Consider the following 55,441-nt stretch of genomic DNA (forward strand, 5'->3'; position numbering starts at 1 on the left):
AGTTCGAAACTCACCTCCACCGCCGCATCGGCATGGCGGGTGATGCTGGCCAGCGTCGCGGCAAATTGCGCGGTGCCGGTCTTGCACGCGCTGGACGGCACCGGCACGGCGATCACGCAATCGGACTGCGGCACCATCTGGCAGGTGAGTACCAGGCGTGCCTCGGCTTCATCGGCGCTGAGGGCGTCGTCGATGTAGTCGTCGCCCAGGTCGTAGGCGCCGGTTTCGCAGCGGCACTTGCAGGTGCCACACACGCCGTCCGAGCAATCCATGGGCAGGTTGATACGTTGGCGAAAGGCCGCGTCGAGGACCTTCTCCCCCACCTTGCAGTCGATGAAACGGGTCACCCCGTCCTCGAAGTTCAGGGCAATGGCGTACGTCATTGGGGCGTCCTCAGATGTGATAGATGTCGATGACCTGATGGATGTAGTCGTTTTTCAGCACCACCTTCTTGCGCGTGATCAGCGGTTGTTCGCCGCGCATATCGAGGTGATAGAACGAGGTGCCGAAGTACGTGTCCGTGGTCTTGTAGCGGTGGCTGAGGGTTTGCCAGTTGAACCGCAAGTGCACCTGCGCGCCGTCGTCGGCCAGCACTTCGAGGTTGGTGATCAGGTGCGCGGTGCGCGGCTCCGGCGTGCTGGCGCTGGAGCGTTCGGTCTTGATGCGGAACACCCGGTCTTCGAGGCCGTCACGGCTGGGGTAGTAGATCAGCGAGATCTCGCGCTGGGGGTCTTCGGTTAGGGTGTCGTGGTCGTCCCACGCCGGCATCCAGTATTCGACCTTGGGCGAGTAGCACGCCAGCCATTCGTCCCACTGGCGATCATCCAACAGGCGCGCTTCGTAGTAGAGAAAGTCGAGCAAACGGTCACGGGAGGCGCTCATGACAACACCGCCTTGTCGCTGGCGATCAGGTGTTGTTGCTCGTGCTGGATCGCGCGTTGCAGGCTTTGCGCCCAATGGGCGTGCTGGCGCACAAACAGGCCTTCGTCTTCGGTCTTGACCCCGCTGAGCTGCGGCTGCATGCCCATGGCGCGGGCGTTTTCATCAGCGCCTTCGACCCATTGTTTGGCGCCACGGCTGAGGTCGTTCCACAGGGTGGTCGCGCCCTGGTAGCCGGTCTGGCAGGCGCGGAACTCTTCGAGGTCATCCGGCGTGCCCATGCCGCTGACGTTGAAAAAATCTTCGTACTGGCGGATACGCGTGGCGCGCTCCTCGGCACTTTCGCCAATGGGCGCCATGCAATAGATGGTGACTTCGGTCTTGTCCACCGCGAGCGGGCGTACCACGCGGATCTGCGTGGAGAACTGGTCCATCAGGTAGACGTTGGGATAGAGGCACAGGTTGCGCGTCTGCTCGACGATAAAGTCGGCACGTTCCTGGCCCAGGCGTTCGGCGAGCGCCGCGCGGTGGGCGTGGACCGGGCGCACTTCGGGGTTGAGCAGGCGCGTCCACAGGAGGATATGCCCGTGCTCGAAGGCGTAGACCCCGCCGAGGCTTTTCGACCAGCCATTGGCGTCGACGGTGCGGGTGCCTTCGGCCTCGTAGTTGCGCCGGCCCATGGTCGCCGAGTAGTTCCAGTGCACCGAGCTGACGTGGTAGCCGTCGGCGCCGTTTTCGATCTGCAGCTTCCAGTTGCCGTCGTAGACGTAGGAGGAACTGCCGCGCAGCACTTCCAGGCCCAGGGGCGCCTGGTCGACCATCTGGTCGATGATCACGCGGGTCTCGCCCAGGTAATCGCTGAGTTCCGGCACCGTTTCACTGAGGCTGCCAAACAGGAAGCCGCGGTAGTTTTCGAAGCGGCCCAGGCGCGTGAGGTCGTGGGAGCCGTCGCAGTCGAAGCTGTCGGGGTAGGCGCCGGTCTTGGCGTCCTTCACTTTGAGCAGCTTGCCGGCGTTGCTGAAGGTCCAGCCGTGGAACGGGCAGGTAAACGAGCCTTTGTTGCCTTGTTTGCGTCGGCAGAGCATGGCGCCACGGTGCGCGCAGGCGTTGACCAGGCCGTGCAGGGTGCCGTGCTTGTCGCGGGTGATGACCACCGGTTGGCGGCCGATCCAGGTGGTGAAGTAGTCGTTGATCTCGGGCACCTGGCTTTCGTGCGCCAGGTAGATCCAACCACCTTCGAAGATGTGTTTCATCTCCAGGGCAAACAGGTCGGGGTCGGTGAAGATGTCGCGGCGGCAGCGGAATACCCCGGTGGCGGGGTCTTCCTGGACGGATTCGCCGAGTTGCCGGGCGAGGCGGTCGAGCGTGCTGATCATGGGGTAGGCCCTCGGTTGTTCTTGTATCAGGCGCCTTCACTGTAGGGGCACGCTTCAACCGTCAATATCCGCTGGCTGCAATTCGCTATCCGCCGGGCGCGCGGCGTTTCCAGGTCTGCGACGGCAACTCGCCAAAGCGCTTGCGATAGGCCTCGGAAAAGCGCCCCAAGTGCACGAAGCCGTGATCCAGCGCCACCTCGGTCACGCTGCGCGCCGTGGCCAGTTGCAGGCGTGCGTGCACGCGCTCCAGCTTGCGTTGACGCACGTAGTCGCGCGGCGACAGGCCGACCTGACGTTCAAACAGGGTATAGAGCGAACGCTCGCTGACCTTGGCGGTGGCCATCAGTTGTTCGACGCTGATGTCGTCGGTCAGGTGCTCCTCGATAAACTGGCGCACCGCTTCGAACCCGCCGCCCTGCGCCACTGGCGGGACCACGCGCAAGACATTGCTGGCCAACAACGCCAGGAGCTTGTTGGCGACGATGCGCTCGTACAGGCCCTGAACCTCGGGCTCGGCGGCGTTTTCCGCCTCGTGGCAGATCAAGCCCAGCAGCTGCAGGAAGCCGCTCATCTCACTCAGGGCATGGCGCGCCGTGGCAAAGCGGATGCCCTGTTGCGGCAGGGTCCAGCGCTGTTCCAGGCAGGCGTTTTCCAGCAGGCGCACCGGCAGCTTGATGATGAATTTCTCGCAGTCGGCGGAATAAGTCAGGTCCACCGGGTCATCCGGGTTGATCAGCAGGATCTCGCCGGGCTGGAACACCTGCTCCACACCACGGGCATTCGAGCGGCAGTGGCCGCTCAGGAGGATTTGCAGGTGGTAGATGGTCTGCAGCGCCTCGGACGTGACCTGCACGGGCGCGCCATAGCTGATGCGGCACAGGTCCAGGCTGGAAAAGGTGCGATGGCTGATGCTCGCCTGCGGGCGCCCGCGCGGTGGCAGGCGAATGCAGTGGCTGCCCACATGCTGGTTGACGTAGTCGGATACCGCGTAGGCATCGGCACGCTGGAAGATCTGGCTGCGCTCACTCAATAGCACGGTCATGGTTGCGCCTCTTTTATAGTTATTGGGTGCAGGCTGACGCCTGAGGGTGTGGCCGTCCAATATGGATAAGGTCTCAATGAATACCCAGCGGGTATTGACGTGTCTAGTGCGTCACGCAGTGAGCAATTGGACTTATTACGAAACAATCTAGCCGCCCATACACCGGCCTGCGCCGCCTTATCTACGCTCAGCAACGTGCCAGGAGGCGTATTGAAGAGTCCATGACGGACCCACTGTCTCCTGGCGCCTGATGCCTAGGAGATTACGATGAGAAAGGAAACCCATCGCCCCCGGCCCGGGTTCGGCTGCGCGTTGTTCGGCGCATTGCTGAGCCCACTGGTCGTCGCGGCCCCCACGCTGTCTACGCAAATCCCCTTCGATGTCACGGCCACCCCGCCGTTTTCCCTCACCAGCCTGCAACAGAACTTCGACGATATGTCGTGGCAGACCTTCATTGCCCTGAACTGGCCAGCCCTGGCCGACGGCAACCCCAATACCGGCGTACAGATCGGCCAGCAGGACGCGGCCACGGTGTGGGAAAGCTACCGGGAGAGTTACCAGATCTTCCTGCCCCAGGGGCAGAAGCCGCAGCCGTTTCGCGCGCCGGCGGCCGTGCCACCTGCCTGTGAGGGCAAGGGCTCCGGGCGCTTGCTGCAACAGATGGGCAAGGTCCCGGACGTGCTGGACGAGTTTATCCAACCCTTTGAAAGCGGCCCGCTGGTGGACCAGAGCGGCGTGTACACGCGCAACGAAATCGTGGTGAACCAGTCGATGTTCGACGGCATCGTCAACAACGGCTTGTACAGCGTGCAGGGCCAGCAGGCGTTTTTTGCCGCCAGCCCGACCAATGCGGTGGCGTTCAGTTGCGGCAACCCGAGCACCAGCGAGGTGGGCTCGATCATGGTCAAGGCGTCGTGGAAGGTGCTGGACGGCAACGATAAGCCTGGCAGTTTCCACACTGTCGATGCCTTGGTGTATACACCGGGCAACAGCGACCCGAGCAAGGGGCCGGTGGTGGCGGAGTCCTGCACGGCCGAGCCGGTGGGCCTGGTCGGCCTGCACATCGTGCACAAGACCACCAGCGCGCCGCAGTGGGTGTGGTCCACCTTCGAGCACGTCGACAATGTGCCGGAAAAGACCACGCCACCGGCCGAGCGCAAAGGCCCGTACCTGTTCTACAACGCCAGTAGCCACGCCGAGGTCAACCAGCCGCCGCCACGCCCTTGGAACCCGGCGGTGAAAGCGACGCCGTCGCAGATCGTGCGCGAGATACCGCTGACCGACGCCACCAAGGCGCTGAACAGCACCTACCAGACGTTGCTGCGCACGGTGAACCCCAACAGCGTGTGGGCCAACTACCAGTTGATCAGCACCCAGTGGCCCACCCTCAGCGGCCAGCCGCCGTGCCAGATATCGGCCACCGTGCCCCTGGGCAAGCCGGCGCCGCCGTTCCTCGCCAATGCAACGCTGGAGACGTACATCCAGGGCACCGTGCCCCAGGCGTCGTCCAGTTGCATCGCCTGCCACGGCAACGCCGCGACCCACGTCACGCAGTCGCCACGCACCAGCTTCGCCGACTTCACTTACCTGCTCGAACGCGCCCAATCCACCGGGGCAACAGGGAGCCAGCCATGAGTACCGACCTCGACAATTTCACCGGCCTGAGCGTGGTGCTCACCGGTATCAATCAGAAACTGCTGGCGCCCTCCGTGGACCCCATCGGCCTGCCCGCCACCTTCCTCGACTTCATCGGCCCGCGCCTGGGGCAGAACGTGCTCAGCGCCCTGCTCGGCCAGTACGCGTCGCTGCTGGCCGAGCAACAAACGCCGCAGCAAATCGGCACCGCGATCCTCATGCAAAACGGCCAGCCCGCCACCACGCAAACCGCCCAGGCGGCGCGCGCGATCATGAAGCTGTGGCTGCTCGGCGTGTGGTACCAGCCGTATGCCCAGGGTGCATTCCCGGCAGATGAGCAAACCGTGGTCAGCGCCGAGGCCTACACCCAAAGCTGGGCGTGGAGCATCGCCCAGGCGCACCCGATGGGCTACAGCGAGTTCTTTTTTGGCTACTGGAACAGTGCACCGCCGAGCCTTGAGGACTTCACCGGTGTTGCCGCCAATACCCAGCCAGGAGCCTCATCATGAGTACCGAACAAGCGGATGTAGTGATCGTTGGTGCAGGCCTTGCGGGCAGCTTGATTGCCTATCAACTGGGATTGGCTGGGGTGAAGGTGCTGGTGCTGGAATCCGGCCCGGAAATCCCGGCGAACCGTAACCAGTACCTGGAGCGGTTCTATACCGCCACCCTGAAAACCCCGGAATCGCCCTACCCACCCGTCAGCACCCTGAGCCCGGCGCGCAACCCGGCCGAGCAAAACGCACCGCGTGCAACCATCGCCGACCTGATCCTGGGTTGGAACAACCCCGACGTCAGCTACCTGGTGCAAAAAGGCCCGCTGCCGTTTACCAGCACCTACGAGCGCGTGGGCGGCGGCACCACCTGGCATTGGGTGGCGACGTGCCTGCGCATGTTGCCGAATGACTTTCGCCTGAAGTCGCTGTACGGCGTCGGGGTGGATTGGCCGATCAGCTACAACGACCTGCAAAGCGCGTATTGCCGCGCCGAGGCGGAAATCGGCGTGGCGGCCAACGTGGCCGACCAGGGCTACCTGGGCATTACCTTCCCCGCCAACTATGAGTTCCCGATGACCAGCATCCCGCTGTCGCTGGTGGATGGCAGCTTTGTCAGCGCGGTGCAGGGCCAGTCGTTCCAGGGCTTGCCCCTGGTGGTCAGCCCGACCCCGGCCGGGCGCAATTCGCAGCCCTATGCCGGGCGCCGGGTGTGTGCGGGCAATACCAATTGCACACCGATCTGCCCGATCCAGGCCAAGTACGACGCCACGGTGACGATGAATAACGCGCTCAACACCGGCAATGTGCGCATCTTGTACAAAACCGTGGCGAGCAAGGTCACCGTGGCGGCGGACAAGACCATCAGTGGCATCGAGTTCATCCAGTATCAACTGGGCGACGGGCCGGCGACCGGCACCGGCGTGGCCATCGGGCAGCGTTATGTGATCGCCGCCCATGCGATCGAGACGCCCAAGCTGCTGCTCAATTCCACCAGCAGCGCCTGGCCCAACGGCGTGGCCAACAGCAGCGGCCAGGTCGGCCGTAGCCTGGCGGACCACCCGATCTACCTGGCCTGGGGCTTGATGCCCGAAGGCAAGACGGTGTTCCCGTACCGGGGGCCGGTGTCCACATCGGGCATTGAAAGCCTGCGCGACGGGGCGTTTCGCAGCCAGCGTGCGGCGTGGCGGATCGAGATCGGCAATGAAGGCTTCAACTGGCCGATTGGCGATCCCTACACCACCGTCGCCGACCTCATCGATGGCACCAACGTCAGCCGCACCAACCCGCTGCCCAATGCGAGCGGCGCCTCGCAAGTGCTGTTCGGCACGGCGCTGGTGCAACAGTTGAACAACCTGCTGACCCGGCAATTTCGCGTGGGCTTCCTGGTGGAGCAAGTCGAGGACGACCCCAACAACGCCAACTGCTACATCGTGCCGTCCAGCCAATACAAGGATCGCCTGGGCATTCCGCGCCCGGAAATCCACTACGACCTGTCGGACTACACCAAGGAGGGCTTCAAGCAGGCGCGCATCCTGGCCAGCCACGTCATCACCGAACTGCTCGGGGCAACGGAACTGACCGCCGACATCCCGCCGGGGGTGTTCGTCTACCAGGGCGAATCCTATTCGTTCCAGGGCGCCGGGCATTTGATGGGCACCTACCGCATGGGCGCCGATCCGAAAACCTCGGTGGTGGACAAGTACCAGCGCAGTTGGGACCACGCCAACCTGTTCCTGGTGGGTGACGGCGTGTTCCCCAGCACCGGCACGTCCAACCCCAGCCTGACCATTGCCGCGCTGTCGATCCAGGCCGGTGACACCCTGTGCAACGACCTCAAGGCCGTGACCGTGCAGGTGCAGGCCAACCAGCCGTGGCAAGGCACCGGCGTGCAGATCAGCGGGCCGAGCCCACGCCTGGTGCGCTACGTGAGCGGCAAATGGCTGGCGAGCCCGGTGGGCGGGATGGTGGATGGCAATGGCAGCCCGGGGTTGATCGCCAAGGCGGGCTATACGTTGCCGGGGGCCAATGAAGGCGCGTTGATTGGGCGTGTGGGCAGTGGGGGGACGCCGTTTTTGGTGGGGGATTTGGCAGAGGTTCCACCGGGTGAGACGGGGGAATTGCAGCTGTGTATCAATGATGATCTGGAGGGAAGGTATGGGATTGGGCTGGGGGATAACCAAGGGGCACTGACGGTGCAGGTGGGGTTCGGCACGTTGTAGCCGGGGCACACAAACCACTGCCTACCTGATACATGGAGATCCAAATGTGGGAGCGGGCCCGCTCCCACACAAACCAGCTCCCACAGTTTTGACCGAGTACGGCAGAGACTTCTGCATACCCTGCAACAGTCCTTTGTCATCAATGACATTGATAGCACCCTAACGAAACACCCATCCTAGAGGGCTTTCTCGCCGCTTATATCATTCCGAATGATAGTTACCTTTGCTTCATTCGATTCGTGACATAGCACCCCGCCGCGCATGATCCGCCCATCTCAAATACATTGGCGGATGCACCTCATGGAACAGTCACTCAAACATTTGCGCTTCCCCCTGGCGATCCTGGCCGTGGTGGTGATGAGCGCGTGCGGCAAGACCCCGGAACAAGCGGCCGCCATGCCAGCTGCCAAAGTCAGCGTGGCCAAGGTGCTGGAACAGCCGGTGAACGAGTGGGATGAATTCACCGGCCGCCTGGAAGCGCCGGAGACTGTGCAGATCCGTCCGCGGGTGTCGGGCCAGATCGATCAGGTGGCCTTCATCGAAGGTGCACTGGTAAAGAAAGGCGACCTGCTGTTCCAGATCGACCCGCGTCCGTTCCAGGCTGAAGTGCGCCGCCTCGAAGCCCAGCTGCAACAAACCCGTGCCGCCGCCAGCCGCAGCGACAACGAAGCGCAACGCGGTGAACGCCTGCGCCAGAGCAATGCGATCTCCGCCGAACTGGCCGACTCGCGCACCACCGCCGCCCAGGAAGCCCGCGCCGCGGTCGCCGGGATCCAGGCGCAGTTGGACCTGGCCAAGCTGAACCTGAGCTTTACCCGCGTGACCTCGCCCATCAGCGGCCGTGTCAGCCGTGCGGAAATCACCGCCGGCAACCTGGTGACCGCCGACGTGACCGCGCTGACCAGCGTGGTCTCCACCGACAAGGTCTACGCCTACTTCGACGCCGATGAGCGCGTGTTCCTCAAGTACACCGAACTGGCGCGCCAAGGCCGTCGCGGTGCGACCACCCCGGTGTACCTGGGCCTGTCCAACGAAAGCGGCAACCCGCACCAGGGCCAGATGAACTTCGTCGACAACCAGGTCAACCCGGCCACCGGCACCATCCGTGGGCGTGCAGTGTTCGACAACGCGGACGGCCGCTACACCCCGGGCCTGTACGCGCGCTTGAAGCTGGTCGGCAGCGGCACCTACTCCGCCGTGTTGATCAACGACGAGGCCGTCGGCACTGACCTGGGCAAGAAATTCGTGCTGGTGATGGAAGGCGACAAGCCGGCGTATCGCTCGGTGGAACTGGGGCCGAAAATCGAAGGTTTGCGCATCGTGCGCAGTGGCCTGGGCAAGGACGACACCATCGTCGTCAAAGGCTTGCAGCGCATCCGCCCAGGCTCGCCGGTTGCCCCGGAAACCATCCCGATGGCCAGCAAGGAAACCCTCGCCGCCTTGGCCCAACAACGACAAGCGCTTGAAGCCAGCAACCTGGAGCAAGTGGCGCCGGAAAAAACCGCGCCCAAGCTCGCAGCCGTTGCGACTCCACGCGGTTAAGGGATACGACTCAAGATGAATTTTTCCAAGTTCTTCATTTCGCGGCCGATCTTCGCAGCGGTGCTGTCGCTGCTGATTTTGATCGCCGGTGCGATCTCGCTGTTCCAATTGCCGATCAGCGAATACCCGGAAGTGGTACCGCCGACCGTGGTGGTGCGTGCCAACTTCCCCGGCGCCAACCCCAAGGTCATCGGTGAAACCGTGGCCGCGCCGCTGGAGCAAGCCATCACCGGTGTCGAGAACATGCTGTACATGTCCTCGCAATCCACCGCCGACGGCAAGCTGACCCTGACCATCACCTTCGCCCTGGGCACCGACCTGGACAACGCGCAGGTGCAGGTGCAAAACCGTGTGACGCGGACTCAGCCAAAACTGCCTGAGGAAGTGACACGTATCGGTATCACCGTGGACAAGGCCTCCCCCGACCTGACCATGGTGGTGCACTTGACCTCCCCGGATCAGCGCTACGACATGCTCTACCTGTCCAACTATGCCTTGCTCAACGTCAAGGATGAGCTGGCGCGACTGGGCGGCGTGGGTGACGTGCAGCTGTTCGGCATGGGCGACTATTCCCTGCGTGTGTGGCTGGACCCGAACAAGACCGCTTCGCGCAATTTGACGGCGACGGATGTAGTCACCGCGATCCGCGAGCAGAACCGCCAGGTGGCCGCCGGTGCCTTGGGTGCGCAACCTGCACCGAATGCCACCAGCTTCCAATTGTCGGTGAACACTCAAGGCCGTCTGGTGACGGAAGAAGAGTTCGAGAACATCATCATTCGCTCCGGCGATAACGGTGAGATCACCCGTTTGAAAGACATCGCACGGGTCGAGCTGGGTTCCAGCCAATACGCCCTGCGTTCGTTGCTCAACAACCAGCCGGCGGTGGCGATCCCGATCTTCCAGCGCCCGGGTTCCAACGCGATCGAGATCTCCAACGAAGTGCGCGGCAAGATGGAAGAGCTGAAAAAGAGCTTCCCGCAGGGCATGGACTACAGCATCGTCTATGACCCGACCATCTTCGTGCGTGGCTCCATCGAAGCGGTGGTGCACACACTGTTCGAAGCGCTGATCCTGGTTGTTCTGGTAGTGATCCTGTTCCTGCAAACCTGGCGCGCCTCGATCATTCCGTTGGTGGCAGTGCCGGTATCGTTGATCGGTACGTTTGCGGTGATGCACCTGTTTGGCTTCTCGCTCAACGCGCTGTCGCTGTTCGGCCTGGTACTGGCGATCGGTATCGTGGTGGACGACGCCATCGTGGTGGTGGAGAACGTCGAACGGAACATCGAGCTGGGCCTGGAACCGTTCCCGGCCACAGAAAAAGCCATGAGCGAAGTGACCGGTCCGATCATTGCCACGGCGTTGGTGCTGTGTGCGGTGTTCATTCCGGCTGCGTTTATCAGCGGCTTGACCGGGCAGTTCTACAAGCAGTTCGCCTTGACCATTGCGATCTCGACCGTGATCTCGGCGTTCAACTCGCTGACCTTGTCGCCGGCCCTCGCTGCGGTGTTGCTCAAGAGCCACAACGCACCGAAAGACCGTTTCTCCAAGGTGCTCGACGCGCTGCTGGGCGGCTGGTTGTTCAAACCGTTCAACCGCTTCTTCGAGAAAGCCAGCCATGGTTACGTCGGCACCGTACGCCGAGTGATTCGCGGCAGCGGCATCGCCCTGTTCCTGTACGCCGGCCTGATGGTGCTGACCTGGTTCGGTTTTGCCCACACCCCGACCGGTTTCGTACCGGCCCAGGACAAGCAATACCTGGTGGCCTTCGCCCAACTGCCGGACGCCGCCAGCCTGGACCGTACCGAAGATGTGATCAAACGCATGTCCGATATCGCCCTCAAGCAGCCGGGCGTGGAAGCAGCGGTCGCCTTCCCGGGCCTGTCGATCAACGGCTTCACCAACAGCCCGAACAGCGGCATCGTGTTTGTCACCTTGAAGCCGTTCGATGAGCGTAAAGACCCAAGCATGTCGGCCGGGGCGATTGCCGGTGCGCTGAACGGCAAGTACAGCGACATCCAGGAAGCCTACATGGCGATCTTCCCACCGCCGCCGGTACAGGGCCTGGGTACGATTGGCGGGTTCCGCCTGCAGATCGAAGACCGTGGCAACCTGGGTTACGACGAGTTGTACAAAGAAGTGCAGAACGTCATCACCAAGAGCCACAACGTGCCGGAACTGTTCGGCCTGTTCACCAGCTACACGGTCAACGTGCCCCAGGTCGATGCCGCCATCGACCGCGAAAAGGCCAAGACCCACGGCGTGGCGATCAGCGACATCTTCGACACCCTGCAGATCTACCTGGGCTCGTTGTATGCCAACGACTTCAACCGCTTTGGCCGTACCTACCAGGTCAACGTGCAGGCTGAGCAGCAGTTCCGCCTCGACGAAGACCAGATCGGCCAGCTGAAAGTACGCAACAACAAAGGCGAGATGATCCCGCTGGCGACCTTTATCAAGGTCAGCGACACCTCGGGCCCGGACCGCGTGATGCACTACAACGGCTTTATCACCGCCGAGATCAACGGCAACGCGGCACCGGGCTACAGCTCGGGCCAGGCGGAAGCAGCAATCGAGAAACTGCTGAAAGAGGAACTGCCCAACGGCATGACCTACGAGTGGACCGACCTGACGTATCAGCAAATCCTCTCGGGCAACACTGCACTGTTCGTGTTCCCGCTGTGTGTGCTGCTGGCGTTCCTGGTACTGGCGGCCCAATACGAAAGCTGGAGCCTGCCACTGGCGGTGATCCTGATCGTACCGATGACCCTGCTGTCGGCCATCACCGGGGTGATTATCTCCGGCGGCGACAACAACATCTTCACCCAGATCGGCCTGATCGTACTGGTGGGCCTGGCGTGCAAGAACGCGATTCTGATCGTCGAGTTTGCCAAGGATAAACAGGCGGAGGGGCTTGACCCGCTGGCTGCGGTGCTGGAGGCGTGCCGTCTGCGTCTGCGGCCGATCCTGATGACCTCGTTCGCGTTCATCATGGGTGTGGTGCCACTGGTGTTGTCCAGCGGTGCCGGTGCCGAGATGCGTCATGCCATGGGTGTGGCGGTGTTCTCCGGGATGATCGGCGTGACCTTCTTCGGTCTGTTGCTGACGCCAGTGTTCTACGTACTGATCCGTCGCTATGTGGAGCGCAGCGAAGCGCGCAAAGCGGCCAAGGCCTTGAAGCTGGAGACACAGCAATGAGCGTGAAAGTATTCCTGCCGAGCTTGCTGGTACTGGCGCTGAGCGCCTGTGCCGTGGGCCCGGACTACAAAACCGAGAACCTGGAGGCGGCCAATATCACGGCCGCCGCCGACACCAAGAGCTATGACCACGCCAAGTACGAAGGCATCTGGTGGCAGCAGTTCGAGGATCCGACCCTCAACCAACTGGTGACCCAATCGTTGAGCGGCAACCGCGACCTGCGGGTGGCGTTTGCCCGCCTGCGCGCCGCCCGGGCGATCCGTGATGATGCGGCCAACGACATCATGCCGGTGGTCACCTCCCGTGCCAGCAGCGATGTGGGCAAGGGCCAGATCCCCGGCCAGACCACCAAGCGCGTCACCAGCGAGCGCTATGACCTGGGCCTGGACATGGCCTGGGAAGTGGATTTGTTCGGGCGCATCCGCCGCAACCTGGAGGCCAGCGACGCTGACCAACAAGTGGCAGAAGCGGACCTGTATCAACTGCAAGTCACCATGATTGCCGAGTTGGTGGATGCCTACGGGCAACTGCGCGGCGCGCAACTGCGTGAGCGCATCGCCCTGGACAACCTGAAAAACCAGCAGGAATCGCGCACCATCACCGTCAGCCTGCGGGATGCCGGGGTTGGCGACCAGCTGGACGTGGAACGGGCAGACGCCCGCCTGGCGGCGGTCGAAGCCAGCGTGCCGCAACTGCAAGCCGAGCAAGTGCGCGAGCGCAACCGCATCGCCACCCTCCTCGGCCAGCGCCCGGACAAGCTGAGCGTGGACCTCAGCCCGAAAGACCTGCCGGCGATTGCCAAGGCGTTGCCGATTGGAGACCCGGGGCAACTGCTGCAACGGCGCCCGGACATCCTCAGCGCCGAACGCAAACTGGCCGCCGCCACCGCGCGGATCGGCGTGGCCAAGGCCGACCTGTTCCCACGGGTCAGCCTCAGCGGCTTCCTCGGTTTCACCGCCGGGCGCGGTTCGCAGATCGGCTCGGCCGCGGCGAATGCCTGGTCCCTGGGCCCGAGCATCACCTGGGCCGCCTTTGACCTGGGCAGCGTGCGCGCGCGTTTGCGCGGTGCGAATGCCGAAGCGGACGGCGCGTTGGCGACCTATGAGCAGCAAGTGTTGCTGGCGTTGGAAGAATCCGAGAATGCGTTCAGTGACTATGGCAAGCGGCAACAGCGCCTGGTCTCGCTGATCCGTCAGAGTGAGTCCAGCCGTGCGGCGGCGGACCTGGCGGCGATTCGTTACCGCGAAGGTACCGTGGATTTCCTGGTGCTGTTGGACGCGCAACGCGAGCGGTTGGCGGCGGAAGACTCCCAGGCCCAGGCCGAGGTGGATTTGTATCGCGGGATTGTGGCGATCTACAAGGCACTGGGCGGGGGTTGGCAGCCGGATACGGTGGTGGCCAGCGCGAAGTGATTTGATTTAAAGAGCTCCTTTGGTTGGTCGCATCCAGCCAATTTTTAGCCCCATGGTCCATTTGGTCGTGGGGCTTTTTTTTGAGGGTTTTTTGTGGGATTAGTCTGAAATAGTCGAGAGAATTATCTGTAGGCATTATGGAGTATTTCTGTAAGTTTATTCCTAGTCCTGCCCGAACAATGACTTCTGGCTTTTTTTGCATGAATAACATCGTACTACTCATACGCATTGATCGCGGAATGGCCATTAAAGAAAAAGCCTTGGACTCCGACAAATGGAAGTGACTTTCAATTTTTGGAGCGATTCATCATGGCTATTCTGTTAACTGCCGAACAAATGCGTCATACGAAGGCAACCAATCCTTACCAGATCAAGAATCCTGGGCAGGTGACCAATCAGTTTACGATAACGGAAGCTTCTAAAGCGGCAGAAACTTTGAAGCTCGATGACCGCAGAGAAATCTCAGAACTGAAGAACTTCCTCAAAGCCTATGACATGACATCGATCAGCACGGATGAACTTAGAGCCGTAGGCCGCCGCCTTTACAACAGCGAGCTCATTAGTTATCGATCTTTCGGCATGTTCATCACTGGGGACGGTGCAAATGATGCATCTGGAAAACCAACAGACACCCACGTCAAATTTAATGCCATCGCCCTGTTCAATGAAAAGCTTGAAGATACTCTTGCATTTTTTAAAAAAGAACCCTCACTGGCGCAAAGTGAAGGAGCGAGTGACCACCTACAGGGCATGGTTGATGCTAACCACGCAATAAACGCGTTGCTTTACTTTGCCAACTCCAAAAGCACTGATTTATCGATTGACGAACGTGCCTGAGGGGCGCGCAGTGGACAGTGCGCTAAGCCCACTAGCGCACTGGTTTTTTCAGCAGATTAGCGCCCGAATCTCGTCGTGCCTGAATAAGCTTTAGGAAGATCGGCGCCATTTTTCACGCGCACTCGATAAGTCCCGAACGGACCATTGTAGGAGGCATTACCGCTGATACCAAAGGTCACCCTGTGCCATGAACTGCCTTCCTGTCTTTCAATGAATGTTTCCGGCGGACTACCCACGCCCAATGCTGAAACGCGGGCTTCAATATTTGCATTTGAACAGCCATTGGCAGAAGTTATCGTGAACGGTCCATAAGCCGTATTCTCCAAGCCTCCCGACACAATCCCACTAAAGCTATCCGTTATATACAAGCACGCCGCAGACACCTGCGACGACATCACCATCAACACAGCAAACGGCACCGCAATAAGACTTTTCATGATCACACCTCAAAATCAAAATTAATTTTCAAATATGCACAGAAAGCCAATCTATTGGTTTATTTATCCATAGAATTCCCTCACAGCTAAACAGCTCGTTCAGCTTCCTGCACGGCAGCCTAACGTCACTACGGCTGGCAGAAGGAAACACACGGTTTACTGTGCACGAATTCAGGCTTTGAATATGCCAGCCGCGTCCTAAAATCATTAAGGAACGCTCTGTCATATTAATTCGATGGAACGAGTCAGCTATATCCTAATCCCGCTCAGGAGCAACTAACTCCGGGCACTTTCATTCAAAATCAAACTCCGATAATGCCCCGGATTCGACCCCACCCACTTACGAAACGCCTTATAAAACGAACTGGCGTCCGCAAACCCCAACCGCGCCGCAATCTCGGCAAAGCTGATCTGCGGTTCAGCCAGCCAAACAATGGCCAACTCTTTACGCACGCTGTCCTTGAGGCCCTGATACGTCTGCCCCTCTTCCGCCAGGCGTCGGCGCAGGGTTGAGGCGGAGATGCACAAACTGGCGGCCAGGCCGTCGGTTTCCGGCCAGGTGTCAGGGGGCAGGTGGCGCAGGTCGTGTTTGATACGGGTGGCGAGGCTGTCGGGGTCGCGGTATTTGACCAGGATGTTGGCCGGTGCGTGGGCGAGGAAGCGTTTGAGTTCTTCGGCGCTGCGCTTGATCGGCAGGTCGAGGCAATCGGCGGAAAAGATCATGCGGGTGCGTGGCCGATCAAACCGTAGGTTGTCGGAAAACATCACCTGGTAGTCGTCGCAAAAGTCCGGCTGCGGGCAGCGCAACTCGATCGCCAGGATTGGTATGCGCCGCCCCGCCAGCCAGCAGGCCACGCCATGCACAATCATCCAGTAGGTGAAATAGGTGAACGCGCGCTTGGGCGCGGGCTCCGCCAGCACGATCTCCGCCAGGCTCTGTTGACGCGCCAGTTGCGCGGGCATCTGTTCCAGCATCAAGGACAGAAAGCCCAGCGCGGTTTCCAGGCCGGTGGCGAGCGTCGGTTGCGCCATCGAGGCGTGACAGAGAAACGCCAGGCTGCCGGATTTGAGCCGGCGCGGGTCCATACCGAAAAACTCATCGTCGTGACGCCGCGCCAGCAGACGCCACAGCCGGGCGTAGGCCGTGGCCGGTACACGAGCGTCAGGCTGCTCCAGCAACGCCGGGGCAATCCCGACTTTGCTCAGCGCTTCAACCGTGGCCGCCCCGGGCGCACAGCTCTGCAACAGGGCTTCGCGCACGAGGTGGATGGAGATGGAGTCTTTTTCCGACATGGGCAGTTGGGCGTTCCGGCGGCACACAAGATGGCGTGCATCATAAGGGCGGTTGCCCTTCGCCACCACCGTTCAGCCACTGTTCAGCAAACGTCAAGAATTGTTGTTTAGCAATGAGTATCATTATGTTACAACTTAGCCTCCTATCTAGTTGCGACGCGGTGCCGAATGCTTGTCCCTTTTCTCATCATGTTGCGCGAAGGCATTGAAGCCGCACTCATCGTTGGCATCATCGCCAGCTACCTGCAACAGACCGGCCGTGGCCAGTGGATGCCGGCGGTATGGATCGGGGTATTCCTCGCCGCTGCCCTGGCGTTGCTGGTCGGTGGTGGCCTGGAGTTGGTCAGCGCCGAGTTCCCGCAAAAGCAGCAGGAATTGTTCGAAGGTGTAGTCGGACTGGTCGCCGTAGCCATCCTCAGTTCCATGGTGTTCTGGATGCGCAAGGTGGCGCGCTCCATCAAGCATTCCCTGCATGAGTCCCTCGACCACGCCCTGGCCGGCTCCAAGCATCAGGTCACTGCGTTGATCCTCATGGTGTTCTTCGCCGTGGCCCGTGAAGGCCTGGAAACCGTGTTCTTCCTGCTGGCCGTATTCCAGCAAAGTGAAGGCCCGGGCGCGCCGATTGGTGCCCTGCTCGGCTTGATCCTGGCGATCATCGTCGGCTTCCTGATCTACAGCGGCAGCATGCGCCTGAACCTCGGTGCGTTTTTCCGCTGGACCGGTTTGTTCATCCTGGTGGTGGCTGCCGGCATCCTCGCCAACTCGGTGCAGGCCCTGCATGAAGCCGGCGTGTGGAACCACCTGCAAGCCGTGCTGTTCGATTTCAGCGCCGTATTGCCGATGGACAGCCCGCTGGGCTCGGTACTCGCCGGCATGTTCGGCTATCAGGAAGCGCCGACGGTCAGCACCCTGGGCGCCTATTTGATCTACCTGGTGGTGGCGCTGGTGATGTTCTTCCTGCCGGCGACACCGGCCAAGCCTGTCGCCAACCCCTCTTCCGTTTCCAGCCAGTAAGGACCGCCCCTTGTCCAACCCAACTCCTCAACCGGCGCCGCCGCCCCGCGCCCTGCGCTGGGCCGTGGCGGGCTCGGTGGTCGTGATGATCGCCGCCGGTGGCCTGTTCTACTATGCGTCGCAACTGGCCGCGAGCAAGCGCCAGGCCAACCACAATGAAATCGCCGTGACCATTCACGGCCACGCCTGCGAGCCAAATGCGCTGACCGTACCCGCCGGCCGTGCGAGCTTTCGCATCATCAACCGCTCCGACCGTGCGGTGGAATGGGAAATCCTCGACGGCGTGCTGGTGGTCGAAGAACGGGAAAACATCGCCCCCGGCCTGAGCCAGGTGATCAACGCCAACCTGCTGCCGGGCGACTACGCGATCACCTGCGGCTTGCTCAGCAACCCACGCGGCACCTTGCATGTGACGCCAACAGCAGAGTCGGACGCCCAGGCCAAGGCCAAGCCGTCGATGGTGGCATTTATCGGCCCACTGTCGGAGTTCCGCGTGTACCTGAGCGCCCAGGGAGGCACGCTGGTCAAGGCGGTGACTGCGTTGCAACAGGCTATCGACGCCGGTGACCTGGCCCAGGCGCAAGCGCTGTACATTCCGGCCCGTGAGGCGTACCAGCGACTCGCCCCGGCATCCCAGCGCCTGGCGGAGTTGGATAACGCGATCAACGCCCGTGCCGATTACTTTGAAAAACGCGAGCAGGACCCGGCCTTCAGCGGTTTCCACCGTGTCGAATACAGCCTGTTCCAGCAGCGCAGCCTCGATGGCCTGGCGCCGATTGTCCAGCGCTTGCTGACCGACGTCAGCACGCTCAAACAACAGTTGCTGGCGCAATCGCTACCGCCGGAACAGTTGGTGAGCATCGTGGTGCGCAACCTCAACAGCCTGGCAGAGGGTCGCGCCCTCAGCGGTGAAGAAGAACGCTACAGCCATATCGACCTGAATGGTTTCGCCGCCAACCTGGAGGCCGCGCACAAGGTGGTCGATTTGATGCGCCCACTGCTGGGCAAATCCGCTGCCGAACTGCTGCCGAAGATCGACAGCGCCCTCGCCGCCTTCGACAGTGAACTCGCTGGATTCAAGACCTCTACCGGCTACACCACCTACGACAGCGTGACCGCCGATCAGCGCAAGCAGATCGCCGGCAAGGCCAAGGCTCTGGCCGCCGCACTCGATGGAATCGATCCCGCCCTTGGCCTTTCCGGCCTGCAGTGAAGACGACCGCACACATGAGTGATTCCGCACACACCAACCTCCAGCGCCGCCGTGTCCTGTTGGGCATGGCCGCCACCGGCGTCGCGCTGGCGGGCAGCAGCCTGAGCTGCCCGGCCATGGCCGCCGCCGAGCAAGTCACCAGCGCACCGCGCAGCGACAAGACCCAGGACCACCACGATTTCTTCGGCCAGCACCAGAGCGGCATCGTCACCCCGCGCCCCGCCTGCGGCATGCTAGTGGCGTTCGACGTGCTGGCCAGCGACCGCGAAGACCTGGAACGGTTGTTTCGCACGTTGAACGAGCGCATCAGCTTCCTGATGACCGGCGGTGCCGTGGCACAAGTTGATCCAAAGCTGCCGCCCACCGATTCGGGGATTCTCGGCCCGGTGGTCACGCCGGATAACCTGACCATCACCGTGTCCGTCGGCGAGTCGTTGTTCGATGAGCGCTTCGGCCTGGAACACGCCAAGCCCAAGCGCCTGAGCCGCATGGTGGGATTTCCCAATGACGCACTGGAGCCGGCGCAGTGCCACGGTGATTTGAGCCTGCAATTTTGTTCCAACACCCCCGACACCAATATCCACGCCCTGCGCGACATCGTGAAAAACCTGCCCGACTTGCTGCTGGTGCGCTGGAAACAGGAAGGCAGCGTGCCGCCCCAGGCGCCGAGCAAACCCGGTGAGCCGGCGCAGAGCGCGCGCAACTTCCTCGGTTTCCGTGACGGTTCGGCCAACCCCAATTCCAACGACAACAAGGCCATGGACCAGATCGTGTGGGTCCAACCGTCCAGCGACGAACCGGCCTGGGCCGCCCATGGCAGCTACCAGGCGGTGCGCATCATCCGCAACTTCGTCGAACGCTGGGACCGCACCCCGCTGCAAGAACAGGAAAGCATCATCGGCCGCGTCAAGACCACGGGCGCGCCCATGGATGGCCAGCAAGAAAGCCAGGTCCCCGACTACAGCAAGGACCCCGAAGGCAAGTTGACCAAGCTTGATGCCCACATCCGCCTGGCCAACCCGCGCACCCCGCACACCCAGGGCAACTTGATTTTGCGTCGGCCGTTCAACTACTCCAACGGCGTCAATAAAAACGGTCAGCTGGACATGGGGCTGTTGTTCATCTGCTACCAGGCTGACCTGGAGAAAGGCTTTATCAGCGTGCAAACCCGGCTCAATGGCGAGCCCCTGGAGGAATACCTCAAGCCGGTCGGCGGCGGGTATTTCTTCACCTTGCCGGGGGTCACGGGCCCCAAGGATTTCATTGGGCGCACGCTGCTTGCAGCCACGCACCCGCACACCACTGCCAACACCTGAAACCCACCCCACAGCGGAAACCGTCCCATGAAGAAGTCGACTCTCGCGTTGTCGTTGTTACTGACCCTTTCGCCGTTGGCTGCGTTCGCCACCACGGCACCGCTGGACCTGGTAGGCCCGGTGTCGGACTACAAGATCTACGTCACCGAAGAAATCGCTGAGCTGGTGACCCAGACCCAGGCGTTTACCGATGCAATCAACAAGGGCGACCTGGCCACCGCCAAGAAACTCTACGCCCCCACTCGTGTGCACTATGAGTCCATCGAACCGATCGCCGAGCTGTTCAGTGACCTCGATGCGTCCATCGATTCGCGCGTGGACGACCATGAAAAAGGCGTGACCGCCGAAGACTTCACCGGCTTCCACCGCATCGAGTACACGCTGTTCTCGCAGAACACCACCAAAGGCCTGGAGGCGCTGACCGCCAAGCTCAACACCGACGTCAACGACCTGAAAACCCGTGTGGATGGCCTGACCTTCCCGCCAGAAAAAGTCGTCGGCGGCGCCGCAGCGCTGCTGGAAGAAGTCGCCGCCACCAAGATCTCCGGTGAAGAAGACCGCTACAGCCACACCGACCTGTATGACTTCCAGGGCAACATCGACGGCGCGAAGAAAATCGTCGACCTGTTCCGTGGCCAGATCGAGAAACAAGACAAGGCGTTCCTGACCAAGGTCGACAAGAACTTCACCACCGTGGACAAGGTCCTGGCCAAGTACAAAACCAAGGATGGCGGCTTCGAGACCTATGACAAGGTCAAGGAAAACGACCGCAAGGCCCTGGTGGGTCCGGTCAATACCCTGGCGGAAGACCTGTCGACCCTGCGTGGCAAACTGGGCTTGAACTGATCGAGCCAGTGCGCCTTCGCCCCTCTCGGACACGAAGGCGCATGCGTCAGTTGGCCGCCGGCGACACGACGGCTTGCGGCACAAACCCTTGCAAGGGTGCCCCGCCGGTTTCCAAGGTGTGCGGGTTGACCCCATACCAGTGATTGTTTTTTCGTACTGCGTAGAGTTCCTGTCCGTCGTAGGTGCCTCGACAGGCGTCCGCGGGTGAGCTTCCAGCGACAGTGTCATAGACGCCCGCCCCCCAACGACAGCGTTCAAATGCGGTAGCCGGCAGGTAAATGCCGGTGTCCAGCAATCGCAACTCCCCCCTCAAAAAGCTCTTTAGCAGTCCTGACGCTTTTTGACCTGATTTCAATAGGCCAACGGTGCCATCCAGCGGGTTGAACAGGCTGCGAAAGAACGGCGCGGCGCCCTTCAATCCCTGCATGGTAAACGCCCTACCGTTGAATGGCAGCACCACCTTCAACCCTTTGAAGAAGCTTGTGGCTACCCTCACGCCACCGGTCGCAGCAAAGGAGGTAAAGTCTATCAGCAGGCCCTTCAGACCTTGGGCTACGCTACCTTCAGCAATGTCTGCAACAGCCCCGACAAACGGCAGCAGGCCCAGCACCATACGCAGGTTCTCACTGCTGAATACGTCGTCGGCACCAAACGGAAACTCGCGTTGGCGCTGCAAATTCGTGGGCTGGTTGGCATAGGCGGTCAACGCGTCGCGTCGCTCGTCAAAACTATTGCCCATTATGCCCTCGACGATGCGCGCGGTTTTATCACTGGTGAAACTGTTGGGTACGGGCACTCCCGTATGGTTGACCCCGACCTTTTGCAAGGTGGCTGCCAGGTCGGGCGCGGCTTTTTCAATGATTACCGACGATTGAACCCCCGCACGCGGTTCCGTCCTGGAAGAATAGGCCTGGAAGTCAAACGCCGCGGGTTTCTCCCGGCGAACATCCTCGCGGGTGTAAGCGAAGGGCCCGTAGGGTCTCTGCTCCTTTTTGACCTCCCCCCCAAGCGCCAGGGAGTACGGCAAATCGTCACGCTTGATCATGCGCATGGAGCCCGGGAACACTTCGTAATAGCCAAACCGCGGCTCGACGATCCCAGTCTCGTAGCGGATCAGGGTGCCCTGTATGCCTTTGCTCTGCGCCACTTTCGATTCGTTGCCGTTGTCCTCTTTGAGCGTTTCTCCGGTGGCCTTGCGCAAGCTGAAAAACTCGATCTGCCCGACTTCCAATGCCTTGCGCTGCGCCAATGGCAGCTGAGCGATCATCAGCTTTAACGCGCTGGCTTGGGCGCTACGTGTATCGGCCACATAGCGATCGATGGCTGGAGCGACCAAGGGCGCGATCAACGGCAGTTGCTTGATTCGCTCATCAAACGTTGCCTGGGAGATCCTGCCAGGGGGCAGTTCGTACTGAACTTTGCCGGTGGAGTTCTCCGTCATCCAATTGGTCAACTGCGCCAGCAGGCCCAGCTTCGCTTGCCCGGCCAACAGTACTTCGGTCAAGAGCACTGGCGGCCGCGCCCCTTGCATGGGGTGGTAGACCCACTTGAGTTTGAAGTCGCGAATTTCCTGCTCGGTCAGCTCTGGAAACAACTGTGCCAGGTGCTGGATCAACACGCTGGTCTGAGTCGGTGGCTCGCTCGTCAAAGTACTAAACGCGGCATCTGTAAGCGCTTGCTGGGCGACAAAGGCGTCGCTGGCCTGTCGGTAATGCTGCGGCGAATATTGGCCATTCGCGGGTGTGGGGAAAACGCCGGCCATCGCCGCCCACTCCAACAACGGCCTGGCGGCCAGGCTTTTGATCAAGGTTTCCTGCTCGGGTACCTGGGCCTGCAGTTGCGTCAGCGCCAACAATTGCGTGCGGCTCATCAAGCGTGAAGCCCCCGGGCCTGCCAGCGTGTCTGCCAAAGCGCAGCCCAGGCGCAAGCCGAGCCAGGCGGTAGAACCCTGGGTAATGTCATCGCTGCTTTGCTTGAAAAGTGCCGCCCCAGGTGCCGCCGAGTCAGCCTTGACCAATAGCTCAGGCGCGGTCTGCGCCAGGAACATATGGGCGAGCAACGGCGCACTGCGGGCACTGGCGCCTTTGCCTTGCAGATGCTGCTCGATATCACTGCGCAACGCTTTCTGGCTGCGCCCCAGGTTGTTCGGCGAGCACACCTCATACCCGGCCACGAAACCCGGCTTGCCAGGCACATCGCCGCCGGCGTCAAGCTTGAGGGCCGCCGCCAGTAATTGGTGACGCAGGGCTTTGGACAACGGTTGGCCGCTAGCCACTGCATACAATTGCAGTGACTTCGCCATGGCGTCCGCCTTGGCCACGGCGGCGGGCGAGTCAAAAAAAGCGGCCAGCCGATGGTCCGCGTCAGGCAGCGAATGCCATGGATCGGGCCGAGCGAGAAAGCTGTCCAGTAGCCCTCCCATACCTACCGCGAGGTGCTTGAGTGCCCCGCAGTCAGTGGTGGACAATGCCCCCGGGACCCAGCTATACGGCGTCAGTTGCGCAAAGTCGGCGGCCAGCGGTGCCGGGGCCAGGCGTGTATCCAGCCATGCGATGGCGACCTGCACTTGTGGGTGGGTCTTCGGTGCGCCCAGACAGAAAAAGTCCAACGCCTGGCGTACGTCATAAGTGTCCGTTGAGTAGAGTGCGTTACCCGTCTTTCTGCTCTGTACAACCAGTTGGCGAAGGCCATCACACAGGGTATCGCCCTGCGGTTGTGGGTGTTCACTGAGCTCAGCGTCGAGGCTGGCTTGCAGGGATACCCATCCACCTTCTGCAGTCCGCAGTTGAAGATCGCCTTGGCTGATCCTGAATTGATCGTCATGGGCCACAAGGTCGTGCTTGGCGAGAAACGCCTTGAAGGACTGCGACGTCAAGAGTTCGACAAACGCATTGCGAGGGGCCTTGCTGCGCCGCGCCAACGAGGCGCCCGGCTCAGCGCTGAAGGGCTGTTGATCGAGGTTGAGATCGTCGTCCGCAGCCTTGTTCTTGAGCTCGCGACGCAAGTGATCGAGCAGTCGTGTACGTTCCGTCGCATCACCGCGGGCCTGGGTCAATTGGGTGTAGTGTTCGCGCCAGCGAACCCGCTGCGCGGACACAATCGGCGGCCAGCCATCTCGCTTGAGCTGTTGGCCAAGGGCAGACGCCGATTGCTCATTCCGGGGCGGTTGTACCCCGTAGAAATCCAGGATGGCATGGCGCGGCAGCGGATTATCAGTGACCGCAAGCCCAAAATTGCTCGGTGACAGGGCCTGCTGTGCAGCAGACAAATGGGCACTGACCTCACCCCAGCCGGAGCCGTCGCTGGTGGTAAAGCGCACCAGTGTGTCTTTGCCATCTTGGGTGACCACACCCGTCACATGGTCGTTGAACACCCGCACAGTGGCGAGTTTAAGACCCTTGGCGCCTAACCAGTCTTGCAAAGGTTGCTCACTCAGTGCCTGGGTATACACGCTGATAAAGGGCGCGATGCTGGCATTGCGCGGTATGACGGGTACAGACGTGATGCCCTTGAGCAGCCCACGCATCAGGCGCTCCTGCAGGTGGGCATCCCCTTGGGTCGCGTTGTCCTCGGATAGAAAACACGGAGAAATTTGATTGTTCGCTGCCGGCGCATCGCGCCTGACCCGCGGTGCGCCAGAGGCCCAGGGGCCGGGGTGCAATGGAAACGGGAGTTGAGTGGCAAGGCTGAACGCGCGGTCATGGCCGCCTACGCGGATCATCGACATGGTCTTTTCTCTCTACCAATGGAAACGGCAAGAGTCCTTGTCCCTAAGAACTGTCGAGAGAAAATCTACCTAGCCCTTCCTAACGCAAGCGTCAGCAAAGTCCTAAAGCCTTGCAGGCAATCAGTGGGAATTATTTGGCCACAGTCAACACAGGTCAAAGTATCCGGTACAGCAACCGCTCAATCCGCACCCGGCTGACCCGCCGCAGAAACTTGCCGACCGCTTCGGGGTAATCCACCAGGGTCTGCAATTGCTGATAACCCTCGATACGCGTGGCGTGCTGGAAAATCTGCGCCAGCTCGGTGCGGCGCGGCTCCAGCCACTGGCCTTGAGGATCATCGATCAGCAAGGCGTTTTCCAGGTCCAGGCGGAACGCCCGTGGGTTGAGGTTGTTGCCCGTCAGCAGCGTATAGCGCTGGTCGACCCACATGCCCTTGAGGTGATAGGTGTTATCACCATCGCGCCACAGGTGCAGGTTCAACTGGCCGCTGTCGAGCATCGGCTGATGGCGCTTGGCAAAGCGGCGCAGGCTGATTTCGTACAGGTAAGGCAGTGCCGCGATCACCTTGAACGGCTCGCTGGGCGGGATGTAGAAGTCGTTGGCGGTCTTGTCGCCGACGATGATGTCGATTTTCACCCCACGGGCCAGGGCGCGATTGATCTCGCGGGTCACCGGCAGTGGCAGGTTGAAATAAGGGGTGCAAATAGTCAGTTGCTGTTGGGCACTGGCGATCAGCTCCAGGATCACCCGGCTCAATGGGTTGTTCTTGCCCACGCCGAGCAGCGGGCTGACCGACAGGTGACCATTGGGCAACTGCCCCGTCGTGGTGTCATAGGCCGCGTGTTTCAGGCGGCTGCGCAAGTCGCCGATGTCGTTGCGCAGGCTGCGGGTGGTGGGCGGGTTCGGCAGGTCCAGGCGATGCACAGCCTTGGACGCCACCAGGCCATGTTCCACCAGATGCTGCATCGAATCGGCCAGCGGCTGGTTGTGGATCAGGTGGTAACGGTCGAAGCGGTACTTGTCGAACTTGTGCAGGTACACGTTGTTCAGGCTCGCGCCGCTGTACAGCACGGTATCGTCGATCACAAAGCCCTTGAGGTGCAGCACGCCGAACAACTCGCGGGTTTGCACCGGCACACCGTACACCGGCACTTCACTGGCGTGGCGCTGGGTCATGGCCTGATACCAGGCGCTGTTGCCCGGCTGTTTGCCCGCACCGATCAGCCCGCGTTGGGCACGCAGCCAGTCAACCACCACCACGATGTCCAACTCCGGGCGCGCAGCCTTGGCGGCGTGCAGGGCGTCGTAGATCTCCTGCCCGGCTTCGTCGTGCTGCAAATACAGGGCAACGATATAGATGCGCCGGGTCGCCTGGGGGATCAGGGCCAGCAGGCGGCGGCGATACGCATCGGCGCCAGACAGCACGTCAATCGCATCGGGAGTGAGGGGAAAACCGCGCAGTTTTGGTAACAGGGAGCGTTTGAAGAACGACGGCATAGGGCTCGCAATGGGTCGAATCCGAAGAGGCACCGAGCTTACACCATGGGGGTGCTCAGGTCTCGCTGCGGCGCATGGAAAAAATCTGATTGACCAAGAAGAACGATCGTTCTACTGTTTGCAGCATGAACGACATGACACGCGACATTATCCTCGACGTTACCGAAAAGTTGATCTATCGCCATGGCATCGCCGCCACCGGCATGGACTTCCTGGTGAAAACCGCCGGTGTGTCGAGAAAAAGTATCTACCGTTACTTTGCCAACAAAGATGAGTTGGTGATTGCCGCCCTGCAGCGCCGCGACGAGCGTTGGCTGCAATGGCTGCGCACGGAAGTGGAGCGCCAGGAAGGCAGTGGCGAACGCCTGCTGGCGCTGTTCGACGCCCTCAAGGCCTGGTTCGGTTCGGCCGACTTCCGTGGCTGCGCCTTTATCAATACCAGCGGTGAAACCGGCGACCCACAAGACCCGGTGCGCCTGTTGGCCAAGGCCCATAAACAGAAACTGTTCGAGTACGCACTTGAACTGTGTCAAGCACATGGCACCCCCGACCCGCAGCAGCAGGCCGCGCAACTGCTGATCCTGATCGATGGCGCCATTACCGTTGCCCTGGTAATGGGTGATTCAACTGCGGCCGATAATGCGCAATGCATGGCGCGAACGTTATTGGCGCTTTGACCCCATAGGCCAGGCAACTTTCCGATAATCCCTTATTGTTTTAAGGAGCATGCCAATGTCATCCAACATCGATGTACGCCCACCCTTGCCGCCCTTTACCCGCGCATCGGCCATCGAGAAAGTGCGACTGGCCGAAGACGGCTGGAACTCCCGCGACCCGCAACGGGTGTCCCTGGCCTACACCCTGGACACCCGCTGGCGCAACCGTGCCGAATTTGCCCACGGCCGCGAGCAAGCCAAGGATTTCCTCACGCGCAAATGGGCCAAGGAACTGGACTACCGCCTGATCAAGGAGCTGTGGGCCTTCACCGACAACCGCATCGCCGTGCGTTATGCCTACGAGTGGCATGACGATTCGGGCAACTGGTTCCGCTCCTACGGCAACGAGAACTGGGAGTTCGACGAAAACGGCCTGATGGCCAATCGGTTTGCCTGCATCAACGACCTGCCGATCCAGGCCAGCGAGCGCAAGTTCCACTGGCCGCTGGGGCGGCGCCCGGATGATCATCCGGGGCTATCGGAACTGGGGCTCTAGCCTGTAGCCGCAAGCTTGAAGCTTCAAGCTTGCGGCTGGCTGCTCAGTCCTGATTCAAGCCCACGCGGTACAACACGCCATCATCCTCATCCGTCAGCACATACAAGTAGCCATCCGGCCCCTGGCGTACATCGCGAATGCGCGCTTTCAAACCGCCCAGCAGCCGTTCCTCGTGGATCACCTTGTCGCCATCGAACTGCAAGCGGATCAACTCCTGGCTGGCGAGTGCGCCGATAAACACGTTGTGCTGCCAGGGTTTGAAGCGGTCGGCGTCATAAAATGCCATGCCACTGATGCCAGGGGACTGCTCCCAGACATGATGGGGCTGCACCGTGCCCTCTGCGGTCTTGCCTTTGGCCTCCGGGATTGGCGTCAGCGAATAGTTGATGCCGTGGGTCGCCAACGGCCAGCCGTAGTTCTTGCCGCGCTCGATGATGTTGATCTCATCCCCGCCACGGGGCCCGTGTTCGTTTTCCCAGATCGTGCCACTCCACGGGTTCAGCGCCAGGCCTTGTGGGTTGCGCTGGCCGTAGGACCAGATCTCCGGCCGTACACCTGCCTGGCCCACAAACGGGTTGTCATCGGGCACGCGCCCATCCGGGTAAATGCGTACGACCTTACCCTGCAATTTGTCCAGGTCCTGGGCGGTCGGGCGATCGTTGTTCTCGCCCAAGGTCACGAACAGGTAGCCGTCACGGTCAAACGCCAGGCGCGAACCAAAGTGGTTGCCGGTGGACAGCTTGGGTTCCTGGCGCAGGATCACCTTGAAATCCTTCAAACCGCTGAGGTCATCGGCCAAACGCCCACGCCCGACAGCCGTGCCGGCGGTACCGCCCTTGCCGCCACCTTCGGCGTACGACAGGTACACCATGCGGTCCTGCTTGAAGTCCGGCGACAGCACCACATCGAGCAAGCCGCCCTGCCCTTTGGCCCACACTTGCGGCACACCACTAAGGGGCGCCGACAGTTTGCCGTCCGGGCTGACGAAGCGCAGATGGCCTGGGCGCTCGGTCACCAGAAAGCCTTGCTTGTCGGGCAGAAACGCCACGGCCCATGGATGATCCAGGCCCTGGGCGATCGGCGTGACCGTGAGGCTGCCTTGCTCGCTGGGGAATTGTTGGGGGCCAGCAGCGTACACCGCCGACAGGGGAAGAACGGTGGTCGCGCAAAAGGCGGCCAGAAGGGTTTTACGTAGGTGCATTAGGCGAGTCCTTACCGGCGATTGCCGTTGGCATCGTAAGTGGGGGCTTTGGTTTCGGTGGCTGGGCGGCTGGGGGCGGTGTTGCGCGTGGGATAACGATTGCCGATGCCGCCGTTTTCCAGGGTGGGTGCGCGGGGCGCCGGACCGATCTGAGGCCCGCGCACGGCTGGCGCATTGGGCTGGGTGCCCTGCATGCTATTGGGGTTGGCCCGGTGGATCGGGCTGTTGTTGGCGTCGTTACTGCCCGGCAGGTTTTGCGCCTGGGCACCGGGGAGAATCAAAACGCCCAATGCCAGCAGTGCAAGGTGGCGTACATAACTATTCATGACAAAGCCTCTCATGGGCGAGTTGTACGTGCTTTCGATAACACGCTACGCCCAGGGTTCGGCTTTGGTAACTAAATAGTTTCTCATCAGGTGTAACACGATCTGTCTGCGAGACATTCAGATCAACAGGAAAATGGCCGCCAGGGCTGCAAAAATCGCCCACTTCTCCAGGTAATAACGCGTGCGGTTACGCTTTTTCAGCGCTTTGCCGCGCAGGCGAATCTTGTACAGCCGGGTAAAGGCGCGGTTCAGCCCTCCGGTCTTGTCGCCAGCGTCATTGGGTGAGCCCGCCGCCGCCATCACGTTGCGGCTGAACCAGCGGTTGAAGGCCGCCGCCCAGCGGTATTTCATTGGCCGTTCGATATCGCAGAACAAAATGATGCGGTTCTGCTGCGTGGCGTTTTCGGCGTAATGGATGTAGGTCTCGTCGAACATCACCGCCTCGCCATCGCGCCAGGCATAGCGCTCGCCATCCACGTTGATATAGCAGGCCGCATCGTTGGGCGTATCCAACCCGAGGTGGTAACGGTAGGAGCCGGCGTAGGGGTCGCGATGGCGCACCAGCTTGGAGCCTGGCGGCAACTCGGCAAACATCGCCGCCTTGATCGAGCCGATGCCCTGCACCAGTTCAGTGGTGCGCGGGCACAGCTTCATCGCCGAGGGATGGCTGTCGCCGTACCACTTGAGGTAGAAGCGCTTCCAACCGGACTTGAAGAACGAGTTGAAACCCACGTCGTTGTACTGGTCCGAGCGCTTGATTGCGCCGGCACGCATCAGGTTCTGCCCTTCCTGGCGAATTTCTTCCCAGTGTTCCTGCAGTGGGCTGAGGTCTGGAAAGTCGCTGGGGGAAAGATAAGGTCGGCTGGGCAGTTTGGAGAACAGATAGAGAAAACAGTTGATCGGTGCCAGGAAGGTGGAGTGGTCGCTCAATTGGCGGCCCAGTGGGTGGCGCACCCGACCACGCAAGTGCACATACGCAATGGAAGCAACGTAGAGGACAACAATAATAAGTTTCACGGTATTTCGTCACACGTCAGGAGAAAACAGGCTGCTCCTGCGTGCCCACGACGGCCGAGGTTTGGATAAGCAGCAGCTGAAATCACAATTCACAGACAGGCAGCGCAGGCGACTCAGTGACAAGCCGCTGCGTGACCATTTGGCAGATATTTAGCCACAACTTGTAACTAAAGGTTAGCAAATAATTGTGAAAAGCTGTCCACTCAGCCTACTTATTGCGGCACCTATCGTCCTCGCGGAAGGCCCCGGCGCAGGCTCGCAAAATACCGCTCCATCGCCACCAGCACGCCCAGCATCAAGCCAGTTAACAGGCTCAACGCCACCACGAACGCCTTGCGGGGTTTGATCGGGGCCAATGGCTCTTGGGCCGGGCGGTCGATCGTCGCCAGCTGCAACCCGCCCATATCAAGATTGAGCGCACGCAGCCGGGTGGTTTCCGTGCGGAGCCATTCAACATCCTGTAGGAACATGTCCTCGTTGCCGCGCGTTTTCAGTGCGTCAACCTCGCGATTGACCTCCAACAAACGCAGCTTTCTGTTGATTTCGGCGACGCGCTCGTTGGTCACGTCGTCACTGCTGCGTTGTTGCAATACCGCACGCTCAGCTTCCAGCACTTGTGTCCCCATGAAAAACAAAGGGACCGTTTGCTGAGACATCTCCGTCACCTGGCTTGCCCCACCCATTGCCGATGGCGTGGTCGGCCTTGTGATGCCGACGGACCGCGCAATGGCAATGGCTTCAGCCAGTTGCGCCAAGCGATGGGAGCGCTCCTTTGCCATCTCCTCGCGCAGGGCGCCGAGTTCATCCTGCAGTTGGCCACGCTTGATGGCATCACTCTCCAGCAGCCTGGCGATTTTCGCGGACTTTTCGTTCTCATAGTTTTCACGGGCGGCATCGATCTTGCGGCCGAGCTCCGCGAGACGATTGTTGACGATCACCTTGATATCAGCCGCTACGCGCTCACGGTGGCGAGCAATCGCGTAATCGACAAAACCATTGAGGATCGCTACTCCACCGCCGCCCTGGGGGTACTGCATTTCCAGGCGTATATAGGTGCCAGGGGCGGTGCTGTTTTTCGGATCGGGCAGCACCTGGCTGACGAGGCTGCGGTCAAACGCGTCAAAGCTTCGCTCCTGGCTTTGCCCTGGCCGCTGATACGTTTCGAATAGCGTGGCATTGGCGTTGAAAAAACCAAGCCGGGTGTCATAGGAATCCAACTGCAACGCCACTTTGCTCAATGCGTCGGCCGGCGACAGTGGGTAGACCTCGGAGCGGTTGAGCGCGTCCAGCTCATTGAGCTCGACCGGCCTCAGTACGCTGCTGGCCTGGTACACCTGAGGCGCAAACATCGCGTAACCGATACCCAGGATTGTAGCGATGGCTGCGCACGTGAAGACCAGCACGCGGTGTTTCCAGAGCCCATGGGCCAGTTCAAAAAGATCGATCTCATCCGAGGCCGGATGCGCAATAGTCGGGGGGATTTTGTTCACTGTAAGTTCGCCCTGAAGAGTGGTTATTCAGCGCCCAACAACACAGACCTGAATAACGACGGAATAAACAGGGGGCAACGTCAAGGGCGAAAGAGGCGCCCTTTGTTACACGCGAAAGCATAGGAGGTTACGTGCGTGACGCTGCCCGAGGGCGAGAAAATAGCGCCAATCCATTGCCTACAAAGGGGAATTTTGCCCAAACACAAAGAATAGAGACGAGTCCTACAGCCTTTGGAAAACTGATTGACTGAATACAGCCCATTACCGCTAACTAGCGTCGAATAGCCCTTCAACAAAAAGGAATTTGTATGTCGCTTAACACAGATCCAGACCTGCAAGCCCTGCAAGGTATCTGGGAGCAAACCGCACTGGAAGACAGTGGTGTGCTCAATCCCGTCGATGCCCACAGCGCTCCCGGCGCCATCACAACGATTGCAGATGATCGATTCGAAGTGACGACCGTCAGTGGCGAGGTGTTGCTCGCCGGACGGTTTTTCCTCGACAGCACAACCACCCCCAAGGGCATAACCTGGATTGACAGCATGGGCGATGACGCCGGCAAGCACCTGCCCGCCAGCTACCGTCTCGAAGGGGATGAGTTTGTGTTTATTGCAGCGGATGAGCACATGCCACGCCCGAGTGAATTCCGCACCGGCCCGGGCCAGACCATGCGCACTTTCATACGCCGGGCCTGATCCGTTCCACGTGCGAAATCAAGACAACCTTTTCACACGCCCTTCACTTTGCGACCTATAGGGTGAAGCCTACCTACTCCTGTAAATCCCTTGGCCCGCCTCTTCTCGCGGGCCTTTTTTTGCTCGCGCGAACCGGCTCAGCGCTTCGTGGCGGTCAAGGTGAAGCACAATGGCAATTGCGCAGGCTGGTGCTCATATTGGTCATAGAGTTCCTCGCGGTTGGAGTGCGGGTACTCCTGCAGGTGGCCAATCTGCAGTCCCGCCGCTATTGCGCCGCTGACCAGGCTACCCATCGTGTGCACGAACCAATAGGACGTCGGCCCCGCCACCTCGCTCAGCCCTTCGTAAACGATGGATTCCTGCAACACAAAGGGATCGCACTGAAAGTACGAACTGGCGGGCAGCAACGGGTTGCTCGCGTGCGGGTCGAACACTTCCAGGAACGGGTGGGTTTCATACATCACCAAGGTGCCGCCCGGCTTCAAGGTACTCGCGACGTGGCGCATAAACAGCGCCACATCCGGCATCCAACCCAGTACACCGATGGTGACCAAGGCAACGTCAAAACGCCCGTGCAACCGCTCGGGTAAATGATGGATATCGGCTTCGACGAACTCGGGAGAGTGAGGCGAGACCTCGGCCAGTTCCTGTGCCTGCTGCAAAAACGCCCGGGATTGATCGACCCCCACCACCGACCGCGCGCCCAGGCTGAACAACGACAGGCACTCACGCCCGTTGTTGCAGCACAGTTGCACCACGTCTTTGCCGGCGACGCCGACGTCTTGCAGCAAAGCGGTGATGGTGGAGTCCAGGCGCGAAAAGCCTGGATCGGCGACTGAGCGCAGCAGGTTTTTCCAGTTATCCGTGTCTTTGTGCAACTGGGCGGACTCATCCCAGGCGTGCTTGTTGCTGGTGATAGCCTCTTGGGCTGAGGGCATGTCCATTGCGTCTCCAGAACTTCGTAACAATCGGGCTCAGAAAATAAGCCAAGCGCCCACCAAATAAAAGCCCGTCAACCCCGCGAAACTTATCGCAAACCCCGCAGGTCATTAACGCAATGGGTGTTCAGCCGTTGAACGCCGCCCCCGAAGCCTCAGCCGTGACCCCACACCCAGACCTGCGTAACACCCTGTCCCTCGACAGCCTGAACTTCTTCCTCGCCGACGTGCGTGACGGCCTCGGCCCCTACCTGGCGATTTACCTGCTGGCCGTGCACCAATGGGACCCGGCGAGCATTGGCGTGGTCATGACCCTGGCCGGTATCGCCGCACTGATCAGCCAAGGTCCGGCGGGCGCGCTGATCGATCGCACCCGCAGTAAACGCGCCGTCGTCGCGATTGCCGCCATCCTGGTCACCACCAGTTGCCTGCTGTTGCCCTTTGTCAGCTCATTCAGCCTGGTGGCCTTGACCCAGTCGGCCAGTGCGGTCGCTGCGTCGGTGTTCGCCCCGGCGATTTCGGCGATTTCCCTGGGCATTACCGGCCCCCGCGCCTTTACCCGGCGCACCGGGCGCAACGAGACCTTCAACCACGCCGGCAACGCCACCGCCGCCCTGCTGGCCGGCGGCCTGGCCTATCTGTACGGACCGGTGGTGGTGTTCTACCTGATGGCAGCCATGGCGCTGGCCAGTGTGGTGGCGATCAGTTGTGTGTCGGCAAACGCCATCGACCATGACATCGCCCGCGGCTTCGACCCCGACCACGTCACCGACCACGCGCAACCTTCCGGCATGGGCGTATTGCTAGCGAACCGCCCACTGCTGGTATTCGCCATCTGCTGCGCGCTGTTTCACCTGGCCAATGCCGCGATGCTGCCGCTGGTCAGCCAGAAACTCTCGCAAATCAATCTGCACCTGGCTACGCCACTGACCTCGGCGTGCATCGTCGCCGCGCAACTGGTGATGGTGCCAGTGGCCTGGCTGGTGGGCATCAAGGCGGATAGCTGGGGACGCAAGCCGCTGTTGCTCGCCGGATTCATGATCCTGCCGTTGCGCGGCGTGCTGTATACCCTGTCCAACGACCCCTACTGGCTGGTTGCGGTGCAAATGCTCGACGGCATCGGTGCGGGCATCTTCGGCGCACTGTTCCCGGTGATCGTCAAAGACCTGACCCAAGGCACCGGGCGCTTCAACGTCAGCCTGGGCGCCCTCTCCACCGCCTTCGGCCTGGGCGCGGCACTGAGCAGCAGCCTGGCGGGTTTTGTCGTGCAACAGGCCGGTTATGACGCGGCGTTCCTGACCTTGGCCGGTGTGGCAGCCGTGGCGTTGGCGCTGTTGGCATTGGCAATGCCGGAGACCTTCGCGAAACCAACGCTCGCACGGCAACCGGCAGTGGCCTGACAACGGCGGTGATGTGCGCTTTGGCGCCTATACCCTGTTATGGTAGCGCCCTCAGATCGCAATGGAAGCGTCACGAATGTACCCATGGAAGACGCTAGCCGTAGCCGTCATGGCTTTGACCGGTACTCAAGCAATGGCCGCGGAAAATGCCAATCCTTTTGATAAAGGACTGATGATTACCACCTTTCTGCCGACCATCCTGATCGGCGGAATCACCTCCCTCACGACCGAGCCACCCAAGCTGTTCAAAACCGCCAAGACCGATGCCCTGGCGTTTGTTGGATCAGGCGGCGAGATCCGCGGTGCGGAGTTTGAGCAGGCGTCCCGGTATTACCGTGCGACCTACGCAGCGCCCCTGATGTCCGATATGCAACTGGCGGAGGCGATTGCGAGCTTGTTCTGAATTGAGGCGCAGGTTGTACATCGGTCTTGTGCCTGTATTTTCTTAACGTGCTGGCTCGTTAGGGTATTGATTCAGGGATCAAGCTGCGTCTCAGAAACAAATTCGTAGCGTCTTTCGCCGCTGTCTTCGAGTACCGCTTTCAACGCCTTGGCCCGTCGCTCCAGGCAAGCATTGAAGCCCGGACTCTGAGGGGCGCCGAAATCCAGGCAAGGATCACGGTTATCCAGCGGTTTTCGTGGGCTGGAGCATCCAATCAACAGTAGCGCCGCCGCTACCGCAGTTATCAAAATCCGCATGTCGTTCCTTCTTTGGGGTGTCACTGTGCCTTTGTCGAGTGCTTGATCAGCAAGACGCCAATCAAAATAAACACCGCTGATTTTGCCGCAGAAAAAAGAGCATCTTTTCCGATAAACAACTCAACGGCCGAAAAGAGCAGTGCAAATATTCCCACTATCGCCAATCCATAGCCAACCGGCCGCATAGCCCTATGAAACATCTTTCGTCTCCCTGAAAAACTGAAATTGTAAGTTTTCGCACCCTGTAGCGCTATCAATCATCCGAGATCACGGAGGGCTGCGCCTAACGCTTTCCATTCGTAGCAGGGATGAAGCTGCCAACAAATAAAACGCTCGCAGGTCCTACAAGCCAACTGATGGATGTTCCTGGACTGACAACTGGCACAGCGAAAGTAACTGCAAACAAGCCTATTCCTGTCCATAGCCGCCTACGCGGCGTGAGCCATTCTCGAATCCTTTCCAGCCTTTTGCCCATTGGAACGTTTCCTGTTTGATAAGCGGCAAAGCATATCACTCGGTTTTACGAATCATGCCTGCCGGTGAGGTGCGCAAGGTGACGCTTTTTCTTTGTTGAAAGGTGGATCTGATCCCTACGTTCGATGCGCCTTCAAATAGGCAATTGCATCGGCGAACTGTTGGGCCAGACTGAGGCTGCGAACATTTATCTTTCGAAGCTCAGCGCCGCCGACCTCCTGAACGATCACCACGAACCGGTTTGCCTTTACCTTGTGCTGGTAGATGTTGACCGCTCCTATAGAGCTGATATAGATCCGTTGCCCCATTTCCCTGGTAATCACTCGGGAGTTGCTGGCAGCAATTGCACCGCCACCCATTACAGCCGCGCTGCCAAAGCTACTTCCATCCGAAACAATGCCATCTGCCAGCAGAATGTACTGATCCGTTATCACAACAGACTGAGGCCTGTTTTTGGTGTTCCAGTCCTCATAAAACCCTTGTTCCACCGCTTCTATCGCTTTCTGCCTGTCCATACTCGGAGGTGGTACAGCCGTGTAGTCGAGCTGTTTATGGCCGCACCCTGCCAGCAGCAACGCCATTAACGCCACCATCAAAATTCGCATGTCGAAACGTTCCCTCTATGATTTGGCGGGACTGTAGCATTGAGGACGTCAGATGCAAAAAGCCTAGTGCGGGCCTTCGACGACGATAACTATGTGTTCCCTCGCGGCTAGGTAGACGTGCCCCGCAGCGCCTTAAACACCAAACTTGGCGATTTACCTGGGACGTCATCCAACTGTCCATAGGGTTGCATGCCGATCTTCTCTAGCACCCGGATAGAAGCCATATGATCTGGTCTGACTAGCCCGTAAACTTCGGACAAGTAAAGCTGTTCAAATGCATATGTAAGCGCATCTCGTCCTAACTGGGTTGCATACCCACGACCCCACGCTTCGACCGCGAAGCGATACCCCAGATTGACGCACTGTTCAGTCAAGTAATCGTGCAGGGAAATGCCACCGAACCCTATGACGTGCTCCGGCGCATCGCTCCTTGCAATAGCCCACACGCCGTATAGATGCTTGTCCCAATGCTCGATCCAGCGACCCAGTAAATCCTGTGCGCTGACAAGATCAGTCATTGGGCCTGCCGGGTTGAAAAGGTTGGTTTTGGGGTCGCTATAAATAGTGAATAGCCGCTGTACATCAAATGGCTGCGGCGTTCTATAAATCAGGCGGTCCACCATGCTGAAACTCTCCAATACCGACCAAGATCTACGCAGTCTTAATCGCCTACTGTGGCGCGGGGCTGTAGCACTGGGGGGCCAGATGCAAAAAGCCCAGCGGGGGGGGTTGGGCGTTTCAACCGCGAACTACACGAGCAGTAACTTCGCACGGATCCAGATAGGCTAGCGTGTCGATGTCAGATCGCAAAAACGCAACCCAAACTTAGTACCTACCCTCTGGATCAGTTTCGTAAAAAAAACGAAAGCATTTACCAAGGAAACGCTTGGTAAACTTTTCGCCGACCTCCCTTCTTGCCCGTCATCATGATCCCTCATGCAAAGGCGCAGAGGTTATCACTGGCCTGTGCACCCATCCAGCGTGGATGGTATGCCAGTAACCACGCCCAAGCTCTCCGTAGTTGCGTTATAACTTCTCTCCGTAGTAGCGGAGAGTAGGAAGCTCGAAGCCCACACAGGAGACGAACGGCCTGGCCTGCAACCAGCAGCGGGGAACGGGTAACGGGAAACCAACCGAGGGTCACCACAGTGGAAGCAACAATCATCAACCGCTCATGAAAAGGCCACCGCGGACGTGACCTTGCGCCGCGAGAGCTTCAGTTTCTACGCATTCGATGATCAGTGACGACTCGCTGCGTCGCGATCGCAGGGCGCAGGAAAGGCGAATGGCTCAAATGCGGATGGTGCGCAGGACAGAGTGCGCTGAATTGACGGTTTGAGTTGATGCTGGTCCGCGGAATTGGCCCAGCATTTGATTGCTGGGCCAGAAGGGTAAGTTAAAGCAATACAGTGGAAAGCATGCCCAATGCTCCCAGGACAAACCCAATGAGTGCGCCCCTCCCTGGTGCTTCATGAAACAGAGACCAAACCACAACGGGCTCCAAAAGCAACAAAGAGGTGACTGATACCACCGTTACGATCCAGATATCTCCGACTGCAATATATCCAAGCCAGTAGGCACCCAGCAGACAAAGTCCTGCAAAACACATAAGCGCGACGGGAAGGATGAACGCTTCCCATGAAGCACTTCCTGTTTGCGCAAGTTTGGCGGCTACCACCTCACTGTAGATTGCACAAAACTCACCTACCACCATCAACCCTAGAGCAGAAACTCCGAGTAATTCTTTGGACATATCAAAAACTCCTTCGTATTCAGCGCAATATTTTTCAGCTCCCAGTTGGCGATGCCGCTGTTGAGGAGCTTGTTGCAGTTATACGAAGTAGCCTTGAATAGGCCTGAATTACCGAAGTGCTTTTCCATGCTCATGTCCTTCAAAGGGTGTGAGTCTCAGCGCCGAAATAAGGCACTCGTTCAGATCATACGGTTCCAGAACCATTCTGAACAAGCCGCGCCACAACAACCTGTAGCGCGAGCCCCTAAAGGCCTGCGCAGACGACCGCCCTATCAGATCTCGCGGCCAGGAACATATTTCCTGCGCAGCTCAGTTGCGAAGTCAATTGCTTGGTTGAGGGTTACGAACACTGATGAAACGGTGCCATCAGGACTGAGGACCGTAAAGCCAACAACAACGCCCTCGGCGTCAATTTCCTCATACACCCTAAAATCTCCAACCCATTTTACTGGCTTACCACGCATCAACCACTCCTCATTCACCGAACCATTTCGGCCGTCCGTAATACCCCAGCCCACACCAAATTGCCACCACCGGTAGCCGGAGGGCGGCGCTTACTCGAGCTAAACGAAATGCCTGTACGCCATAGCGTCACCCACAAGATCGACAAGAAGCCCGAACGCTGCTGAAGGCGTTCAGTGACTTCGTTGAGAGCGAGGACATGGTCGAAGATGCGGCCCGCGAGAAGACGCACACGTTGGTCAGCTACTCGATGGCCCAGGCCAAGTTGGGCGAGCCGATTACCCTCGACGAACTGTCGGGCCTGATCGATGAAGACCGGCCGAAGAACTTCTACGACTTCATCAAGGCGAAGGAGGTTCTACGGCGCGAACTCACCCAGGCTTTCGCGAGCAGTTGGGATGGCATATTCAAGCAGCTCCAACGGGACATTCTGTTCGAAAAGCGTCACCTCAAAACGCAGCGTGTGGTCATTCCTGAATATATCGAAGACCAAATCGTTGTCCCGCCAACACTCAATCGCCAAACCGTCATGCCCCTTTGTCACGTGTGAGGCGGTAAAAAACTTGTATTCAACTCCGTCTACGACCACATCGCACCTCCCTATCTGAGGTGGCAACGATATCTCTCCCCTCTATGAGTTTGATAGCCGCCGTAGCGGCAAGGACGAAGTCATGACCACTGAAAACCAAAACTCCGAGCTCGAACTGAGCGACTCCCAACCGGCACGGCCCGGATCTGCGCTGCTACAGCGTCGGCGATCAAGACTGGGTAGCGGCAACCAGCGAAGACGAAGCCCGCCGTGTATTGGTCGAAATGAACGGCGGCGACCCGGCCGACTAAGCGGACTGGGATGTCGAGTTGACCAGGGAAAACATGCTTGATCGGCAGTGGACCGATGAGGATCCACCGCACGCAGAGTGTGGCTGCCTTCGCGACTGGCTATCACCACCTACCTGATGGGTACGGCATGGCCGGACAGATAGGCCTTGAGGAAACACCTGCTGAATTTGTCGGGCGTCTCGTTGAAGTATTTCGCGAAGTGCGCCGAGTACTGCGTAATGACGGCACCGCATGGGTAAACATGGGCGACACCTACGCATCAATCGCGGGTGGATACGCACCTGGTGGTTCAGCAGGTAAGCACGACATGGTTTCTCAGGCTACCCGCGGGGCGGTACTGCGTGGCAAGCGACGATCACCGCCGATAGGGCTCAAGCAGAAAGACCTGATGGGTATCCCCTGGCGCCTCGCCTTCGCCCTTCAAGATGATGGCTGGTATCTGCGCCAGGACATCATTTGGCACAAGCCGAACCCCATGCCTGAATCCACCATTCCTCCGGACCTGATCAGGCCTTGCATCCTGGCCGGCGCCCCACTCGGTGGAATCGTGCTTGACCCTTTTGGCGGCTCAGGTACCACGGCGGTCGTAGCCATGCAGGAAGGTCGCAAATCAATCCTGTGCGAACTCAACCCGGAATACTCCGCGATGGCTGAGCGCAGGATCGCGGCGGCCTGGCTGGACGGTGCGGCGAAGATGGACGTTTTCCGAGACACAGTGCAACACCCAGCAGCCTAACCTCAACCCCCCTACATGCCTGCCGGTGAACGACGGGCGAGGCCTTCCACTCACGAAAGCCCATCAAACCAGCCCAACACCCTTAACGTCTTGGAAAACTGTTTTTCATTCGCCAACAACACCAGCAGCACCAAACCGCTCCCCATAACGATACAAAGTCCACCCCCTGTTCCATCAATGACAATCAGAAGCCCCCCCAACGCCAGGAGTGCAACACCGAACGCCCCTACCCACTTTCGGGCCTGCTTTTGCTCGGGATACTTGTCGAACATCCATTTTCTTCCCACCGAGTAACATCTCGATCAACTGTAGACCAGCCGCGACCACTCACTACCCACCATCCGCGGCCAGCCCCCCCATGTCAGCAGCCGAACACATCCAGCAAACGCCTCCCACCCCCAAGCCACTAAATATCCCTCGTCGCCTGCCATACAACTGTCGCCTCACATATGCGACAATGCGCGCCAAATTCCAACACACATCCCCAATTTTCTGCTCAGCGACCGGGTTTCGCGCCTTGATGTCGCTGTTGATGCATGCCTGAAGGCTCCTGCCGTCACGCTCGCAACCCATTGATAGGTAAAGTAATTGATCTCCACAGCTAACATCACCATGCGGTCTGGAATGCATTGTGGTGATTAGCCGTGATCAGTGTTTATTGGGCGAAGTCGTCGTGAGTAATCACTCGTAACGCACCGAAATGCACCCGTTGGTTCCAGAAATGGTCCCAACGGGGGAATTTCGGCCCATGCCGAAACTGCATAACCCTCCCCTTCGGCGTCCTGCCGACCTATATCAAATCCCAAGCTTCCGCCGGCTGCTAAGCTAATCACTCATAAGAGGAACAAGCATGCCGAATTCAGACCTTCTACCTTCACTGCTCTCCAAGCTTTATGAGAATCAGCTGGCCCTTGAGGCATCCATCATGGAGTTAACAAACTGGGTGGAGCAGCGCGGCTCCACTGAAGTCGCCGAGAACATCCGGGGGGCACTGCACGCCATCGACCAGAACGAAGAGTTCATCAAGCTGACCCTAGCCGTCCTGATAGTGCCTGACTGATCATCGGGCAAACCTGCTTTTTCCAGAGGACGCAACGCGGATAGGCCAATCTGGCCGATGTGAATTGCGCAGCTACATTTATGCACCGCGTTGAATCGCCACCACCTCCAAGATGCATGCTCGCGGACAGATCGATCTGCCTAATAAAAAGAAGTGGCCATCCTACGGACGCGGCCGCATCCGTCGCTTTTCAAGACCGATAGTCAAATTCAGGCGGGGGTAGCCTCATAGGCTATCAGCTTTCCACAGTTCAGATAAAAGAGCAGGCCTGCAGCCCTTATTCTATTTGGAATTCGGCCTTGTTTTTGACACCGGTTCACCCCCTCACCCGACGCTCTGACGGCCGAATACGATCAACGCAACGAAGGCTGTCATCGCAAGCAATAATCTAAGAACTGTCTTATTTTCTCAGTCGCACGTAATCGATAGGGTATCTCGTCGACGTTCACACCTACCCCGGTTATCAAAAAAATGCGCATTTCAAAAAAACACTATTGGCTATCCTCTTTGATGACTGTGGTAGCCACGAGCTTTTTTGGCTATTCATCTGAAACATTGGCAGCGAACTGCAGGATGACCCAAGGTGGCGAATTTACGGCTAACTTCGCCGTCAAGCCAATCGCCTTGACAGTCCCTCGAGATGCACCTGTAGGCACGGTGGTTTATGAAGAGTCCATAATGGCGCCACAACAAGGTTTTACCTGCCCTTCGGCGTCCCCCTTTATTTTCGCACTTAACCCTACGCTAGGTAGCGTCGCTACCGGTAACGTTTTTCCTTTGGGTAAAACCGGGCTATCACTCAAAGTCAAAAACACAGTAAATGGCTATTTAACTGCGGACAGAATTCTCACTGGCCAGGGTTACATGGACGTCTCCAGGGCCTACACCATTGAAATTATTAAGTCGGGTGAACTGTCATCGAAAAATGAGGTTCCTGCAGGCAATCTGGGGGCGCATCGGTTCGGTGACGTTGACATTGTAAAGATCAATCTGGCCAACCCAATCATTTTAAACGCCGCATCCTGCGTGACTCCGGATGTATCTGTTCAAATGGGTGATGATTATTATCTTTATGAATTCAGCAATGTCGGTGATACGTCACAAGCCGTTAAATTCAATATTGGCCTTCACCAGTGCCAGACAGGCATCCAGAAGGTCACGTACTCCCTTAAAGCTACCACTCAAGTCATTGATCAGAAGCAGGGCATCGTAGCGTTGAATGCCAGTTCGACCGCCAAAGGCATCGGCCTGAAACTAATGGACGACGCAGGCCAACCCGTTGCTTTGGATACCACTTATCAATTCAACGGTTTCAGTACCACAGGCACAGACTTCAACATCCCTCTTTCTGCTTCTTATTACCGCCTAGCCGATAGCGAACTCAAAGCTGGCACTGCAAACACATCAGTAACTTTTATAATGAGTTATCTGTAAAAACACGATGAGCTTCTTACTGGAATAGAGTTGAATGCTGCCCTGTTCACCTCACAGAGGAACAGCCATGCCTAACTCAGACCAGATCCTTCCCCTGCTCTAGAAGCTCTACGAAAATCAGCTCGCGCTTGAGGCATCCATCATGGAGCTGTCAATGTAGGTCGAGCAACGTGGCTTTGCTGAGGTATCCGAGATCATCCAAGGAGCTCTGCACACCATTGATCAGAATGAGGTGTTCATAAAGCTGACACTCGCAGTACTAATTTCGCCGGAGTGAATTCGCCAGTGCAGAATTCAGTGCACTCGGATCTTGGACTCGCTTTGACTCACTGGTGGTAACCCGCAATCACCAGTGAAGTCTGCGGCCCGATTCTGCATTCGCTGCCCAGTAACAACATAAAGAACGTCGATGCCGACCTTGGCGATCGACGCTAGATAGTCAGCCCGCGGAATTCTAACCCCGGCCTCATAACGACCTTGAGCATTCACCTCCACTCCCCCTGCGGCACCGAGCATGGTTTGAGTTAAGCCGAGGCGCAGCCTTTCAGATTTTAATCTAGCACCGATACCCATTTAAAATACCCTCGAACAAAAGCCTTTTTGAGAAGATTACCATCGAGTTTTCGGCGCCGCAGCACAGCTTAAATCGGCATCTCATTCTGGTCTATCTATCGCGCTCGTCCGCACTACACGCTTAGCGGTCACGAACTACACTGACTGGAGATAGGGAGGGGCGCGGGGATGTGCGGGAGACTTACGCAGTATCGAGGAATCCACGATTTCGTTGCCGCGCTGAGCATGCCCAATGCCCTGGCGAACTCCGTGGGTGACCAGCCGATTGAGCGCTACAACGTCGCCCCGTCCACACAGGTAGCGTTGCTGCATATCCAGAACGATCTGTTGCACGCTGACTCCGTGCGCTGGGGATGGCGGCCTCATTGGGCCAAGGACCGTGCCGCGCCGATCAATGCTCGCGCAGAGAAGGTGGCCCACGGCCCGTTCTTCCGGGCGATCTGGCCGCACCGGGCAATCACGCCGATCGACAACTGGTTTGAGTGGGTTGATGAAGGCGGCCCCAAAAAGCAGCCCTATTTGATTCGCCGACGCGATGGTGCGCCGGTATTGTGTGCAGCCATTGGCCAACTACCCGACGCCGATGAAGGCCCAGGTGAGCACGATGGCTTTGTGATCATTACCGCCGATAGCGCTGGCGGGATGGTGGATGTTCATGACCGGCGCCCCGTGGTTCTAACGCCGGACCTTGCGCGGGAATGGCTGGACCCTGCCACGCCCAAGGAGCGTGCCGAGCAGATGGTGCTACACCAGGGCGAGCCGTCGGAAGCGTTTGAATGGTTCAAAGTCGACGGCTCTGTGGGAAATGTACGAAACAAAGGATCTAATTTGATACTACGGGCTTAGTGAGCCTTCCCAAGTCACCTCACTTTCCTTTCGCGGTTTTTGAAACCAGCCTGTCTTTGTTGGTCGGCTTAGCAGTCGCCTCTCCGACCGTGAACTGACTAGTAAAGTGATTGAGGAACGTTTCAATAATATGCCCGTGATAAAATGCATATATCTCGGATGTAACGATCTCACCTGCTGGCGGAATCACATTGAAAATCAACTTCCCACTTACATCAGTCCGGGCTTTGAAGTAACACTTCCCCCCCCAACGTTCCGACTTATGGGTGTAATAGTCTTGCTTGTTTTTCATCCACGTAGTAATAGATCCTTCCTTTTCCTTTTGCTTGATGCGGTCATCGAATGCTTTAAGTAGGGACTTCGCAGAGCTGGTGTAAAAACGTACCGACATCGTAAATCTCCTTTTGATGAAGTTGAATCAATATCATAGTGCCACCGTACCATGCAATCGTGAGTCGGAAGTACCTCAACGGCATTCTCTAACTGCCGCCACAAGCTGGCGCTCATATCCAATTCGCTGTCGGCGCTCGGCAAGTAATGCACGCACCTTCACCTCCAAACTGTCGGACTTCTTAAGGCCAGCGGCCGCCCAAGACGGCACCGCTATCTCTTTCGTCTTACATGGCACTGGCACCGGCACCTCAACACGAACGGTGCGCACCTCGAGCTCCGAGGTCGCGCACCCCGCCAGCACTAGGGCCATCACCACCAGCAAAGACTTCATAGTCCCAACTCCTTGTCGATGATCAATGAGGCGGCCTGAGCGGGATCACCGCCGATTTGCTCCCGCAACAGCCGGTTGGCTGCCTCGTAGTCTGGCTGGGCCTCTTGGGCGGCTTTCTCCTGCGCCAGCGCAGCATTCCGCTCCCGCAGTTCACCTGCCAGCACCAGCTCGCCGAGCTTCTTGCCCTGCTCTCCCGTCAGTGTTACCAAGTTGTCACGGGCGGCATGGGTGGTGGCTAGGTCACTATTGGCCGCATCGAGCAGTGGCCGGTAGTGGGCGGCGGCACGCCAGACCCCGACGCCGGCGCCCAGGACCAGCAGCAGCGCCACGGCCAGGCCAAGGCCGATCAGCTTCTCCAGCGATGTCACGACATCACCCCGCCCGCCAGTCGGTACTGCTTCAGCAGGTCCTCCAACCGGTGTTCCCGCTGGCCATACCCCGCACCCGGTAAGCTGGCCCAGATGTTCCGGCACTTCGAGATAGCCGTCTCGATCCGCCCGGCAAGCACATCAGGCAAAGCCCGGCACTCTCGAATATGTTGCAGGGCCAGCAGGTCCTGGCTGATCGGGCTGAAGTCAGGCAGCTTGAGCAGTGCCTTGTAGTGCGGCCAGTCCTTCAGCATCTGCTGGTACCGACCGGAAGCATTGGACGTGAGCCCCTTGCTGTTGATGACCTTCGAGGCGCGCCCCTTGGCGAATGGGTGGTCCGTGAAGTCCTTAAACACCTCAGGCTTGCGGTCTATGCCGGTCACGATGACGTCGTAGCCATCCATGGCCGTGGCCGGCGAGGTGCTGGTGCCCTCGGACCAGCCGAGCATATCGAGGAAGGCCAGCGCATTGCGGCCGCCGGCGAGAGATTCGGAAAGTCGTGCCATTGCTTTTCTCCAGACAAAAAAATACCCGCTCATGGCGGGTGGCAGTGTTAGGGCGGCGTCAGGCTGCCGGAATCACTGGCAGCGGGTAGCGCGCCTTGATCGCTGCGACCGATGCGAGCCACGCTGAATAGTCAGGCTCCAAGCCCTGGCTGAGGGCGTCGTAGTCAGCCTCCAGGCGGAGCGGGTCGGACTCAGCCAGGTAAGCCGCACGACGGGAAGCCATCACCGCCTCGCGTTCGGCCTGGATCTTTTCCGCCTGCAACTGCCCGGCGGTTTTCATCTTGCTGAAGTCGATATTCATTGAGGAAGACTCACGTTGCCGTCGGGCGGGTTGACGATATCGGCAGGAAACATGCCGGCGGCAGTAGCATCCGGGCCGAGCGGCAGCAGGATTGTGAGCTTCAGCTCTCCGTTGAGCCGAGTGACATCCCCCACCACGAACTCGCTATTTACCGCCGAGGCCGGCAGTACCGCCCCTTCAGGGATCTGGCTGAAGTCGAAGCGCTCATCGTTGATGATCAGCACATCGCCGCGTTTCTGGATGCTCAGTGCTTTCGAGGGCCCTTGCGGGCTCAGTTGAATGATCATGCTTTCCACCGTCCAATTGCGACAAGCCAGGTTGAGTACACGCGGCTTGGCTGTGCCACCGCCGCAACATTGAAGTAAGACCCCTGCGAGGCGCTGGCAAAGTTGTTGCTTAAAAACGACACAGCATTGGGGGCTTTCGCGGACCCAAAAAAGGTGGGTGCCGCATAGAATGCCTGAGGATAATTCCAGGAAAATGTGCTGCCGATAAACAACCCAGTCGCAGCCGAGGAAACCGTATCTGTGTTGTCGACGGTCCTCGTGCAAATCAGCGTCCCATCCAGAAACTTGGTGTAGTCGCCGTTGGCGTTAGTGCCCCGCTCAATGATCGCGCCGGCGGAGTTCAAGCCAACAACGTCAGCTACGGCTGCAGAACCCAGCCCAAGCGCGACCCTGGCCGCCGTAGCCGTTGTGGCGCCCGTGCCGCCCTTGTTCACCGGCACGATGTTCTCGGTTGCGACTGTGCCCAGGCTTGCGAGCGTAGCGCCCCAGTCATTAAGGATCTGTCGCACCTGGTCGGCCAGGCCCTTGGTGTAACCCTGCACCGGGACAATCGCGTACGTACCGGCTGCGGCTGTAGCGCCACGGTAATTCGGGGAGATCGACAGGACGGTGTTGCTGGCGACGTTGGTGACCTCGTACCAACCACCGTCAGGACCGAGGAACGCATCGCCTACTCGGGTGTTGGCGACAAAGGATGTGCCAGCGCCTGTGACGGTATTGTTATTCAAAGTTACTGCAACGGTGCCGGTTCTATACCAAGGCATATTTTTCTCCAGGCAATAAAAAACCGCACTTGGCGGCTATAGAGTTCTGCTCGATCTGCAAACAGCTATGAAATTGGTTTTGCGAAAACGACGGGAATATAGAGTGAAGTTTGCAGGTCAACCCCAACAGCTTGAATTACAAGCCTGTCATTTTGATATTCCCAGACCGCATACAAATTCCCTTGCCTAGATGTTCCTCCCGCTATATCCATTGCAATGTTATTCAGCAGCATATAGTCGCCACTACTCAGCGGCGATGGTGCCGTCCAGCTAAGCCTGCTCTGTCCCTGCGGATCGCTGCTTGACCCTAGGTAGGTCCAAGCATTTATGGCCCTAGTAAACTGCGCACAGGGAGTACCGCTATCAAAGAGAAGCTTTGAGCTTCCATCCCATAACCGAAAGCCATAAGTGGCCGTGGGTTCTGACTTGAACGCCGCCGTAAACCATTTGCCTGAGGTCGCTTGACCTACCCGCCCGTGAAAGGAAAATCCAGTCCAGGCACCAGACGATCCCAGAACAACGCAAAAACACAGTATGTTGGATTGATCAGGCCTGACAAATATCAGTGGCGGTTCGTCAGTGGTTATGGTTTTTGAAAACGACACACCAACTCCCGCTCCGGTACCATTCCAAGTGCCTTTTTCAAGCACTACAAGCCGTGCAAACTCAGAGTCCAGAATCACGACATCACTGTTATTTGTAAAGGTCACTCCATAAGTCATTATCGAAACCTCATAACAAGAAGTCTTTGCGGGCTCAGTCCGATAGGACCCGTTGAGGTTGCAGGATTCCCAAAGTAAATAGTTACACCACCAGAAGAAACTCGCGGAGTGTATTGGATTGCATAGTTACTTTGCGCGGTAGTGTCGTACGCCGCGATAGGAATACAAACAGCAGAATGAGTTGATGGATCAATTCCGGGAATAGCGATATATCGAGTTCTCCCTGGCGCAGGAATGCCGGATCGGACTATCTCCGAATAGACAATCCGCACAGTGAAGGACGTTTCATCCAGCTCAAGGAGGCCAGTCGGCCCCCATGTCCGATTTCCAGAGATCATGCGGAAAGATCCCCCCACTGGTAGCGCTTAACGTCATTTTCATCGTAAACCTTGCCGCCACGGTTATTGATGGTCTGGCGACCACCGCCACCAGTCGCGCTATTCAACTCGAACTCACCGGTGACGAAGTTGATCATCAGCCCCATCCTCCCGGGAACGTAGTTTTCCGACTGGATGCTCTGGGTCAGCTTTGCCACACCGATTGAAGCGTCCTGAATGAACGCCGAGTTCATGAACACCTGCCCGCCCTGCACCACAAACGGCGTGGTGATCGCCCCGCCAGCAATGGTGTTCACCACCGCAAACCGATCAGCACTCACCACGAACTGGCTTTGCAGTAAGCCGTCGGCGTTCTGCTCGATGCCCAGGCCGATCCCCGCTGCCACGTACTGGCCGTTGGCGTTGACCTGCATCTTCACCGCCCACATTGTGGACAGCTTGCCGTCGATGTCTGCTGTAGCCCTGGCCGTGACCTGGATCGACGCCTTGTTCTTCCAGTCGTTGATGGCACTGGCCAGGTCGCCCTCATCCGAGCCGTCACGATCACCGCCGGCGATGGCTTCAATCGTGGTGGACTGGGATGCGATCGACTTGTTGGTATCAGCAAGCGACTGGGTGACGGTCTGGACGGCTGCCGAGTTGGTATCGACGTTGCTCTTAAGCTGGTCGATACGCTCAGTAGTTGCCAGCTTGTCGGTGGCCACCACCTGCTCCAGCGTGGTCAGTGCAGCCTTGTTGGCCCCCACCGCCGCATCCAGCGACGTAGTGCGCTCAACCATTGCCCGGTTGTCGGAAGCCTGTACCTTCACCTGCTGCGCAAACTTGGCGGTGGCGTCCCAACTTTTCACCGCGTCGGCAAGGTCACCCTCCCCGTCATTCTCGCGCCAGCTTGCCTGGAGCGATTGCAGCGCCGAGGCGTTCGCTGTGACCTTGCCGTCCACGGTTTCGATTGAAGTCTTGTTCTGCTGGATCTGGAGTGCCATGGCCTGGGTTGTTTGGGCAATGGTGCCCATGTTGAACCAGTACTCGACAGCGGGCGGCGGGGTATCCACCGGTACCGCCTTGAGTGCCTGCCACAGGTTCTGCCCCGTGCGAACAATCTGCCCGGTGGTGTAGGTCTTGGTCGGAACGTAGACCAGGGCGTCCGTTACGTGGTCGATCAGGTCTTCCAGTTCCTGCTTGGCTTGCTCCAAACGATCATTGACCGAGCCCGGACCGGAGCCGGAGATCAGCTCGATCTCCTCAAGCAGCTCCTTGCCCAATTCGGATTCGCCAATCTGGCCGGCGATCATCTCCAGAATCGGCGCAGCATTCGCGCTGGCCTGCCCCGGTACACCATTGACCACCGGATAGAACGGGCCGACGTTGCCGGTGCGGTCCACCAGGCGCGCCCAGAAGAAGAACTGCGCACCGGCCTTGAGGGCCTGCATGCTGTGGTTCGCCTGGGGGTAGGCCAAGTCGGCAAGCTTGGTGGCCACTGACAGGTCATTGGCTGGGCCGTACCACAGCTCGGTCCGCTGGGTGTCCTCGGCACCGGGCGGGAAAGCCCACCGGATGCCGATGCCGAACAATTCGCTGGTGGTGGTCAGGGACGCAACCGCAGGCGGCAGGCCCACCTTCCCTTCCAGATTGGTCAGGTTGGAGCTCTTCCAGATCGACGAAATTTCAAAGGCGCTCACCGAGCGAACCCGGGCCAGATAGGCGCCAGAGTAGATGCCGGTGAGGTCCACGCTCGTCGAACCAGTGCGCTGCAGCTTGATCCAGTTGCCGCTGTCCTTGCGCCACTCCACGTCATAGGCGATCGCACCCGAAACAGCAGGCCACGAGATGTTCATGGTGCTGATTGCCAGGCCTTGGTCCACGGAGTAGTTCGAGGTGATGCTAACGCTCGCCGGCGCCGGAACCACGGTGATGGGTACAACACTGATCGGACGATCCTCCAGGCGCGCGCCGGTATCGATGTGATCGAACTTGCTCGGGTCGTACTGCACGGCCGAGATCTCGAACACGCCGGCTTCCGGCCGGGCCACGCTCACCACGCGGTAAAGCGGGATGGCCAGGTCGTCTGCATCCAGCGCCCACACCAGTTCGCGCTCAGGCGGGACGGAGTAGGCCAGGGTTACGGTGACTTGCCGGCCGCTGACCAGTTGCACGGTGCGGCCCTCGCACTTGCCATCGGGCAAGTTGAGGATTAGCCGGTCGCCAGGCTTGGCCTGGGTGTCGCGGTCCAGGGTGATGACCTTGCCATTCACCGCCGAGATGCGTCCGCCCACAGAACGGCCGGCCAGCAGTTCGTCAGCAATAGGGATCACGTAGCCGGGCAGCGGGATACGCCCGTCGAGGCCGACCTTGAAAGTGACGGCGCGGTCTTTGGAGTTCGTGAGCAGCGCCCACTTACCGCGGCGCTGCGCCTCCGACTCACGGGTGCAGCCGATGGCGCTGATCTCCAGCGGGTTGTCGCCGTAGCGCCGCTGGAGCTTCGAATCCGTGACCGCCGTGACATCGGTGTCGTAGTTGTTGGCCGGGTTGTCGTAGCTGATCAATGCCCGGGTGTATCGCGTGCGCTCCGAGGCGCTGGAGTAGGTGAACTTGCCGTCGATCACGTTCGCCCTGGTATAGGCGAAGTCGAAGTCGGTGGCGCGCGGCATGTCCGCCAGCGTGAAGACCTGGCCCTGCGCCCAGTAGGTCATGCCACGGTAGATCGCCGAGATATCGCGCAGCAGCGACCAAGCGTCAGCCTTGCTCTGCAGGTTCAAGTTGCAGAGGAAGCGCGGTTCCATGCCGCCTTTTCCGTCCGGCACCAATTGGTCGCAGTATTGGGAAATACGATACAACTCCCAAATATCAACCATCCACGGCTTGATGCGACGGCCCAAGCCGAAGCGGTCGGCGGTGGTGATGTCGTAAGTCATCCAGACAGCATTGTCAGTCCATGCCTGCTTGAATGTACCGTCCCATATCCCGGTGTATGAACGCGACGCGGGGTCGTAGTTACTCGGTACCTGCATCTTCTTCAGCTTGGTCTCGACCGTGACGGCCGGGATGCTGCGGAACTGCTCGGCTGAAAATTCGATGTAGAGCAGCGCTGTATTTGGATAGCGAACCTTCGCATCGATCACCTCGGTGAAGCCGGCGATCTGCATGGTGTCGGAGATTTTGTTGTTGTTCTGGTTGATCGTCAGTCGCGTGATCCTCATCAGCCAGCCAGTGGTCGCCTTTGGAAGATCAATGCGGCGTGTTCGCTCGTACAGGCTGGTGGTCTTGCCGTCGACAGCCTCGCTCAGCACCTGCTGGTAGGTCCCACCATCGGTGGCCAGCTCAACCTTGTATTCAATGCGGTACCCATTGACGTTGCCGCTAGAGTCCACCGACTGAAGCGCCGGCCACGCGAAACGCACTCGTACTGCGGAGAGCTGGGTGTTGCTAATGGCTCGGACCCACGGCGTACCGCTGCGCAGCTCGGTATTGATCGTTGTCTCGTTCTCGATCGATGGAATGCCCTGGATATAGCTCTGATCCACGGCACCGGTGCGCCACTCCCACTTCACGTTCGGGAAGTTCATGTTGCCTTGAGGGTCTTGCAGGGGCGTGTTGTCGAGATAGATGTCTTTGGCAGTTGGCGTGCCCTCGAACTCACCCTCGCCCACGGCAATGAGCATTTTTGCGATAGCAACAGAGCGCAGACTGTCCGGGGCCTCAGTCGGCGTTTTTGGTTTACCTTCGCCGCCTTTGGCGCCGTGTATATCGATGTTTTGTGCTGCGCCCATGCTTTTCTCCAGGCAATAAAAAACCGCCTCATGGGCGGCTGCGATGCTTAAAGTGGTGTCTACATCTGGTCTTCGGCGTATATCGCGGCGCTAATAATCGCGCCGCCGACCCTGCGCTTGCCGTAGCAGAGCGGGACCGGGTTGCCGGATGCAGTTGTGTTCTGCGCCGAGCCAAATGCATATCCAGGCTGGTTTTCGGGCGCAGCGCTCATCTTGAGGCCTGCCGCCTGCGGACTAAGCATTTGGATTACGCCCCCAGCAGCACTACCGATACCGCCCGCTATGAGGGCTGCGCCTGTAGTTGTTGTCGACCCGAACGCAAAAAAACCTACCACAATCAATATGGCACCCAAAATGGTCTGCATCAGGCCTGCGCGCTTTCGGCCCGTAATTACCGGCGCTATACGGATTTCTCCGGAACCGCCAAATCCTAATTCTTTTTCTTCAAGATTTTTTGACCCTCGAAACACGGCAAACTCAATGCCGCGAGACTTGGCGTTCGACAGGAACCGCTCGAAGCCAGGGATCTGTACGCATAGTGCCTTGATAGCCTCGGCTGGGGACTTAACTGACAACCTGAAAGATCTTCCAAATTGCCTAAGCTGCCCATAAAGCAAGATGGTAGTCATCGGCTGATAATTAATTGCGAGTGCTGACATGGTTTTCTCCAGGCGAAAAAAAACCCGCTGTAGCGGGCTTAATGGGATCAATAAGCGGTAGCTGAAATATCTGGACCGCCGGGCGACATGGATATTCTTCTTCTCAAAACTTCTCCGCTTTTTATTTCGACATCGCGCTCAACCATCATCCCTCCCCCGCAAGCTGCGCTTGGCTTCGCGCCAAGCACTACTCGGCCGGCCTTAACACCAAACCTAGCCACCTCTCCCGAGGAGAATTCGGCAGCAAGCTCCCCATTGATATAGAAACGGTAATTGCATCCAGATCCAAACATCCCGCCATCTCGGGTAACAATGAGTTGAGCATCGGACTTTGTAGCGAAGGCATAAAGCCGAGAGCTTGGCACCGGATCGGCCTTGTCGGCAGATATAGGCGAACTAGAGCAGCCGACCAAGCTCAAAATAAAAAAGAATCCTACGAACAGTTTCATGTCGCTCCCTCGTTGAGAAATGGCGAGACTTTATCACCAAGCAGAGAGCAACACGAAAGCCCGCAATGCGGGCTATATCAATCGAAAACTTCTAACACTGCAATGCCTCCTCCAAGAAGAGACATTACGCTGTTATCAGCCCATACCAAATCAAACCACACCCCGCCGGACCTAGCCGCGACTTGCCGGACCAGAACCTGCCAGCGGCTTCTGCCACCGCAATGCCGACTGATTCCAATCGGCATTACGCTGTTGTCAGCCCTCACCTCGACATGCCCGACCTAACCAGGCCTCGCCCAACCTTGTCTCGCCACGCCACATGATGCGTTCGCACCGCAATGCCCTCTCATAGAAAGGACATTACTCTGCTATTGACCAAGAGCCTTTCGGGTCATGCCCTGGAGCGCGGAAAACTTTGCTACAGCGTCAAGGTTTGCACGTCGCTGATCATCGGTAAGCTCCGTTATCCTCAGATTCCTCAGCTTTTCTCCACTCCCGCGAAACGCCTTCCGGACATTCCGGCCCAGCTCACTTACCGCAACTTCTGTCTGCTCATGAGGCGGCACCCAGCGGTAACCACGGCCGCGCACAGACTGAAGGCAGACCTGATGATGCTTGAGCAAGTCCGATTTAAATGCCTCCACGTTCGCAAGCCATTCGAACTGACGCTCACGAAACTTCTCAACGGTCAGCGACTTCGAGTCAGTCATGGAAGGCATTCCGAAACGCGCCTCCAACCACTCATGCCCGACCAGATCGCCGTATTTGAATTCCTTGAGGAAGTCATCAACAGCTTGCTTGTAGCTTGGGTGCTTTGTCAGTTCAGACATATGCCACCTCGAAACGACCGAAGCGCGGCCGGTATTCACAGACGCCAATCAACAGTCCTGAGTCGGTGATCGCCTTTTTTGCTTCCTCTATGTTGAGTACGTCAGCGTTGATCGCGACTTCCAGCTCGACGCCCCATTCAAGAAAGATTGGCCGGTAACGCATGATCTTCGCCTGCCCAACCTTAACCCCGCGACAATCAACGAATCGCTGATCCTCCCAAAGAGAATCGGGAGTTGTCGGCCCAGAGAACTCCAGCTTTGCCTTGTCAGTCATTACGACCGCTCCGCGCTTCCATTGCGTGCCCAGCTTCTGAAGCTTCGCGCCAGCCAGGAACGTCGCATCGAAGTTAGCGCCGGGTACAAAGAATCCGAGCTTTTCATCGTGGTAAGCGCCGGCGATAAATTCAGAGCGAGCGATGGCAAGATGATCGTCGTCCGTCTTCTTGCGCTTTCCGGTCAATTCCTTATGAGCCTTTGTTGCGGGATTCAAAGGGTTGGCCAGCTTGTCGCTGTGCATCATCAGCGGAGACGTGCCGGTAATTTTTAGCGTGACAAGTTCCATGCTCATGCTGCGTCCCTCCGAGCAGCCTGGAAAAGAAATCGGCAGCGCAGATTTTCAGTAGCAAGCGCCACAAACTCAAACATTTCCGCTGTGGAGACTGGCATATCCCTGTCCACAAGCATCGACTGCATGAACTGCTGCCGGGTCAAAACGAACGCACCCATTGGCACGGGCGTGACCTGCCGATTGCCGTGATGGTCGGCGCTGACGAGATATCGCTCACACTCTCCAAGTTTGTCGGGGATATCGAAGGACTTGCCCTGCCCCTTCGGAATGAACTCACCTTCCAGGACGGCGTAGGCCGCGATGAAGTTGCACGCCGACTCGAACTGGCTTGCAGGTATCAGCTCAAGGCGCGGCACGTTGAAACGCGTGTGCACTGCTGAATAAATACGCGCGGAAGCACTGCGCTGAATGGATGCTGGAAGATGTGCCACTTTGTGGCGCGCCAAGCCTTTCAGGGCATTCGTCTCGGTCATGTCGACCAGGTCATCCATCAGCGTCTTCATTCTATTGCTGGAGTCTTGGTAGCTGCCCTGCTTGCGAATCGCCGGAAGGACTTCAGCAGTCACCCACTTCTTGAAGCGCTTGGCTTCAGCCTTGCGGCTGCGCAGGATGGCCGAGTAAAGGCCGGATTCGTTTATGACCAGCATTTCTTGGTCGCCGCCAGGGGTACGCACAATCTGCGTACCCTTTTCGTCTTCGTCCAAGTTTCGAGTCATGTCACCAGCAATACGGTACTCCAGGGCGGACGACACATCTGCCGCCACGAACCACGGCTGATCATCAATCAGCAGGGTCCGCACCTGTTGCTTGCCGAACTTGAAGGGGATGACATTGGATGTGGCTGTGCTAATATCGCTCATGACGTTTTTCCTAGTAGATTGACGTTCTGCTTCACAGGCCTCAAGCGTTGGCGCGCTTGGGGCTTTTTCATGCCTGTTCATTTTTCGCTTTTCCCTTGGCTTGCTGAATAATCTCAACCAGTTGCGCGTTCATCGAGCGGTTCTGCTCGCGCGCCTGCTGTTTCAACCATTCCATCAGCTCACCAGGGAATCTAACCTGCGTTCTTGCTAGATCGCTCATAACCCCTCCTTAGTGACACGCAGTCACTATACAGCCGATATTTCACAGTGACAAGATAGTGACATGGAAGAAATTTATAGATCTCAATTCCGCCTCCCCTACTCTCTTTATGAGCAGTTGAAGGCTTCCGCTGACAAGAATCGCCGCTCAGTGAACGCGGAGCTAATCGCGCGCCTGGAGCAAAGTTTTGAGGTTCAGCAACAAGATGCTGAGGATTCCCCTCGATTTAAGATCGATGGAGACGCCTTTAATCTTGGGAAATATGAGCCTGGGGCTGACGCAGTGAAATTTGCAGGCGGTCCGGCAGCCGAAAAGGAAAACTCCTTTATGGCGAGTTTG

Annotated in this window: 56 protein-coding genes and 3 pseudogenes (2 of these 59 only partly in view); 23 read left to right on the top strand and 36 right to left on the bottom strand. The window is 58.9% G+C overall.

Annotated features, from left to right (window positions below):
* From benC to DBR46_RS00260, 4 genes are all read right to left on the bottom strand, one after another.
* Positions 1-383: the beginning of a benzoate 1,2-dioxygenase electron transfer component BenC gene (gene benC, locus DBR46_RS00245; protein WP_124524486.1), read on the bottom strand. It extends 640 nt beyond the left edge of the window; 383 of the gene's 1,023 nt are visible here — the first part of the coding sequence; the start codon lies at positions 381-383; its stop codon lies beyond the left edge, outside the window.
* Between the two features lie 10 nt (positions 384-393).
* Positions 394-882, bottom strand: coding sequence for a benzoate 1,2-dioxygenase small subunit (benB, locus tag DBR46_RS00250; RefSeq protein WP_124524487.1), 489 nt, complete (start codon positions 880-882; stop codon positions 394-396).
* Positions 879-2,255: a Rieske 2Fe-2S domain-containing protein gene (locus DBR46_RS00255; RefSeq protein WP_124524488.1), complete on the bottom strand. Its 1,377-nt coding sequence runs from the start codon at positions 2,253-2,255 to the stop codon at positions 879-881. Before DBR46_RS00255 ends, benB begins: the two co-directional genes overlap by 4 nt.
* 85 nt (positions 2,256-2,340) lie before the next feature.
* A complete protein-coding gene (locus DBR46_RS00260) occupies positions 2,341-3,297 on the bottom strand; it encodes an AraC family transcriptional regulator (protein WP_124524489.1) in 957 nt (318 codons plus the stop codon).
* A 267-nt stretch (positions 3,298-3,564) separates the two neighbouring features.
* On the opposite strand from DBR46_RS00260, the gene DBR46_RS00265 reads away from it, so the two are divergent.
* From DBR46_RS00265 to DBR46_RS00295, 7 genes are all read left to right on the top strand, one after another.
* Positions 3,565-4,932 (top strand): cytochrome C, encoded by a 1,368-nt coding sequence (locus tag DBR46_RS00265; protein WP_124524490.1) that lies wholly within the window; start codon positions 3,565-3,567, stop codon positions 4,930-4,932.
* The gene (locus DBR46_RS00270; RefSeq protein WP_124524491.1) at positions 4,929-5,441 is read left to right on the top strand and encodes a sorbitol dehydrogenase; all 513 of its coding nucleotides are present in this window, start codon (positions 4,929-4,931) and stop codon (positions 5,439-5,441) included. Before DBR46_RS00265 ends, DBR46_RS00270 begins: the two co-directional genes overlap by 4 nt.
* On the top strand, positions 5,438-7,648 hold the full coding sequence (locus DBR46_RS00275; RefSeq protein WP_124524492.1) for a GMC family oxidoreductase: 2,211 nt from the start codon (positions 5,438-5,440) through the stop codon (positions 7,646-7,648). Before DBR46_RS00270 ends, DBR46_RS00275 begins: the two co-directional genes overlap by 4 nt.
* 300 nt (positions 7,649-7,948) lie before the next feature.
* Positions 7,949-9,190 (top strand): multidrug efflux RND transporter periplasmic adaptor subunit MexE, encoded by a 1,242-nt coding sequence (mexE, locus tag DBR46_RS00280; RefSeq protein ID WP_124524493.1) that lies wholly within the window; start codon positions 7,949-7,951, stop codon positions 9,188-9,190.
* Between the two features lie 15 nt (positions 9,191-9,205).
* Positions 9,206-12,385, top strand: a complete 3,180-nt coding sequence (locus DBR46_RS00285; protein WP_124524494.1) for an efflux RND transporter permease subunit — start codon at positions 9,206-9,208, stop codon at positions 12,383-12,385.
* Complete coding sequence (locus tag DBR46_RS00290; protein WP_124524495.1) at positions 12,382-13,797, top strand: efflux transporter outer membrane subunit; 1,416 nt, start codon at positions 12,382-12,384, stop codon at positions 13,795-13,797. Before DBR46_RS00285 ends, DBR46_RS00290 begins: the two co-directional genes overlap by 4 nt.
* Before the next feature lie 309 nt (positions 13,798-14,106).
* Positions 14,107-14,634, top strand: a complete 528-nt coding sequence (locus DBR46_RS00295) for a hypothetical protein (RefSeq protein ID WP_124524496.1) — start codon at positions 14,107-14,109, stop codon at positions 14,632-14,634.
* Between the two features lie 56 nt (positions 14,635-14,690).
* Here the strand turns inward: DBR46_RS00295 and DBR46_RS00300 are convergent, their stop codons facing one another.
* Positions 14,691-15,071 (bottom strand): hypothetical protein, encoded by a 381-nt coding sequence (locus DBR46_RS00300; protein ID WP_124524497.1) that lies wholly within the window; start codon positions 15,069-15,071, stop codon positions 14,691-14,693.
* Positions 15,072-15,347: 276 nt separating this feature from the next.
* Positions 15,348-16,364 (bottom strand): AraC family transcriptional regulator, encoded by a 1,017-nt coding sequence (locus DBR46_RS00305; protein WP_124524498.1) that lies wholly within the window; start codon positions 16,362-16,364, stop codon positions 15,348-15,350.
* Positions 16,365-16,532: 168 nt separating this feature from the next.
* Here DBR46_RS00305 and efeU point away from each other — a divergent pair, with 168 nt between their 5' ends.
* The 4 genes from efeU to efeO (DBR46_RS00325) are packed head-to-tail and all read left to right on the top strand — an operon-like array spanning position 16,533 to position 20,753.
* A complete protein-coding gene (efeU, locus tag DBR46_RS00310) occupies positions 16,533-17,378 on the top strand; it encodes an iron uptake transporter permease EfeU (protein WP_124524499.1) in 846 nt (281 codons plus the stop codon).
* A 10-nt stretch (positions 17,379-17,388) separates the two neighbouring features.
* Positions 17,389-18,591 (top strand): iron uptake system protein EfeO, encoded by a 1,203-nt coding sequence (gene efeO, locus DBR46_RS00315; RefSeq protein ID WP_124524500.1) that lies wholly within the window; start codon positions 17,389-17,391, stop codon positions 18,589-18,591.
* Between the two features lie 14 nt (positions 18,592-18,605).
* Positions 18,606-19,907, top strand: a complete 1,302-nt coding sequence (efeB, locus tag DBR46_RS00320; protein WP_124524501.1) for an iron uptake transporter deferrochelatase/peroxidase subunit — start codon at positions 18,606-18,608, stop codon at positions 19,905-19,907.
* 27 nt (positions 19,908-19,934) lie between these two features.
* On the top strand, positions 19,935-20,753 hold the full coding sequence (gene efeO / locus DBR46_RS00325; protein ID WP_124524502.1) for an iron uptake system protein EfeO: 819 nt from the start codon (positions 19,935-19,937) through the stop codon (positions 20,751-20,753).
* A 46-nt stretch (positions 20,754-20,799) separates the two neighbouring features.
* Here the strand turns inward: efeO (DBR46_RS00325) and DBR46_RS00330 are convergent, their stop codons facing one another.
* Together DBR46_RS00330 and pssA are read right to left on the bottom strand one after the other, a co-directional pair.
* Positions 20,800-24,279, bottom strand: a complete 3,480-nt coding sequence (locus tag DBR46_RS00330; protein WP_124524503.1) for a hypothetical protein — start codon at positions 24,277-24,279, stop codon at positions 20,800-20,802.
* A 355-nt stretch (positions 24,280-24,634) separates the two neighbouring features.
* Positions 24,635-25,978, bottom strand: a complete 1,344-nt coding sequence (pssA, locus tag DBR46_RS00335; protein WP_124524504.1) for a CDP-diacylglycerol--serine O-phosphatidyltransferase — start codon at positions 25,976-25,978, stop codon at positions 24,635-24,637.
* A gap of 125 nt (positions 25,979-26,103) precedes the next feature.
* Here pssA and DBR46_RS00340 point away from each other — a divergent pair, with 125 nt between their 5' ends.
* Positions 26,104-26,655: a TetR/AcrR family transcriptional regulator gene (locus DBR46_RS00340; protein ID WP_124524505.1), complete on the top strand. Its 552-nt coding sequence runs from the start codon at positions 26,104-26,106 to the stop codon at positions 26,653-26,655.
* 55 nt (positions 26,656-26,710) lie between these two features.
* Positions 26,711-27,190 carry a nuclear transport factor 2 family protein gene (locus tag DBR46_RS00345; RefSeq protein WP_124524506.1) on the top strand — a complete coding sequence of 160 codons (480 nt, stop codon included), beginning with the start codon at positions 26,711-26,713 and terminating at the stop codon, positions 27,188-27,190.
* 43 nt (positions 27,191-27,233) lie between these two features.
* On the opposite strand, the gene DBR46_RS00350 is transcribed toward DBR46_RS00345, so the two are convergent.
* The 4 genes from DBR46_RS00350 to DBR46_RS00365 form a co-directional block, all read right to left on the bottom strand.
* Positions 27,234-28,391 (bottom strand): PQQ-dependent sugar dehydrogenase, encoded by a 1,158-nt coding sequence (locus tag DBR46_RS00350; RefSeq protein ID WP_124524507.1) that lies wholly within the window; start codon positions 28,389-28,391, stop codon positions 27,234-27,236.
* 11 nt (positions 28,392-28,402) lie between these two features.
* Positions 28,403-28,717, bottom strand: coding sequence for a hypothetical protein (locus tag DBR46_RS00355; protein WP_124524508.1), 315 nt, complete (start codon positions 28,715-28,717; stop codon positions 28,403-28,405).
* 117 nt (positions 28,718-28,834) lie between these two features.
* The gene (lpxO, locus tag DBR46_RS00360) at positions 28,835-29,734 is read right to left on the bottom strand and encodes a lipid A hydroxylase LpxO (protein WP_124524509.1); all 900 of its coding nucleotides are present in this window, start codon (positions 29,732-29,734) and stop codon (positions 28,835-28,837) included.
* A gap of 224 nt (positions 29,735-29,958) precedes the next feature.
* On the bottom strand, positions 29,959-31,224 hold the full coding sequence (locus DBR46_RS00365; protein ID WP_124524510.1) for a Wzz/FepE/Etk N-terminal domain-containing protein: 1,266 nt from the start codon (positions 31,222-31,224) through the stop codon (positions 29,959-29,961).
* Between the two features lie 308 nt (positions 31,225-31,532).
* Between DBR46_RS00365 and DBR46_RS00370 the strand changes: the two genes are divergently transcribed.
* Positions 31,533-31,919, top strand: coding sequence for a TIGR03067 domain-containing protein (locus DBR46_RS00370; protein ID WP_124524511.1), 387 nt, complete (start codon positions 31,533-31,535; stop codon positions 31,917-31,919).
* A gap of 137 nt (positions 31,920-32,056) precedes the next feature.
* Here the strand turns inward: DBR46_RS00370 and DBR46_RS00375 are convergent, their stop codons facing one another.
* Positions 32,057-32,863 (bottom strand): bifunctional 2-polyprenyl-6-hydroxyphenol methylase/3-demethylubiquinol 3-O-methyltransferase UbiG, encoded by an 807-nt coding sequence (locus DBR46_RS00375; protein WP_124524512.1) that lies wholly within the window; start codon positions 32,861-32,863, stop codon positions 32,057-32,059.
* Between the two features lie 155 nt (positions 32,864-33,018).
* Between DBR46_RS00375 and DBR46_RS00380 the strand changes: the two genes are divergently transcribed.
* Both DBR46_RS00380 and DBR46_RS00385 read left to right on the top strand, forming a co-directional pair.
* Positions 33,019-34,257: an MFS transporter gene (locus tag DBR46_RS00380; RefSeq protein WP_218569318.1), complete on the top strand. Its 1,239-nt coding sequence runs from the start codon at positions 33,019-33,021 to the stop codon at positions 34,255-34,257.
* A 76-nt stretch (positions 34,258-34,333) separates the two neighbouring features.
* Positions 34,334-34,660: a DUF2388 domain-containing protein gene (locus DBR46_RS00385; RefSeq protein ID WP_124524514.1), complete on the top strand. Its 327-nt coding sequence runs from the start codon at positions 34,334-34,336 to the stop codon at positions 34,658-34,660.
* A 71-nt stretch (positions 34,661-34,731) separates the two neighbouring features.
* Here the strand turns inward: DBR46_RS00385 and DBR46_RS00390 are convergent, their stop codons facing one another.
* The 6 genes from DBR46_RS00390 to DBR46_RS30190 all read right to left on the bottom strand — a co-directional run bounded on the left by DBR46_RS00390 (position 34,732) and on the right by DBR46_RS30190 (position 38,252).
* The gene (locus tag DBR46_RS00390) at positions 34,732-34,956 is read right to left on the bottom strand and encodes a hypothetical protein (RefSeq protein ID WP_124524515.1); all 225 of its coding nucleotides are present in this window, start codon (positions 34,954-34,956) and stop codon (positions 34,732-34,734) included.
* Between the two features lie 20 nt (positions 34,957-34,976).
* The gene (locus DBR46_RS00395) at positions 34,977-35,156 is read right to left on the bottom strand and encodes a hypothetical protein (RefSeq protein ID WP_124524516.1); all 180 of its coding nucleotides are present in this window, start codon (positions 35,154-35,156) and stop codon (positions 34,977-34,979) included.
* A gap of 390 nt (positions 35,157-35,546) precedes the next feature.
* The gene (locus DBR46_RS00400; RefSeq protein ID WP_124524517.1) at positions 35,547-36,035 is read right to left on the bottom strand and encodes a hypothetical protein; all 489 of its coding nucleotides are present in this window, start codon (positions 36,033-36,035) and stop codon (positions 35,547-35,549) included.
* A gap of 107 nt (positions 36,036-36,142) precedes the next feature.
* A complete protein-coding gene (locus tag DBR46_RS00405) occupies positions 36,143-36,658 on the bottom strand; it encodes a GNAT family N-acetyltransferase (protein WP_124524518.1) in 516 nt (171 codons plus the stop codon).
* Between the two features lie 773 nt (positions 36,659-37,431).
* Entirely contained in the window at positions 37,432-37,749 is a 318-nt protein-coding gene (locus DBR46_RS00415; RefSeq protein WP_177413980.1) for a hypothetical protein, read from the bottom strand.
* Between the two features lie 311 nt (positions 37,750-38,060).
* Positions 38,061-38,252 carry a hypothetical protein gene (locus DBR46_RS30190; RefSeq protein ID WP_158619142.1) on the bottom strand — a complete coding sequence of 64 codons (192 nt, stop codon included), beginning with the start codon at positions 38,250-38,252 and terminating at the stop codon, positions 38,061-38,063.
* Positions 38,253-38,398: 146 nt separating this feature from the next.
* On the opposite strand from DBR46_RS30190, the pseudogene DBR46_RS00425 reads away from it, so the two are divergent.
* Positions 38,399-38,605, top strand: a pseudogene (locus DBR46_RS00425) (nucleoid-associated protein); the annotation flags it as partial.
* Between the two features lie 540 nt (positions 38,606-39,145).
* Positions 39,146-39,826 carry a site-specific DNA-methyltransferase gene (locus tag DBR46_RS00440; protein ID WP_124524522.1) on the top strand — a complete coding sequence of 227 codons (681 nt, stop codon included), beginning with the start codon at positions 39,146-39,148 and terminating at the stop codon, positions 39,824-39,826.
* 50 nt (positions 39,827-39,876) lie between these two features.
* Here DBR46_RS00440 and DBR46_RS00445 read toward each other — a convergent pair whose 3' ends face one another.
* Positions 39,877-40,098: a hypothetical protein gene (locus DBR46_RS00445; protein WP_124524523.1), complete on the bottom strand. Its 222-nt coding sequence runs from the start codon at positions 40,096-40,098 to the stop codon at positions 39,877-39,879.
* Between the two features lie 578 nt (positions 40,099-40,676).
* Between DBR46_RS00445 and DBR46_RS00450 the strand changes: the two genes are divergently transcribed.
* The 3 genes and pseudogenes from DBR46_RS00450 to DBR46_RS30450 all read left to right on the top strand — a co-directional run bounded on the left by DBR46_RS00450 (position 40,677) and on the right by DBR46_RS30450 (position 42,597).
* Complete coding sequence (locus tag DBR46_RS00450) at positions 40,677-40,886, top strand: hypothetical protein (protein WP_124524524.1); 210 nt, start codon at positions 40,677-40,679, stop codon at positions 40,884-40,886.
* Positions 40,887-41,357: 471 nt separating this feature from the next.
* On the top strand, positions 41,358-42,320 hold the full coding sequence (locus DBR46_RS30445; RefSeq protein WP_124524525.1) for a fimbrial protein: 963 nt from the start codon (positions 41,358-41,360) through the stop codon (positions 42,318-42,320).
* Positions 42,321-42,387: 67 nt separating this feature from the next.
* A pseudogene (locus DBR46_RS30450) lies at positions 42,388-42,597 on the top strand (hypothetical protein).
* Between the two features lie 107 nt (positions 42,598-42,704).
* On the opposite strand, the pseudogene DBR46_RS00465 reads toward DBR46_RS30450, so the two are convergent.
* Positions 42,705-42,893 (bottom strand): annotated as a pseudogene (locus DBR46_RS00465) (helix-turn-helix domain-containing protein); the annotation flags it as partial.
* A 168-nt stretch (positions 42,894-43,061) separates the two neighbouring features.
* Between DBR46_RS00465 and DBR46_RS00470 the strand changes: the two are divergent.
* Positions 43,062-43,739 carry an SOS response-associated peptidase family protein gene (locus DBR46_RS00470; protein WP_124524527.1) on the top strand — a complete coding sequence of 226 codons (678 nt, stop codon included), beginning with the start codon at positions 43,062-43,064 and terminating at the stop codon, positions 43,737-43,739.
* Positions 43,740-43,758: 19 nt separating this feature from the next.
* On the opposite strand, the gene DBR46_RS00475 is transcribed toward DBR46_RS00470, so the two are convergent.
* From DBR46_RS00475 to DBR46_RS00550, 15 genes are all read right to left on the bottom strand, one after another.
* The gene (locus DBR46_RS00475) at positions 43,759-44,130 is read right to left on the bottom strand and encodes a hypothetical protein (RefSeq protein ID WP_124524528.1); all 372 of its coding nucleotides are present in this window, start codon (positions 44,128-44,130) and stop codon (positions 43,759-43,761) included.
* Positions 44,131-44,205: 75 nt separating this feature from the next.
* Positions 44,206-44,463: a hypothetical protein gene (locus DBR46_RS00480; RefSeq protein WP_124524529.1), complete on the bottom strand. Its 258-nt coding sequence runs from the start codon at positions 44,461-44,463 to the stop codon at positions 44,206-44,208.
* Positions 44,460-44,831, bottom strand: a complete 372-nt coding sequence (locus DBR46_RS00485; RefSeq protein ID WP_124524530.1) for a hypothetical protein — start codon at positions 44,829-44,831, stop codon at positions 44,460-44,462. Before DBR46_RS00485 ends, DBR46_RS00480 begins: the two co-directional genes overlap by 4 nt.
* Entirely contained in the window at positions 44,828-45,337 is a 510-nt protein-coding gene (locus DBR46_RS00490; protein ID WP_017736527.1) for a glycoside hydrolase family 104 protein, read from the bottom strand. The genes DBR46_RS00485 and DBR46_RS00490 overlap by 4 nt, the downstream gene beginning before the upstream one ends.
* A gap of 58 nt (positions 45,338-45,395) precedes the next feature.
* Positions 45,396-45,638, bottom strand: a complete 243-nt coding sequence (locus DBR46_RS00495) for a hypothetical protein (RefSeq protein ID WP_124524531.1) — start codon at positions 45,636-45,638, stop codon at positions 45,396-45,398.
* Positions 45,635-45,925 carry a hypothetical protein gene (locus tag DBR46_RS00500; RefSeq protein WP_124524532.1) on the bottom strand — a complete coding sequence of 97 codons (291 nt, stop codon included), beginning with the start codon at positions 45,923-45,925 and terminating at the stop codon, positions 45,635-45,637. Before DBR46_RS00500 ends, DBR46_RS00495 begins: the two co-directional genes overlap by 4 nt.
* A complete protein-coding gene (locus tag DBR46_RS00505; protein WP_177413978.1) occupies positions 45,922-46,689 on the bottom strand; it encodes a phage tail protein in 768 nt (255 codons plus the stop codon). The genes DBR46_RS00500 and DBR46_RS00505 overlap by 4 nt, the downstream gene beginning before the upstream one ends.
* 65 nt (positions 46,690-46,754) lie before the next feature.
* Positions 46,755-47,411, bottom strand: a complete 657-nt coding sequence (locus DBR46_RS00510) for a hypothetical protein (RefSeq protein ID WP_124524533.1) — start codon at positions 47,409-47,411, stop codon at positions 46,755-46,757.
* Positions 47,412-47,745: 334 nt separating this feature from the next.
* Positions 47,746-51,516 carry a phage tail protein gene (locus tag DBR46_RS00520; RefSeq protein ID WP_124524535.1) on the bottom strand — a complete coding sequence of 1,257 codons (3,771 nt, stop codon included), beginning with the start codon at positions 51,514-51,516 and terminating at the stop codon, positions 47,746-47,748.
* 59 nt (positions 51,517-51,575) lie between these two features.
* A complete protein-coding gene (locus DBR46_RS00525; RefSeq protein WP_124524536.1) occupies positions 51,576-52,175 on the bottom strand; it encodes a tail assembly protein in 600 nt (199 codons plus the stop codon).
* A gap of 47 nt (positions 52,176-52,222) precedes the next feature.
* Complete coding sequence (locus DBR46_RS00530; RefSeq protein ID WP_124524537.1) at positions 52,223-52,624, bottom strand: hypothetical protein; 402 nt, start codon at positions 52,622-52,624, stop codon at positions 52,223-52,225.
* Positions 52,625-52,992: 368 nt separating this feature from the next.
* Positions 52,993-53,454 (bottom strand): hypothetical protein, encoded by a 462-nt coding sequence (locus tag DBR46_RS00535; protein WP_122722359.1) that lies wholly within the window; start codon positions 53,452-53,454, stop codon positions 52,993-52,995.
* A complete protein-coding gene (locus DBR46_RS00540) occupies positions 53,447-54,022 on the bottom strand; it encodes a hypothetical protein (RefSeq protein ID WP_122463349.1) in 576 nt (191 codons plus the stop codon). Before DBR46_RS00540 ends, DBR46_RS00535 begins: the two co-directional genes overlap by 8 nt.
* Positions 54,019-54,882, bottom strand: a complete 864-nt coding sequence (locus DBR46_RS00545; RefSeq protein WP_124524538.1) for a BRO family protein — start codon at positions 54,880-54,882, stop codon at positions 54,019-54,021. Before DBR46_RS00545 ends, DBR46_RS00540 begins: the two co-directional genes overlap by 4 nt.
* Before the next feature lie 67 nt (positions 54,883-54,949).
* Entirely contained in the window at positions 54,950-55,102 is a 153-nt protein-coding gene (locus DBR46_RS00550; RefSeq protein WP_124524539.1) for an Arc family DNA-binding protein, read from the bottom strand.
* A 63-nt stretch (positions 55,103-55,165) separates the two neighbouring features.
* Here DBR46_RS00550 and DBR46_RS00555 point away from each other — a divergent pair, with 63 nt between their 5' ends.
* Positions 55,166-55,441, top strand: partial view of an Arc family DNA-binding protein gene (locus DBR46_RS00555; protein ID WP_124524540.1) — the 5' portion only. 114 nt of this gene lie beyond the right edge of the window; the window shows 276 of its 390 coding nt (coding positions 1-276); it begins with the start codon at positions 55,166-55,168; its stop codon lies off the right edge, out of view.

The sequence above is a fragment of the Pseudomonas sp. KBW05 genome (assembly GCF_003852405.1).
Classification (GTDB): Bacteria; Pseudomonadota; Gammaproteobacteria; order Pseudomonadales; family Pseudomonadaceae; genus Aquipseudomonas.

Excerpts from the sequence above, each read along its gene's own strand:
- benB (WP_124524487.1), bottom strand. The coding sequence starts at position 882 with ATGAGCGCCTCCCGTGACCGTTTGCTCGACTTTCTCTACTACGAAGCG.
- DBR46_RS00255 (WP_124524488.1), bottom strand. The coding sequence starts at position 2,255 with ATGATCAGCACGCTCGACCGCCTCGCCCGGCAACTCGGCGAATCCGTC.
- DBR46_RS00260 (WP_124524489.1), bottom strand. The coding sequence starts at position 3,297 with ATGACCGTGCTATTGAGTGAGCGCAGCCAGATCTTCCAGCGTGCCGAT.
- DBR46_RS00265 (WP_124524490.1), top strand. The coding sequence starts at position 3,565 with ATGAGAAAGGAAACCCATCGCCCCCGGCCCGGGTTCGGCTGCGCGTTG.
- DBR46_RS00270 (WP_124524491.1), top strand. The coding sequence starts at position 4,929 with ATGAGTACCGACCTCGACAATTTCACCGGCCTGAGCGTGGTGCTCACC.
- DBR46_RS00275 (WP_124524492.1), top strand. The coding sequence starts at position 5,438 with ATGAGTACCGAACAAGCGGATGTAGTGATCGTTGGTGCAGGCCTTGCG.
- mexE (WP_124524493.1), top strand. The coding sequence starts at position 7,949 with ATGGAACAGTCACTCAAACATTTGCGCTTCCCCCTGGCGATCCTGGCC.
- DBR46_RS00285 (WP_124524494.1), top strand. The coding sequence starts at position 9,206 with ATGAATTTTTCCAAGTTCTTCATTTCGCGGCCGATCTTCGCAGCGGTG.
- DBR46_RS00290 (WP_124524495.1), top strand. The coding sequence starts at position 12,382 with ATGAGCGTGAAAGTATTCCTGCCGAGCTTGCTGGTACTGGCGCTGAGC.
- DBR46_RS00295 (WP_124524496.1), top strand. The coding sequence starts at position 14,107 with ATGGCTATTCTGTTAACTGCCGAACAAATGCGTCATACGAAGGCAACC.
- DBR46_RS00300 (WP_124524497.1), bottom strand. The coding sequence starts at position 15,071 with ATGAAAAGTCTTATTGCGGTGCCGTTTGCTGTGTTGATGGTGATGTCG.
- DBR46_RS00305 (WP_124524498.1), bottom strand. The coding sequence starts at position 16,364 with ATGTCGGAAAAAGACTCCATCTCCATCCACCTCGTGCGCGAAGCCCTG.
- efeU (WP_124524499.1), top strand. The coding sequence starts at position 16,533 with ATGCTTGTCCCTTTTCTCATCATGTTGCGCGAAGGCATTGAAGCCGCA.
- efeB (WP_124524501.1), top strand. The coding sequence starts at position 18,606 with ATGAGTGATTCCGCACACACCAACCTCCAGCGCCGCCGTGTCCTGTTG.
- efeO (WP_124524502.1), top strand. The coding sequence starts at position 19,935 with ATGAAGAAGTCGACTCTCGCGTTGTCGTTGTTACTGACCCTTTCGCCG.
- DBR46_RS00330 (WP_124524503.1), bottom strand. The coding sequence starts at position 24,279 with ATGCGTGGGCTGCTCAAGGGCATCACGTCTGTACCCGTCATACCGCGC.
- pssA (WP_124524504.1), bottom strand. The coding sequence starts at position 25,978 with ATGCCGTCGTTCTTCAAACGCTCCCTGTTACCAAAACTGCGCGGTTTT.
- DBR46_RS00340 (WP_124524505.1), top strand. The coding sequence starts at position 26,104 with ATGAACGACATGACACGCGACATTATCCTCGACGTTACCGAAAAGTTG.
- DBR46_RS00345 (WP_124524506.1), top strand. The coding sequence starts at position 26,711 with ATGTCATCCAACATCGATGTACGCCCACCCTTGCCGCCCTTTACCCGC.
- DBR46_RS00350 (WP_124524507.1), bottom strand. The coding sequence starts at position 28,391 with ATGCACCTACGTAAAACCCTTCTGGCCGCCTTTTGCGCGACCACCGTT.
- DBR46_RS00355 (WP_124524508.1), bottom strand. The coding sequence starts at position 28,717 with ATGAATAGTTATGTACGCCACCTTGCACTGCTGGCATTGGGCGTTTTG.
- DBR46_RS00370 (WP_124524511.1), top strand. The coding sequence starts at position 31,533 with ATGTCGCTTAACACAGATCCAGACCTGCAAGCCCTGCAAGGTATCTGG.
- DBR46_RS00375 (WP_124524512.1), bottom strand. The coding sequence starts at position 32,863 with ATGGACATGCCCTCAGCCCAAGAGGCTATCACCAGCAACAAGCACGCC.
- DBR46_RS00385 (WP_124524514.1), top strand. The coding sequence starts at position 34,334 with ATGTACCCATGGAAGACGCTAGCCGTAGCCGTCATGGCTTTGACCGGT.
- DBR46_RS00390 (WP_124524515.1), bottom strand. The coding sequence starts at position 34,956 with ATGCGGATTTTGATAACTGCGGTAGCGGCGGCGCTACTGTTGATTGGA.
- DBR46_RS00395 (WP_124524516.1), bottom strand. The coding sequence starts at position 35,156 with ATGTTTCATAGGGCTATGCGGCCGGTTGGCTATGGATTGGCGATAGTG.
- DBR46_RS00400 (WP_124524517.1), bottom strand. The coding sequence starts at position 36,035 with ATGCGAATTTTGATGGTGGCGTTAATGGCGTTGCTGCTGGCAGGGTGC.
- DBR46_RS00405 (WP_124524518.1), bottom strand. The coding sequence starts at position 36,658 with ATGGTGGACCGCCTGATTTATAGAACGCCGCAGCCATTTGATGTACAG.
- DBR46_RS00415 (WP_177413980.1), bottom strand. The coding sequence starts at position 37,749 with ATGGTGGTAGGTGAGTTTTGTGCAATCTACAGTGAGGTGGTAGCCGCC.
- DBR46_RS30190 (WP_158619142.1), bottom strand. The coding sequence starts at position 38,252 with ATGCGTGGTAAGCCAGTAAAATGGGTTGGAGATTTTAGGGTGTATGAG.
- DBR46_RS00440 (WP_124524522.1), top strand. The coding sequence starts at position 39,146 with ATGAGGATCCACCGCACGCAGAGTGTGGCTGCCTTCGCGACTGGCTAT.
- DBR46_RS00445 (WP_124524523.1), bottom strand. The coding sequence starts at position 40,098 with ATGTTCGACAAGTATCCCGAGCAAAAGCAGGCCCGAAAGTGGGTAGGG.
- DBR46_RS00450 (WP_124524524.1), top strand. The coding sequence starts at position 40,677 with ATGCCGAATTCAGACCTTCTACCTTCACTGCTCTCCAAGCTTTATGAG.
- DBR46_RS30445 (WP_124524525.1), top strand. The coding sequence starts at position 41,358 with ATGCGCATTTCAAAAAAACACTATTGGCTATCCTCTTTGATGACTGTG.
- DBR46_RS00470 (WP_124524527.1), top strand. The coding sequence starts at position 43,062 with ATGTGCGGGAGACTTACGCAGTATCGAGGAATCCACGATTTCGTTGCC.
- DBR46_RS00475 (WP_124524528.1), bottom strand. The coding sequence starts at position 44,130 with ATGTCGGTACGTTTTTACACCAGCTCTGCGAAGTCCCTACTTAAAGCA.
- DBR46_RS00480 (WP_124524529.1), bottom strand. The coding sequence starts at position 44,463 with ATGAAGTCTTTGCTGGTGGTGATGGCCCTAGTGCTGGCGGGGTGCGCG.
- DBR46_RS00490 (WP_017736527.1), bottom strand. The coding sequence starts at position 45,337 with ATGGCACGACTTTCCGAATCTCTCGCCGGCGGCCGCAATGCGCTGGCC.
- DBR46_RS00495 (WP_124524531.1), bottom strand. The coding sequence starts at position 45,638 with ATGAATATCGACTTCAGCAAGATGAAAACCGCCGGGCAGTTGCAGGCG.
- DBR46_RS00500 (WP_124524532.1), bottom strand. The coding sequence starts at position 45,925 with ATGATCATTCAACTGAGCCCGCAAGGGCCCTCGAAAGCACTGAGCATC.
- DBR46_RS00505 (WP_177413978.1), bottom strand. The coding sequence starts at position 46,689 with ATGCCTTGGTATAGAACCGGCACCGTTGCAGTAACTTTGAATAACAAT.
- DBR46_RS00510 (WP_124524533.1), bottom strand. The coding sequence starts at position 47,411 with ATGACTTATGGAGTGACCTTTACAAATAACAGTGATGTCGTGATTCTG.
- DBR46_RS00520 (WP_124524535.1), bottom strand. The coding sequence starts at position 51,516 with ATGGGCGCAGCACAAAACATCGATATACACGGCGCCAAAGGCGGCGAA.
- DBR46_RS00525 (WP_124524536.1), bottom strand. The coding sequence starts at position 52,175 with ATGTCAGCACTCGCAATTAATTATCAGCCGATGACTACCATCTTGCTT.
- DBR46_RS00530 (WP_124524537.1), bottom strand. The coding sequence starts at position 52,624 with ATGAAACTGTTCGTAGGATTCTTTTTTATTTTGAGCTTGGTCGGCTGC.
- DBR46_RS00535 (WP_122722359.1), bottom strand. The coding sequence starts at position 53,454 with ATGTCTGAACTGACAAAGCACCCAAGCTACAAGCAAGCTGTTGATGAC.
- DBR46_RS00540 (WP_122463349.1), bottom strand. The coding sequence starts at position 54,022 with ATGAGCATGGAACTTGTCACGCTAAAAATTACCGGCACGTCTCCGCTG.
- DBR46_RS00545 (WP_124524538.1), bottom strand. The coding sequence starts at position 54,882 with ATGAGCGATATTAGCACAGCCACATCCAATGTCATCCCCTTCAAGTTC.
- DBR46_RS00550 (WP_124524539.1), bottom strand. The coding sequence starts at position 55,102 with ATGAGCGATCTAGCAAGAACGCAGGTTAGATTCCCTGGTGAGCTGATG.